The sequence below is a fragment of the Leclercia adecarboxylata genome, assembly GCF_006171285.1.
GTDB lineage: Bacteria > Pseudomonadota > Gammaproteobacteria > Enterobacterales > Enterobacteriaceae > Enterobacter > Enterobacter barmai.
Genome location: NZ_CP040888.1, coordinates 286,439 through 327,617 on the forward strand (window position 1 = coordinate 286,439; position 41,179 = coordinate 327,617).

Consider the following 41,179-nt stretch of genomic DNA (forward strand, 5'->3'; position numbering starts at 1 on the left):
CGCTGGCCAGCATCTTATCCGGATCGCTTGCAACTATACGCGGCCCCCACGCCCAACGGCGTCAAGGTCTCGATGATGCTGGAGGAGACTGGCCTGCCGTATGAGCCCCACTTCGTCGACATCTCGAACAACGAGTCGAAGGATCCAGCGTTCGTGTCGTTGAATCCCAACGGCCGCATACCCGCGATCATCGATCCGGCTGGCCCTGACGGCCAGCCCATTGGCATATGGGAAACCGGTGCGATCCTCATCTATCTGGCCGACAAGACGGGGCAGCTCATCTCAACAACACCCGCCCAGCGGTACGAGACTCTGGCCTGGGTGTTCTTTCAGGTGTCGGGCGTTGGGCCGACCTTCGGACAGCTAGGCTTTTTCCTGCGATTTGCCGGCAAGGACTATGAGGACAAGCGACCTCGGCAGCGCTTTGTTGATGAATCCAGGCGTCTTCTCGGGGTCCTGGATCACCGGCTGGAGGGCCGCGAATGGATTGTCGATGATTACTCGATCGCGGACATTGCGACGTTTGGCTGGGTGAATGCGCTGGTCGAATTCTACGCAGCGGGCGACATCCTCGGCCTAAGCAGCTATTCGAACGTGCAGGCATGGCTCGAACGCGGGCTGGCGCGACCGGCTGTACAGCGTGGCCTGCGAATTCCTGCGAGGCCTGCATGACCATTATCGCCGCATATTATTACAACGAAGGTAAGCGAGTCCGTGAAATCAGGCTCGATGAGCACGTCGAACTAAACGAGAATCGCTCGGGCTTCTGCTGGATCGCGCTTAGCGAGCCCACCGCAGACGAACTCAGCGCGATCCAGACGACGTATAACCTCCATCCTTTGGCGATCGACAACGCCATGCACCCGCTGTGCCCGCCCAAGCTCGAGGTCTACAACGATGAGTTGTACGTCGTCGCCCAGACCGCCGAGCTGGTCGGCGACCGGATCAGCTACGGCAAGATGGCGATCTTCACCGGTCACAATCACCTTATCACCGTGCGGCACGGCAATGCCGGAGCGCTGGGCAAACTTCGGGAGCAACTCGAGGCATCGCCGACGCAGTTCGGCAAGGGTGTCGACTATGTGCTGCACGCGATCTTGCACCGAGTGGTCGACCAGTATCTGCCCATCTTCGAAATGATCGAGGACGACGTCCTGGCGATGGAGCGACGGTCGCTGCACGATTTCCTCGGGCCAGAAGAGGTGGCGCGAATCTTCGAACTAAGGTCCGAACTCACGCGGTTCCAGCGCACGCTCGGGGCTATGGCCGAGCTGGTGCGAAAGCTCGTTCGCGGCCACTTTCCCTGCATCAGCGCCGAAATGACACCATATTTCCACGACGTCGCGGACCATGTCCACCGCGTGCAGTCCATGGTCGACGGCCTCCTGCTTATCCTGTCCACGGTCTTCGAGGCCAGCAGCCTTCTGGAAGCGCAAAGGATCGGTGTGGTCACTCGCCAGCTCGCGGCCTGGGCGGCGATCTTGGCGGTCCCGACGGCGATCGCCGGAATATATGGCATGAACTTCAAGCACATGCCGGAACTGGACACGCCATATGGCTACTTCGTCGTGCTCGGAGTGATAGCGGTGTTCTGCCTTCTCCTATTCATGCGCTTCAAGAAGGCCAAGTGGCTATGAGTAACGCACTTCGCGAGCTTCTCCGTCCGCCGAGTCACAGCGCGCTTTGTGCGCGAGCGTGTCCAATCCAGTTCAAGATGAAGGTGCTTCCATGACCTCCCAGGTGACCGACGTTCTAGAAGCAGTCCAGTCATTCATCGCCAAAGGCTATGACCGCGAATACCGCGTCAAGGACGGCAATCTCGTCGATCTCGAACTAGGGTCAACCCTCGATGCATGCAGCATTCGCGTCGATGCGGCGTTGCGCCTCGAGAGCGGGGACGACGGCGAAGATGCCTCCAACATCTACGCGATCACCGATCCGGCGACAGAGCATAAAGGCCTGTTGATCGACGCCTTCGACGTGTTCCACGAAATCTGCCCCCGCGACTTGTCCGAGCGCCTTGTGGCGCATCGGGAAACAGCACCGGCAGGTGACCAGGACGCGCCGAGCAAGCACGGACTACGGAAAGTCTACAAGAGCGAGTTTCACAGCGATCCCGAGCGTTACGTTCTGCGCGAGGGCTTTCCAGACTTCCCGCCATGCCCTTTCGGCCAATCCTTCAGCATCCTCGGCTTCGATACCGCCGAGCAGGAATATGTCTGGCTCGTCACGAGCATCATTCGAGATCCTCGGCTGATCAGGGTTCCATACCAGGGCGAAGACGTCATCAGCGACGAATAGCGGTGTCGCTTAGCCGGAAAGGCTGGCCTTCCTGGCCCACACATCTGCAGGCTGAACTTTAAGAACATCGAAAATTAGGAGGTGATTATGGACTGGAACAAGGACCACATACGAGAAACTATGCTCTTGCTGGAGACAGCAGCGTTGCACAGCGCTCGCGAAAACTACCTGGACTATGTCTCTACCGCTCGGCTCGATCGGAGCGAACCGATCGAAAACGACGAACTAGCTCAGGCCGAGGTCGCGAGCGACTTCGCTGAAGCGCTCGATGACACGCTCCATGACTACGCCAATAAACTCGAAAAGCTCAGGACGATCGATTTCGGCCCCAAGTTGGCCGTCAACGAAGGCGCTGTCGTCAAGCTGTCCGGCCGCCACTTTGTGATCGCGGTGTCAACGAGCAAGTTTACCTGTCAGGGGCGTGAGCTCATGGGCATTTCCACGATGGCGCCGATCTTCGAAGCGATCGAGGGTGCCCGAGCCGGGGAGACCGTGCAGTTCAACGGCCGGGACCTCACCGTAGAAGACGTGGAATAAAGCCCTCCACCGCAGCCGGCGCGCTAGTGCCGAACGCCCTGCATCTCTTTCTGCATGCATACGGTCACTTGCAGCCGCGTTGACCTGGCTCATCAAAGGCAAACTCATGACAACACCTTCATTCTTCATCACCCCCGGATACGGGACGCGCCTGCATGACGCGCTTCATTATTCTCAGGCAATGCGCATTGGTGACCGCGTGGAGATCTCCGGACAGGGCGGATGGAACGACGATCTCGTCATTCCGGAGTCGATTGAGGAAGAGATCGAGCAGGCGTTCAAGAACGTGGAACGGACGCTCGCGACCGCCGGAGCACGCTGGCCGCATGTGGTCCACGTCAATTCCTATCACGTCGGTGGATTCCCTCCCGTGATCAACGAAACAATGGCCAAGCTGTATCGCCACTACATGCCCGACCGCGCTCCAATCTGGACGCAGTTGGGAATCGAAGCGCTGGGGCTTCCAACCATGCGTATCGAAATTCGCGTAACAGCTATCATCGCCTGACCCCGCGGTTCGTGCAGGCGCCGTGCCGCGCTAATCCCGCACGCCCTGCGCCCGCTTCTCCATGCATATCATCGTATCGAGAGATCCGGTTATCATCGGCGTGCTCGGAGAACGGGGGGCCGCCTTGGCCTGGTTGGTGCGCCTCGGCTGCCTGCGGGCGATGGCCAGCACTGCCAGGAGCGTGAGCAACGCCGCCGCATAAAGGAACAGGCCGCCAGGGCCGACGATATTCATTGCAGCTGCTCCTATTAGGGGGCCAGCGGCTGTCCCGATCCCGTTGAGCAACAGAAGCCCGCGCGCGGTGCCGAGTAGCCGACCGGCCGGAAGATCGTCGTTTGCGACGGCGAGACACAACGAATAAATCGGGATGCCAAAGCCGCCGAACAGCGCACCTGCCGCAAGGAGCAGCGGCAGAGGCGCTTCCACCGCCAACGCTACGCCGATGGCAGACGCTGCGGACGCCAGCGCCGCACCGGCGATGACAAGATTCCGGGGCACTCGATCCGAAAGCCAACCGAGTGGCCAATGGAAGGCGAGCGTTCCACCAAGAACCGCAGCCATGAAGGCGGAGATACCGCCCACATCGAGGCCGATGCTCTGGGCGAAGTTCGCGCCCATGCCCCAGAAACCACCGATAGCCAGGCCGGCCAGGAAAGCGCCAGCCGCAGCGAGAGGTGATACGAGGACGAGGTCCCTGAACGCGACCCATTCCTGTTCCACCTGGGCCGGCGGATGACTGGGCAGCAAGGTGATCGGAACCACCGCCGCTGATATCAGCAGCGACACGATGAGGAACAATGTCACGTCGGCGGGCGGTGCGATGTTGAGTAACGCCTGCCCGATTGCCCATGAGCCCATAGAGACAACTCCGAATATCGACAGGAGCTGCCCGCGTGTGGATGGCAATGCGTGGGCGTTGAGCCAACTCTCCGTTGCGAGGATCATGCCCGCGTAGGCGAAGCCGGTAATCAGGCGAAGCGGCATCCAGGCGATCGGCTCCACGAACGCCACATGGAGAAGGGCGGTCATCGAGGCAATGGCCGCGAAGCCGGCGAAGGTTCTGACATGTCCCACGGAGACGATGATCGGTGGCAACACGAGCGCGCCGATCGTGAAACCCGCGAAATAGAAGGACATCATCGCGCTGATCGCGCCGGTCGAGAACCCCTTATGGCCGGCTCTCACGATCAGGAGCGTGCTCAGCAGGCCATTGCCCAGCAGCAGAGCGGCGACGCTCAGCAGCAGCGCCGCCACCGGCGCGAGAACGAGGCCGCGCTTGCCCGCCGACCTCATGGTATCCATCGCCGGGCTCGTTCTCGGGCCTGACTTGAGGGTTGATACTCTGCCGCACTGATGAACTGGTCGAATGCTTCGCACCAGATGACGACCGTGTTGTAGTCACGGACATCGATGCCGGCAGGCACCTCGACGATGAAGCCGTTGAACGTCTTCACATCGCCCACGCGGACTGATCTGTCCTTGATTAGGAGAAAGGCCTCCTTCGTGTCGACGAAACGTGGTGCGAGGTAGAGCTTGTAGTCGGGACCAGGGGCGAGGCGCCCGATATGGGCGATACGGTCGCGCGAGACCCGGATCTCGCCTTCCCCCCAGTGAAGCAGGTCGCTGCCTTTGAGATCGCGGGCCAGACGCCCTGCGTAGAGCGTCTCGGCTGAGATGGTCCGCAAGGCCGCCGCGTCCGGGGCCTGGGGGGCGGTCAGGATCGGCAGCGTGTAGACACCGCCCGCGAAGCCCATGGCGAGCATCGCGAGATGGGTGGCAATCAGGATGACCCAGCGCCGCATCGGTTACACCAGCTCCAGTCCCTTCACGAGCTGATCGGCGTCGAGATGGAAGTCCGAGAATACGATGCGGCCGCCAGCGTCCATCACGGAGAACCAGGGCGTTCCCCGCGTGCGGTAGTCCTCCATGAAGGTGGGAAGCGTCGCGCCGGCAGGTGGCTCGTCCTGACCGAACGCGACAGGAAGCGCATACTTGAGCTGGTTCACGCGCAGCTTCTCGAAGGTGTTCTCATCCGCTCCTTCGAAGACGGTCTGGATCACCGCGAAGCCCACGCCCTTGGCGCTCAATGCACCATGCAACCTTTGTAGCGTCGGAAATCCATGCAAATGGCAGCCACGGCACCAGTGCTGGAAGGCGAAGAGGACTTTCGGGCCGGTGCCGAGATCCGACAGCTTGAGCGGCGCGATGCTTTCTCCATCCGCGCCAATCCATCTCTGCACCCGCAGCTCGGGGGCTTGTCGTTCGTCGACGCTCATCTGATCCTCCAATTCCGATGCAGAAGTCCGATGAGTGGTCGCGTGTGGCGATGGCACGCGAACCTCACCGCCTTGATCCCCTACAGGTTGTAGGATGCGAGTTCGCCGACCGATACCTCGTGGCCAGCCCCGCCGTTCTTCCGTCGGTGTGTCACCGCCGCCCCTCAATGACAAAGGCGCGATAGCGGGAACCGGCAAAACGGTGCGCAGCGATGGTTTGGTAGGCGGGGCTATGATACCAATCACGGGCGGCCTGCATCGTCGGGAACCGCAAAATTACGGCCCCTTCGACGGGCGGCCCCTCCAAATGCTCCATCGCGCCATAAGCGGCGAGAAAGGTTACGTCGTGGCCATCGAACGATGGGCCGACGCCTGCAGAATAGGTTGCGAGTTCTTCCGGATCGGTGGTTTCTTCGCGGGTGAAGACGACGAACGCTTCCATCTTAAAGTCTTTCATAAGGTCGCATCTGCAGGCCACCGCCGCTGGCGATGGCCTTAAAGTCGTCAGGCTGGCAGCTCGAACCCGATTTTCGTGAGTGCCTCGACGCACGCATCCTGATCCTGCTGATAGTTGCCTCCGGAGATGCCGATCCCGCCGATCAACTTCCCGTCTTCCAGGATCGGATAGCCTCCGCCGACAGCGACCATCCGGGGGCGATAGGCCAGCGGCGCCACTTTTGGATCGTTCGAAACATAGTCGTTCCAGACATGGGTGGGGTACCCAAACGAGGCGGAACTCCAAGCCTTGTCGATGGCAACATCGACGGTGAGAAACGGCGCGTCATCAGTGCGCTCGAACGCGCGCAGGTTACCGGTGGCGTCGACGACGGCGACCGCAGCCGGGATGCCGATTGTACGTGCCGCGGCGATCGCCGCGTCGATGAGGGCGACGGCGGTTTCGCGGTTGATCGAGGCGGTGGCAATGGATTTCGTCATGAAATTTCCTTCGCCGTGGCGTAATCCGTCCGGCGTTCTTGAGGTTAGAAAAGACGTTCGGCGGTGGCAGTCATCAGAAGCCTTCGAGGACAATCTTGCCTCTTGCCGCGCCACTTTCGATCAGTGCGTGCACCGTCTTCAGATTGGCGGCATTAATTGGCGACAATTTTTCGGTTAGCGTCGTGCGAATTTTGCCGTCGTCCACCAGCACCGCCAGCGAATTGAGGATCTTGCCCTGCTCATCCATGTCGGGCGTGCCGTAGAGCGACCGTGTGAACATCAGCTCGTGGTGGATCGACACTGCCTTGCGCTTGAACAGCATGACGTCGAGCGCCTTGGGATCGTCGATGAATCCGAACCGTCCTTGCGGGGCGATCAGTTCGGCGATGTCGGATGCATGCTGCTCGGTATGCGTGGTCGAGAACACGAAAGCGGGAGCGCCGATGTTGAGCTCGGCAATCTGTGGCGCGAGCGGCCGAGAGTGGTCGATGACATGATGAGCCCCAAGCCCTTTAACCCACTCCTGGGTTTCCGGCCGAGAGGCGGTGGAGATGACGATGAGATCCGTGCGCTGTCGAGCGATCTGGATGGCGATCGACCCGACCCCACCCGCACCACCGATGATGAGGATCGCCGCCGCCCCGGGAACGGGCTTCGTCACGTCCAGGCGATCGAACATGGCTTCCCAGGCCGTCAACGTCGTGAGTGGCAGCGCCGCCGCTTCCGCCCAGTCGAGCGACGCGGGTTTACGACCGACGATCCGGGCGTCGACGAGATGGAACTCCGCATTGGTGCCAGGCCTTATGAGCGATCCGGCATAATAGACCTCGTCGCCTACCGCGAACTGCGTCACGTCGGGGCCGACCTCTTGCACGATCCCGGCCGCATCCCATCCCAGCACTTTCCAATCGCCATCAGCGGGCGGCGTGCTGCTGCGGATTTTGTAGTCGACCGGGTTGACCGAGACAGCCTTCACCTCAACCAGGATATCGCCTCCTTCAGCGACAGGCCGAGGCAGATCAATGTCGACCAGAGAGGCGTCCTCGGCGATGGGTCCCGGAACCTTGTAACCAACGGCTTTCATCGGTGTCTCCAGCTTGCTGTATCCTGAAGTCTTATCGATCAGATCGAAATTTCTTCCGAAATATACTCAGGATTTAAAGATTTCGCGTGTCAGACTATGAAGGTATGCGCGCAACATATCCAATAGCGGTACGACATAGTTTCCATACCTCGGAGCCGGATTCAGAAGTTTATCGAAAATAGCGGTTTATTGCTGTTCGGCGGGTGAGCATCCGGATGGAGGCGATAAGCGCCCAAGCGGTTGAGGAGTCGACCTCTCAGCGGTCGCGTTGGCAGGGGCGATCTCGCCCGCCGGTCTCACACCAACGTTGGCAAGCGACGGCGTCCGCTCGAAATCCGCTGACGGGGATACGCCTGCAATGCCGATTCGAAGCTATCGAAACTATAGCTACAGGGTATTGGGAAATCATACTGGACTGACGCTATAGTCTTCACGCATAACCACGACTCAAAATGGTCCAACACTTTTCTCTACGCTAATAGGGGAGCCCGCAGAATTCGGAAAAAATCGTACGCTAAGGTTTTCCGGGCATCCGTAAGGGCCGAAACTTCCCGTCTTCCAGTCTGCGGCTCTGCCGCCAGACGTAATCGCCGGTTCATGTACAGGACCTTAAGCGGCGAGTCCATTTAAAACGCCTTCCAAGGTCCTGTTCTGTATCGACTTTCTCTGCTTGGTTCGGCAGGCGTTCTTGGCCAAATAATCGGCAGCCCATTCCAATCTTTCCCTTATTTCTGTCAGCGCCCTATGGGCCACTGCTTCCAATAGCGGTAGCCACCACGTCGCACTGTTCTTCGACGCTTTCAGCATCGATAGCGCCCCACTCATCACACTCTGCGCGACCCGTCTCTTCATCACCAGCGACAGCAGGCTCGTCCACACCAACCCCTCGGCAATCGCTTTCTCGCCCGTCACAAACCCCTTGAGCCGGTTGTGCGATTTCCACTCTTTAAATAACAACTCCACCTGCCAACGGCAGCGATACAGGCTCATCACCTGCTCTGCTGACCATGCTGCTCGCGGTAGGTTCGTCATCCACAGACAGAACCGCTTTTCCTCAGCAAACCAGCGCCGGATCAACCGGTACTCGACCTGGCCGGACTTCACCACCATATCCAGTACCTCGGCCCGACAGCGTCGCCGTCCGGCCTCTCTCAGAGATAGTCCCGCCAGCTTGGGTACTTCCCGTCCATCACCGCGCCAGGCTTGGATTATCTTGGGGTTCAGGCTTTTCGTGCCGCGCACCAGATAAAATCCGCCAGCGTCGTTCACCTGCTCAAACCAAGCCCTGTCAATGTAACCTGCGTCAGCCAGCAGCAGGCAGTTGGTCAGCGTGTGGGCTTCAGGCAGAAATTGCCGTTCCCCTGCGGTATCGGCAGACACACTCATGCACAACGGGCTCTGCTCCGACAGTGACATGGTCATATGGCACTCGATAGCTGCCGGACTGATGGTCTTGAACCGGCCGGGAAAATCAGCAGCAAGGCGCCGATGCACCGCAAAGGAGGTGCCATCGTGCAGTAACACCTGCTTGAACGCGCCGAGGGAGGCTGCTTTGAGTTGATGGTCGATACGCAAGGCGATGGCCCGCTCGACCAGGGCTTTCATAAACAGGGCAAAGCTCTCTTTGCGCAGCTGATTGTGAAACGGTTTGTAAGAAACCTGATGGGTGTTTACCAGTTGCAAGGCATTGAAATGGCGGTGTAAACCGGCAATGTCATTGACCTGGTCGCCTCCCATGGCCCGCAGCAGTGCAGGTACGAGCATGGCTGGGGTAATGGCACGCTGACGCAGACAAAACTTGCAGAGCCGAGCAATGCGCTCGAGTGCGGCGGGAGCCAAGAGTTGCTCCAGATAGTAATTAGCGTTGATAATAGTCATAGGCTTCGCGCGTGTTGATTTTGTTTGGCGATAAAATCAGATCACAAACGAAGCCTTTTTTATATCTATTTCAATTGGTTGCCGCTAAAGATCCTGTACATGAGTGAGGGTTATGGTGGCTATATGCTGGATATTGCTATTCAGATGACAGCCATATGGGGAAGATTACAGGCGCCTGAAATAACAGCAGAGTATGGAGTGACTACCACGGCTGGAGGTTGGCACGGGCTGATCCCCTCTCCCTTTGGGAGAGGGTTAGGGTGAGGGGAGCTGGCTGACCGGGTGTAGCAACCAGGCGGCATTACACCGCTGAATCTTCAGTTATTGAAATTCCACGCGATCGGCAGTTCGACGTCGAAGATAAGTGCATCCCCGTCGAGGCGAAAGGCCAGGCTGGTCTGGTGCTGGTCGTATTCGTTGATAATCAGGCAGCTCTCGGCGAAGTTGGACTCGTAGTTGATATGGGCCACTCCTTCACGGCCGTCAGCGAGTTCGATGCTGAGCACCCGCAGCGGGTTCTCCTGACTGAGGTTGACCCGGGTGTCCCCCACGTCCACCAGCCGTTCCAGCAGAGGGAAGAAATCTTGTCTGTGGGTCGTTATGGCCTGGGTGATGGCCTGCTCCAGCTCAGCCTGGGTGGCGAAGGGGCCGCCGAGTGGGTAGCGGGTCTGGATCCTTTCCTGAGTCATTGCGTTTCCTCCTGAACTGAGATGTGGCAACAGTTTGGCCGCTGCAGTGACCTGTCATGTACAGGATCTTTAGCTACAACCAATTGAAATAGATAGAAAAAAGGCTTCGTTTGTGATCTGATTTAATCGCAAAAAAAAACCGACACGCCCGAAGCCATGACTATTATAAATGCAACCCAGTACCTCAAGCAACTTCTTAGCTCTTCTGAACTCAACCGGATCGGTAAATTTACCGGTTTTTGTCAGCGACTCCGGGATATCCAGCCTGCGAGACTACTCCCGGCTCTGCTCTCAGGGCTTGGTTGCGACAAGGTGGATGGTATTGCTGGTTTGCATCGCCATTTCAATGCGTTGCAGCTCCATGATACTGACCAAATAGCGTATAAACCCTTTCACAACCAGTTACGCAAGCAGGGTTTTCCCTTGTTCATGCGCGCACTGGTTGAACGAGCCATCGCCTTACGCCTCAAGGAGTGTCTACCGGACGCCCACGGACTGGCAGGCTTTGAGCAGGTACTGCTGCAGGACGGGTCGTCATTCGCGTTACATCCGCAATTGGCAGAACATTTCCCGGGCCGATTCAATAAGCACAGCCCCGCTGCGGTAGAGTGTCATATGACCATGTCCTTGCTGGACCAGTCGCCGATATCGATGAGTATCACGGCGGATACCGAATCGGAGCGCAAGCATCTTCCGGCCGAAAATTCGTTAAATAACAAACTGTTATTGGCGGATGCCGGTTACATCAGCCGCGAGTACTTTGCTGATGTGACCAAAGCCAAAGGAAGCTATCTGGTCAGAGGGAGTCAAAATCTCAATCCCAAAGTACAGGCAGCTTACCGACAGGACGGCAGGGAAATGCCCAAGTTACTCGGAAAAAAGCTCAAGGATATCGATCGGAGAAGCTGCAGAGCCGAGGTTCTGGATCTGGATGTGAGTTCGGGAAAGTATAAATATCGACTCATAAGACGTTGGTTTGCAGAGGAAAAACGGTTCTGTATATGGATGACCAATCTTCCGCGTGAGCGATGGCCAGCCGAGAAGGTGATGGCATTGTATCGTTGCCGTTGGCAGATCGAACTGTTGTTCAAAGAGCTGAAATCACATAACCGGTTGAAGGCGTTCGCGACACGACAAAAAGCGATAGCGGAAGGCTTGATCTGGGCTAGTTTGCTGGCCTTGCTGGTCAAACGTCGGCTGGCGCTGACGCTGATTGGCAGCGCGGAGTTATCGATGCTGAAGATTGCCAAAAACAGCGCGCTTTGGTTAATGCGGGGTTCGAGGTCCAATGATGTAAAAAACCACGCTAAGAGGTTAATTCATTGTTTGTATTCAAATTTAATGGTCTTAACTCGCCCTTCAGAATATCTTCCGGTAACGAAAACGTATAATGTCCCAGCATATTTATATGGCCATGTATCAGCGGCGATAATCTTGCCAGATGCTCCTCTTCAGGTGTTTCCCCCGATTTGCGAAGATGTGACAACGCCTCCTGCATGTAAAGTGTATTCCACAGCACAACCGCATTGGTCACCAGACCCAGAGCACCGAGTTGATCTTCCTGCCCTTCACGGTAGCGTTTTCTAATCTCACCACGTTGTCCGTAGCAAATGGCTCGAGCCACTGCATGGCGTCCTTCTCCCCGGTTGAGCTGAGTGAGGATCCGACGCCGGTAATCCTCATCATCGATATAGTTGAGAAGATACAACGTCTTGTTGACCCGGCCCACTTCCATAATCGCCTGAGCCAGACCAGATGGTCGGCTACTTCTCAACAGTGAACGAATAAGCTCTGATGCATGGATGGTCCCAAGCTTCAGTGAGCCCGCCATTCGCATCATTTCATCCCATTGGGATTCTATTTTTGACAGTTCAACACATCCCCGGGCCAGCTCATTCAGGGCACCATAATGTGCCGTTTTATCTGCCCGCCAGAATATCGCCCCGCCTGCATCGGCCAGACGAGGGGAAAACTGGTAGCCCAGTAACCAGAACAGGCCAAAAATGATATCGCTGGATCCTGCCGTGTCCGTCATAATTTCTACCGGATTCAGCCCGGTCTGCTGCTCCAGAAGCCCTTCCAGTACAAAGATGGAATCACGAAGCGTCCCGGGAACTACAATGCCATGGAAACCGGAGTATTGATCGGAGACGAAGTTGTACCAGGTGATACCGCGTCCTGAACCAAAGTATTTACGATTTGGTCCGGAATTAACCGTTTTAACCGGTGTGACAAAACGCATACCATCTGCGGAGGCAACCTCACCACCTCCCCAGTACCCCGCGAGCGGCAGCGTGGACTGAAAATCAACCAGCCGTGCATTAGCGGTGACCAGCGTTTCTGCCCTGAGATAATTTTGTTTAACCCAGCTCAGACGATGGCGAGTAAGCGCGGGAATATTATGCTTTATCAGGGGTTCATGCCCTATATTGCATGCTTCTGCCAGCAGTGTTGCGCACAGACTGACCTGGAGATCCTGCGCCCGAGCACCTGATTCACTGACGTGGCTGAATTCGCGGGTAAAACCGGTTCGGGCATCTATTTCAAGCAACAGCTCCGTCAGATCAACCGGAGGGATCAATTCTCTTACCCGACGATTCAATTGTATCAGTGCCGGTGGCTCATCCAGTTTATCCAGACTGCTAATCGTCAGTGAGGGATGCTTACCTTCATTGCTTATGCTGACCGCTGCGTTGCAGGCAAAACGTGAAGCCACTGATTTCCATGTGTCATCAAGCCGCGTAGCCAGTTGTTCTGCTGCTTTAGTTCCGTCTGATGGATGACCCAGCGCCCGACATACCGGGATGCGTTGTGCCTGCCATTCAGCTCCCTGAAGCAATTTTTGACGCGGGTCCCCCCACCGATCACTGTTCTCCAGCCAGAGATCACGACGGCGCAAAGAATCTTGAAGGCGCTCGAGAAGACACAGCGAGTAACCCGCTCGTAGAATCCTACCATCTCTGTCGTAGACCAGACGTTTCCATGGGCCGGAAATGATTTGCTCTGGTGCATCGTCGAGAATTCGCTTTTTTGAGCCACTCAGTTCGGCCAGATAATGGATTGCTGACAACGTGAGCTCCCCGGCCGGGGCGGCCTGAAAGTGTAAGTCACGCAACATCGCGGACAGGAAACGCTTCACCCGTCCATATTGTTCCACCATTTCATCCTGAAACTGAGTATCTTGCGGGCGCGCCAGCTCATTTACCTTGCCGACGGATTCAGCCAGTTTGTCCTTTGGTATGCGGCGAAAAATAGCCTGCCGCAGAACTGCTTCATCGGTGTTCTCATCAAGTAATAACGTGCATGCCCGTGCCAGTAATAGCGCGGCACGATCAAGATCTTTCAGGGTCCTGGGTAATGACTCCAACTTACTGATAGTGTTTTATGTTCAGATAATGCCCGATGACCTTGTCATGCAGCTCCACCGATTTTGAGAACGACAGTGACTTCCGTCCAAGCCTTGCCAGATGTTGTCTCAGATTCAGGTTATGTCGCTCAATGCGCTGAGTGTAACGCTTGCTGATAACGTGCAGCTTTCCCTTCAGGCGGGGTTCATACAGCGGCCAGCCATCCGTCATCCATACCACGACCTCAAAGGCCGACAGCAGGCCCAGAAGACGCTCCAGCGTGGCCAACGTGCGTTCACCGAATACGTGCGCCACAACCGTCCTCCGTATCCTGTCATACGCGTAAAACAACCAGCGCTGGCGTGATTTAGCGCCGACGTAACCCCACTGTTTGTCCATTTCCGCGCAAACAATGACGTCACTGCCCGGTTGTATGCGTGAGTTTACCGACTGCGGCCTGAGTTTTTTAAGTGTCGTAAAATCGTGTTGAGGCCAACGCCCATAATGCGTGCACTGGCGCGACATCCGACGCCATTCATGGCCATATCAATGATTTTCTGATGCGTACCGGGTTGAGAAGCGGTGTAAGTGAACTGTAGCTGCCATGTTTTACGGCAGTGAGAGCAGAGATAGCGCTGATGTCCGGCAGTACTTTTACCGTTACGCACCACGCCTTCAGTAGCTGAACAGGAGGGACAGCTGATAGAAACAGAAGCCACTGGAGCACCTCAAAAACACCATCATACACTAAATCAGTAAGTTGGCACCATTACCCGTGAAGCTGATTCAACTCGTGCCTCAGTTGCTCCTTCGTATATTCCTTTTCGATTTGCTGATGGAGGATGCCATTAGCGTCAATCTGAGCTTTTAACACCAGAAAGAGAAGCACTGAACCCAGAATTTGTACAAATGGGCTTGAAATACCTCCAAGAACATCTCCTATTTCGCCATAACCTTTCAAATATTGCAGCGGAAGAAGAGGTGCAAACAAAGGGATAAGCAGGCAAGCCGCACCACCAATGACTATGACCCAGAAAGCTATTTTGGTAACAGGAGAGTTATAGATATTCATTTTTACACCTTTTCAGAATTTTCTTTTCTGTACGCGCTAGGAGTTTTGCCAATTTTTTTCTTAAACAACTTTTGAAAGTGTTCATGTGCCGGATACCCAATGGCTTCACTCACTTCGGGAACAGACTTACCGGATTCTTTAAGCAGCTGCTTTGCTTTTTCAAGCCGACAATAGGTTAAATAATCAAGAGGTGTCATGCCTGACAGCTCCTTAAATTTGACGCTGTAGTTCGTACGCGACATCCCCGCAATCCCGGCGAGATCGTCAAGACCCCATTTTTTATCGAGACTATGATGAATAGCTTCCAAGGTTTTGCTGAGTTGCGGATTTTCGATCAGTTTGAAGAATCCAGCATTTTTATTGGATTTGTACATGTGGATTCTTAACGCTTGCACGAAGATAATTTCGGTCAGCTTTCTGACTAACGTGTTGCTTCCAGGAAGCCCTGATTTTGCTTCCTGCTCTATAATACTTAAAAGCATGGCAAGCCAAGGCGAGTGGGAGTTATCAGCACTCTTGATATGCACGACATTTGGCAGCGAATTTAAGAATGGATGATCGGGTCCGCCATTAAAACAAAAATGTCCGCAAACGACGTTGGCTTTGAGCTTGCTCTGATCACCGTATTCCAAAACTTGAGCTTCGGTGAGGTTGGCTTTAGCTCTAAATTCGACCGCAGGCTCGGCCTTGATTTTTGGTGCACTGGCCATGGTGTGCTCCATCCCTTTGAAAAAGATCAAAATATCGCCCTGCTCCGCCAATGCTTTAAGTTTAAGTTTTGGCACCTCATACCAAAACTCGCCATGAGTCACGATGTGAAATCTCGCTAGATTCTCTTCCTGCGGGAGGCTGATGCCCCAGTCTCCCGCAAATGAGGTTCTATACCAGTAGCTGCTAGTAAGCTCTACCTTATCTAAAATTTCACTGAGAACATCCATATGTAGCTCCTACGTAAACTGTCCAATAGGTCATGTTATACGAACTATTGAACATATTATATCTATTTTACATGCTGTAAAGTCAGTCTAATCAGTAAGTGGATGAAAACTAAGGAGGCTTTATGAAACTAGATTATGTGATCGTTGCCGGAGGGTGTTTTTGGGGTCTCGAAGACCTCCTTAGGAGTCTGGACGGTGTGACGTCAACGAAGGTGGGCTACTCTGGCGGAGATTTTGATGATCCTACCTACGCCGATATTATAACAGGGAAAACGGGGCACGCCGAAGCGGTTCGCGTGGAATACGACCAAGACGAAATATCTCTCGAAGAGATTCTACATTACTTTTTCAAAATCCATGATCCGACTACGAAGAATCGCCAAGGAAATGATGTTGGCACTTCGTATCGCTCGGCAGCGTTCTATCGTGACGATGCACAGAAAGCGATTATCGAAAACGTGATTGATGAGGTCAATGAGATCGGTCGCTTCGAGAATGAAGTGGTCACGACCGTCACCCTGGAAAAAGAATTCTACGACGCTGAGGCATATCACCAAAACTATTTGCAGAGGAATCCCAGCGGATACTCTTGCCATTTTGAAAGAGACTAAATCATGAACCAAATGAACGAGGAAAAAATGAAAGCACTTAAGAATGTTGTTATTTATACGAAAGACCATTGTCCATTTTGCGCACGCGTGAAGAATTACCTAACTGCTGAAAAGGTCGATTTCAAACAAATTCGCGTAGACGACGATCCGAAGACTTACCTGGAGTTGAAGGAAAGAACAAATCTCCAAACTGTACCGCAAGTTTTTGTGGATGGAGAATTCATTGGTAGTGCTACAGACTTCTTCTCGTGGATTGATAGCTAAAGAGTGAACCCTAAAATAAAGGAGCAAATATATGTTCAATTGGAAAAGCATTTACAACTACCTGGATAACGGCACTCCCGCGCCTCCCAAAAAAGTAGAAAAGAGCGAGGAAGAGTGGAAAGAAATTCTGACGCCAGCGCAATTTCGGGTCATGCGGATGAAAGGCACCGAACGCGCGCACACCGGAGAACTCTGTTCATTTTATGAAGCTGGAAGGTACGCCTGTGTGGGCTGCGACACCGAACTCTTTGACTCGAACCTAAAGTTCGATTCGGGAACGGGATGGCCGAGTTTTTCTGAGCCAGTCGCAGACAACGTAATTCAATATGAACTGGATACGACCTTCGGGCGCAGAATCGAAGTGCTATGCAATGTGTGCGAAGCCCATCTGGGGCACGCTTTTCCAGACGGTCCTGAGCCATCAGGGGTCCGATTCTGTATTAACTCGGAGTCATTGAAGTTTGTAGAATAATTTTTAAATCGAGGGGGTTTATGAAAGTGAACCTTTTGAAAAAAGGAGCCGTTCGTGTTGATTAAGCTGTTCGGTCATAAAGACTGCCATAAAACCAAGATTTACCATTCGTACTTGCAAGAAAAAGGGAGCCAGTTTGTTTTTTTGGATGTTCATGAAGACGACGCGGCTGCTGATGAACTGTGCTCCCTCTATTCGAACGGAAAGCTGAATTTCCCGACAATAGTGGTTGGGACAAAGAAGCTGAGAAACCCCAAGTTCAAGGACCTTGACAGGTGGTTGGAAGCTTCAATGAAATAATGAGTTTTTTAGAATTATTAATAACTTAATAAGCAGTAAGATCAATGATTACAGCAATTTTCCGCAGTTGTGTTACCAAGAAACATGCTGCGGAGTTTTAGCAAAGATACTTCATCAAGCTGGTGTTGGAAAACGTGGTCTTATCGTCGTTTGCACGGCGTGAGGAATGGGAGTGGCTTCAATTTTTGAAAGTTAGGTGAAAAATATGTCGGATCTAAAAATGAATAAAGAAGACGGTGTTGAAAGCTATGAATTTGCAACCCCTGAAGCAATCGAAGAAGCATTGAAAATCGGGAAGCTTAGTCAAACGGTTTTCGGCATGGGTTGCTTTTGGGGACCGGATTCTAATTTTGGAGGGACGCAGGGAGTAGTGCAAACACGTGTTGGCTACGCTGGAGCATCAACTCTGGATCCGAGTTACCGCAACATCAACGGACACGCCGAAGTCGTCAGAGTGATCTACGATAAAGACCAAATCAGCTACAGGGAACTTCTTGGAAGTTTTGAATCATGGTCTGTTCATGGTAGAAAGCAGGGCCAGTATCGCCAGATACTTTTTGTTTTTGATCTGGAGCAAAAACAAGTAGCTGAAGAACTGATTCAAGCGATTGGAAAGGAGAAATCTCCCGAGGTGATTGAGGCCGGAGAACAAAATGGTTATTTTTGGCCCGCCGAAGATTACCATCAAAAGCATCGTCTTCGCAGAAACAAACAGCTTGTAAGTCTTGCAGAAGTAGATTTCGGTCCTCGCTGGGATGAACATCTGTATTTTACTAAATTAAATAGTACCGATAGAAAAGGCTTCAGTCTCTCAAGCTGGCTAAAAAAGTTGTCTCCGGAAATGCAGAAAGCTTACCGAATCGGTTAATCTGAAATTGCAGCTGGCTAAAGAACTCTATTTTCTATATGTAAAGAATGTGACGATCTCCTTCACATGGAGTCCAAGAGAGCATAAAAAATCTGTGTAAGTCGCATTACCCATGTATTTGAAAGGAATAAATAATGCCAATATCAGACCAGCTTATCGACCGAAGCAAGACCTCAGTTTTTATGAGGTCTTGAGATCAGCGCAGCATGAACAGATCTCTTACAGTGTGGCGAACACACTGGTTTGATTGCGGCCTTGGGTTTTAGCTTTGTATAACATCTGATCGGCGACTTCGAGCAACTGCTTTTTGTCGTCAAATAAATCAGCGCTGGCCAAACCTATGCTGACCGTTAATTGTCGTAATAACCACTCATGGTTAGCCACTACCAGCCTTAACTTTTCCAGTGTTTTATTTGCGGACGCTGTGTCTGTGCCTGGCAGGATCAGCACAAACTCTTCACCACCATAACGGGCGAAAAAGTCATAGTTCCTGCTATGGCGCTGAAACAGAGCCGCGACTTGACTCAGTGCCTCATCTCCTGCGGCATGACCATAGCTGTCGTTAAAACTCTTAAAGTGATCAATATCAATCAATGCCAGTACAAAAGATTGTCCTGTTCTTTGCCAGCGAGCAAATTCAGCTTCAAACTTGAGGTCAAAAGCTCTTCTGTTGTTCACCCCTGTCAGCGCATCCGTCATGCTGGTATTATGTAATTGTTCGCCGACTTTTTTCAGCTCCAGTATGGCGATCACTTGTCTGGACAGAGCCTGCAAAGAGCTTATCTGCCGCTGGTTCAGCTGCTTAGGAACATGATCATAGACACAAATAGTACCAATCACTGCACCTTCGGGATCAATCAGCGGCGAGCCAGCATAAAATCGGTAGCCAGGTCCTGAAATCACCATAGCATTGGTACTGAATCTGTGATCTAAAGTAGCGTCAGGGACCACCATTACCGCATCAGGTGTTTCCATTGCATACACGCAAAAGGACTCTTTAATTAATACAGAGGTACGCGAAATACCAACTTTTGCAATTAGATTCAGCTTTGTGTCATCGGTTCGCGTCACCATAGCCACTGGTGCATCACAGATATAACACGCCAGTTCAGTGATATCCCGCAGGTTCTGATCTGCTTCAGCAGGTGCTTTTAGTGTGGTTTCTGCACTAGCTGTTTGAGCTAAACTAAAGGTCATGTACTTCTCCGTTTTTCTACTGCATTTTTCAAAGATCCTGCATAGAAAAATGAATTAAATCGTTGATTTAACTCTAAATAGCTGTTCCGAATAGTAGATCACCGGAGGAAGGGAACTCAGTCCAGTTTGTGCGATCTGATTAGTCGCTAAACAAAACAAGCCACACCCAAAGGACTGAGTTGATGCCTATCCTACCACCTCTGCCACGACCACAACGGCGCCGCATTCACAAAATCATCCATGCCACCCGTGATAAAGGACATGCTCGTCGCTTGATGGCCATCTTGCTGTTACATGAAGGACGCACGATCACCGATGTTCATCACCTTACCGGCGCTGCGCGCTCGACCATCGGTCGTTGGCTTCGGTGGTATCGAGATGAAGGCATAGATGCGCTAGAAGCCTTACCGGCTGGCCGTGCCCCAGTCTTACCTATCGCCAAGATTGTCACCTTACTGGTGCTGCTCATGCAGTTTTCTCCGCAAGATTTTGGTTATCAGCGCAGCCGTTGGTGTACTGAACTATTGGCTATAAAAATCAATCGGTTAACAGGGCTCAATGTGGCAGCCTCCACGCTCCGCCGATGGTTACCTCGTATGGGCATTGTCTGGCGCAGGCCCGTGCCGACCTTGCGGATAAAAGACCCAGCCTATCAGGAAAAAATGGCGAATATCGACGCCGCGCTGGCCCGCTGTGATGCCGATAATCCGGTGTTTTATGAGGATGAAGTCGATATAGACCTCAATCCCAAATTAGGAGCCGACTGGATGTTCAGAGCGCAGCAAAAGCGGGTTGTCACACCGGGGCAGAATGCCAAGCATTATCTGGCAGGCGTTCTCCACGCAGGCAACGGAAGGGTACTTTACGTCAGCGGGATCAAGAAAAACTCATCGCTGTTTATTGCCATGCTGGAAAAGCTGCGCCACCACTACCGACGAGCCAAAACCATCACGTTGATCCTCGATAACTACATCATTCACAAAAGCAAACAGACCGAGCGATGGTTGAAGAAGAATCCCAAGTTCTGCCTGGTGTTCCAGCCAGTTTACAGCCCTTGGGTTAATCACATAGAACGGCTATGGCACAAGTTACATGAAACCATCACGCGCAATCATCAATGCAGAGGGATGGCAAACCTGCTGGCCCGAGTGAAACACTTCATGGATACCGTGTCTCCTTTCCCGGGGAATGGCTATGGCACAGCGAAGGTGTAGCACTATTGGGATCAGTTATTTAGCTGACTGTCAATAAAGCAATCTGCAACCATGTCTTTTAACCCTTCCATCAATTTTGTTTTTTTGTGCATGACGGACGTTAAGCGTTCAATGTGCCTCATTGATTTCCCTGGACGGCACAGAGAGAATTTATCAGCAATATCCTTGAGTCCTGACTGTCGAGCTTTAATCGGGGATAGGTGCGACAAGTTGTGCTGGATAATTGCGCAGTAATCCTTGATGGTTTTGATCTGCCGGGACACTTCTGTTATCTGAGCGATGTCTTCCGAGAGCCAGCAATCAATATTTTCCGCATTATTCAGCTTCATTTTGCTCTGTTCTGTAAATAAAGTGGAATCGGCGTCCCCTTTGACAAACCTGTAATGCAACGTGTTGTTATGTCTGTAAAGCACGACACAGGAGATCTGATCTTGTCGTTGATATTCAAAAATGACAAAACTACGTGCTTTAGAAAGATAGAAATCCAGAAAGGTTTTAGGCTTTTCTCTGACCATATACTGAGGGTCAATCCCATAAAAAACAGGAACCAGAACAAGAGATGAGGTTTTTCCTGCTCCGTTTGTCCCTGAGATGTTGCTATGACCCGTCAAGGATATTTCCGTCAATGAAGGAAACGCGCTCTGGTTGGTGATGATCCGCAGTAGTGCACTTTTCATAAAAATCGCCTGCAAAATATACATTAAATCAATATATATCAGATCAGTGCATATTGGTAGTGTCAAGGTTAAATAATAGGCAATTTTGTACTAGGTAGCGTTTTAATTTGATTATGGACTTTATGCTATACCGATAAATACACAGGAAATTTTTTTCACAAAAGTGTATGAATGTTGATAGAAGCAACAAGCTACCATCGAAGGGCGTTTCCAAAGATATTGGTATAACAGAGCATCGAACAGACTCAGTTGGAAAGGATCTCGCGTAGAAGCTCTATCATCTTCACGGATAACTCGCGTTTCCAACGATAAATTAGTTTGGGATTATGTAGGGTAACGTTGTTGTATCGTTATGTGATTTTACTCACTTAGCGCGGTGTACAGAACTACTGGATCAGATCAGTTTCAACTGACGTTCTGCCGTTGCACATTTTGCCCTGATGAGTTCGTTCATTGTTGTAAGACAGCCACTCATCCTGATCATTTTGCCGCGTCTCCAGCGTTTGATTAACTTGTTGCGAAAAGCCACCTGATAAAACTCGTTCAGGATCGCCTTATCAAACTGCTCGCAGATCCCATTCGTTTGCGGTGACATCGTTTTAGTTTTCGTGTGATCGATGCCACTACTAGAGTTGGTAATCATGACGCTCGAACTTGCAGAGTAGCACAGCCTATATCGATGTTAACTCTACACCTGACTCTGTCAATTTATGCGTATCAACATAGTGGCTGAAACGTGCTAATAAGAAGGTGAGTTTTGGATGAATGTACCTTTGACAAAATGGTCTGTTGGGTGCTGTATAAAAGTAGTCGATAAGCTCAGTTTTATTCGCTTTAAAATCCTTAAAAAAATAAACCTGAGTAATGACTGGCTGCTCAAAATCAGCTCTACAGGCATCTAATATGTTTACAGCCTGGTTATACTGAACCTCATCATAAGCGTATATCGCTGAACGATATTTACCACGCATTGAGTGGTTTGATGTGCTCGCGTGAGTATGTAAATGGGTTTCGATCAAGGTTGATAAAGAAATAACAGTCGGATCAAAAACCACTTCAATGGCTTCGCTGAACTGAGCGTTGTCACCAATTGAGGCGATCCAACCTTGATTGACAGTAGCAATGCCAATAAGTGATGAAAATACGCCTTCGGTGCACCAGTGACAACCACCGCCTAAGCCGATTGTATTAAGGGTGGTTGTCGTATGCAAATTGCAAGTCTGTGTGGGCTGCTGCAAACTCATTGAGATGAGGGCAACTTCCAGTCTGGTCTGGGGAAGTGGCAGGTATAGCCATTTGGTCGGAGTTCCAAATAGTCCTGATGCATAGCCTCCGCTTCCCAAAAATCACTTGCAGGTTCGACTTCAGTCACTACTTTTCCAGGCCATAATCCCGAAGCATCCACGTCAGCAATGGTTTTTACTGCCTCAGCATGCTGTGCCTCAGAGGTATAATAAATGGCTGAGCGATAAGATGTGCCCTTGTCATTACCTTGTCTATTTACTGTACTAGGGTCATGAATCTGAAAGAAAAACTCTAAAATTTGTCGATAGCTGGTGATTTCATTATCGAACATTATTTCAATGCCTTCAGCATGGTTACCATGATTGCGGTAGGTAGCATTAGCCACTTCACCACCGGTATAACCTACTCGGGTTGAAGTGATACCGGGACGTTTGCGGATAAGATCCTGCATGCCCCAAAAGCAGCCACCGGCTAATACTGCGCGTTCAATTGCCATAATTAAATGTCCTCTACTTGGTCTAAATACTCTGCGTAACCTTTACTTGCCATTTCTTCCCTAGGAATAAAACGTAATGACGCTGAGTTAATACAATAACGTAGGCCACCCTGGTCTTTGGGACCGTCTGAAAATACATGGCCTAAGTGACTGTCGCCATGAGTTGAGCGCACTTCTGTGCGGGTCATGCCGTGCGACCTATCAGTGATTTCAATTACGTTGACAGAGTCTATCGCTTTGGTAAAGCTCGGCCAACCACACCCTGATTCATACTTGGCAGAAGACGCAAATAAAGGCTCACCTGACACGATATCCACGTAAATGCCGGGCTTGGTGTTCTTTAGCAATTCACCAGTCCCTGGACGCTCTGTACCATTTTCTTGCGTCACCCGATACTGCTCCTTAGTCAGAGCAGAAATCGCATTCATAGATTTTTGATAGGTATTCATAAATGTCCTCTTATAGAGTAGAGCCATGTGCCTTTCAGATTATAAGAGACCTTCTGTTTACAGAATTTATTTCACTTAGGCCGTTAACCCGAAAAAATGATCTGATCCAGTAGTTCTGTACACCGCGCTAAGTGAGTAAAATCACATAACGAGGTGCCTATGACAGCTAAAAAGAACTGCAAGACCTATACCGCAGAATTTAAGGCCCTCTAACTTATAGTTGTTTCGGATGCGGCTTATTTGTTTTTGTGCTCCAGTGCTGTAAGTGATGTGCCTACGATAAATATAGACACGACAAACAAGCCTAAATCTTTTAGCAAAAACTGGCCAGGAACCACAGAGATCGCAGGAAACCCAAGAGATGCCTCAAAAACACCGGGTGTAGTCAGCATGAACGACAATGTCGTAAAAAAGAGTCCGGTTGAAAGTACACCGCCCAAGATTGCGAGCTTAGGGGAGAAAACTCGTGCAGCGATTAACAGGCCAACTGAAATTTCAAGCACACCCAGAAAATTTGAGAATCCTTGAATGCTGAGGAAACTATACATCCATGAAAGCAGAGGGCTATTACTAACAAAACCATGTATACCGTTTGCTTCGTAGCTAGTGAATTTCATACCACCAAACCACAAATATATTATCGTCATGGCAACGTAGATGCCACCTATACCAAACTTAGTGACTTTTGCACCGAGATTATTACTAAGGATATTGGTAGTCTGGACACCATTTTCAATTTCGGGAATAGTCATCTTATATCTCCAATTATTTTTAGCCATGTGGACTCACTCTATGTAGCCCACTAAAATGATATGACTCTTGAGAAAAACTATATGTTTACTCGAGTCGAACCTAACTTAGGTAATTGCTGTAGTTGAGCACCAATGGATTAGACATCAATGCCTAGTGGTTGAACGGCCGGGAAGTCGACCTCGGTCTGTGTCACTTCGTTAACGTAGTTAGTGAAAGTGTTCAGGGCAACAGCCAACAGAATATCCACTACATGTGCATCACTGTAGCCAGCGTTCAGCACCGCTTGGACCTGGTCATTGCTGACTTGCCCGCGCTGGCGGACTACGGCGGCAGCAAAACGCACGGCTGCGTCGGCCTTAGGGTCATTTGATGCACCGCTGCGGTTGGCAGTGAGTTCAGCATCATCAAGCTTGGCCACCTTACGGCCTAGGAAGGAATGGCCAGCAAGGCAATAATCGCAGCCGTTGATCTCAGCGACGGCTAGGGCAATACGCTCAAGAGTCGCTGTACCCAAGCCGCCCTGTGCTGATGCTGCGCTCAATTGCAGGTAGCCAGTCAGCGCAGCAGGGCTGTTGGCAACGACGCGGAACATGTTAGGAACGCGGCCCAGTTGTTTTTCCACAGCCTTGAGTGAGGTATGGGTAGCAGTAGGCGCGGCGTCGATTGTGGTAGGGGTGTTCAAACGTGACATAAATTTCTCCTAGTGATTTGAAAGACAGCACGCTGTATTGGCGTGGAATAAATTGTATTTAAGAAGGTTCTGCTTGATAATCCGTTGCTATCAGACAGCTCATCTTCACGTCTTGCGCAGTCGCCATTTCAGTGCCACTACACACCTTCGTTGACGTCACGCCGTCCTGATTTCTAAGGAGGTCTTCGAGACTCCAAAAACACCCTCCGGCAACGATCACATTATTTATTTTTCATAAAGCCTCCTTGGTTTTTATCTATTTACTAATGGAACTGAATTTACAGCATGTAAAATAGATATAACATGCTCAATAGTTCGTATAATGTGACTTATTAGACAGTTTACGTAGGGGCTATGTCAGGGTGAGAGCGTGAACATTTTGTTAAATTTCACCCAGTTTTTTGAGACCCGCATTGAGTACCGTTTCCAGATATTCACTGCTCATTCCTGCGATTTTTTGCTTCCGTCTTACGCTCGCCTTGCGTGAAGTCTCGGCCCTGAGCATGTTCAGCCCCATGTGCCGGATGCACGCCAAAATCTCTGCGGCATCACCGCGATAAATCGGGCAATCATCCTCGCCCATCGTGACGTCCAGCACCCAGTGCAGGCTATTTTCGATGGCCCAGTGCCCACGCACCGCTCGCGCAAACTCATCCTGCACCAACGCTTTGGAACTGATGAAATAACGCTGCTCTATGGTAATTTTTTGCATATTTTCAACGCGATAGGAGATGGCCACGCCAATGCTGTGCAACTGTTTCCAATGAGGAAACTGGGCGGCCAACTCGCCCGCCGCCATGACATGGTACTCACGACCATCGATGCGGCCATGAGCCTTCTCAAGCGTCATCGTCTCTGCGCATAACGGGGTGGCCGCCAGCGGGGCGAGGGCCTGTCGAACCGCCTCGAACAACTTGGGTTGGTTGCCTTTGACGGCCAATAAGTAATCGCCACCTTGCTGAAGGATGGTCTCGGCGATCTCGGTCTGGCACCCCATCGCATCGATGGATACCAGGCAGCCTTTGATGTCGAGCAGCGCCAGCAACTCGGGAATAGCGGTAATTTCATTGGACTTGGCGTCGGTTTTTATCTGTCCGAGCACCAGCTTATTGGCGGCGGCATAGGCACTGACCATGTGAATGGTCGACGTTCGATCCTCACGGTCATAGGAACTGCGCAGGGTTTTGCCATCGATAGCGACCAGGGCGCCATCGGTGTGCTGGTTAATGGCTTGAGTCCACCGCACAAAGGCGGCCTGAAACGGCTCTGGTTTGATGCCGGAGATGATCCTGGCAATGGTGTCATGGACAGGAATGCCGTTTTTAAACAGTCCCTTGGATTGAAACCAGGGAAGATGAACCTCGCCGAAATCCTCAATATCTTCCCAGCCCTCAGCCCCGCCGATCACGGCACAGACGGTGAGAAACAGGACATCGTAGAAGGGATAATAAATCTTGGCATGCTGGCGAGGGTCGTGAATATTGTCGAAGAACTGAGCGAAAACGGCATCAATAGACATGAGAGCACTCCTGAAAAGGAGCATGAGATCACAGCCGGATCACCAGGTCAAATTTCAGGGTGAGGATGTGAGCAAATTGTTAACTATGGAAATCATGGAAATTATCATTTTTTGGATTTCATGCGCATTTTTTGAGCTGAAATGACGTGCAGTGACGATTAAAAAGTGTGAAGGCGATCCTGACTATAAAGTTAACTGCATATCACAGGCCTATAAGTATTTGTTTTGTAGGCAAAAAACTATTTTTAATTTTTAACAAAATGTTCACGATCTCGCCCTGGATCTATGCTAAATAACTGATCCCAATAGTGCTACACCTTCGCTGTGCCATAGCCATTCCCCGGGAAAGGAGACACGGTATCCATGAAGTGTTTCACTCGGGCCAGCAGGTTTGCCATCCCTCTGCATTGATGATTGCGCGTGATGGTTTCATGTAACTTGTGCCATAGCCGTTCTATGTGATTAACCCAAGGGCTGTAAACTGGCTGGAACACCAGGCAGAACTTGGGATTCTTCTTCAACCATCGCTCGGTCTGTTTGCTTTTGTGAATGATGTAGTTATCGAGGATCAACGTGATGGTTTTGGCTCGTCGGTAGTGGTGGCGCAGCTTTTCCAGCATGGCAATAAACAGCGATGAGTTTTTCTTGATCCCGCTGACGTAAAGCACCCTTCCGTTGCCTGCGTGGAGAACGCCTGCCAGATAATGCTTGGCATTCTGCCCCGGTGTGACAACCCGCTTTTGCTGCGCTCTGAACATCCAGTCGGCTCCTAATTTGGGATTGAGGTCTATATCGACTTCATCCTCATAAAACACCGGATTATCGGCATCACAGCGGGCCAGCGCGGCGTCGATATTCGCCATTTTTTCCTGATAGGCTGGGTCTTTTATCCGCAAGGTCGGCACGGGCCTGCGCCAGACAATGCCCATACGAGGTAACCATCGGCGGAGCGTGGAGGCTGCCACATTGAGCCCTGTTAACCGATTGATTTTTATTGCCAATAGTTCAGTACACCAACGGCTGCGCTGATAACCAAAATCTTGCGGAGAAAACTGCATGAGCAGCACCAGTAAGGTGACAATCTTGGCGATAGGTAAGACTGGGGCACGGCCAGCCGGTAAGGCTTCTAGCGCATCTATGCCTTCATCTCGATACCACCGAAGCCAACAACCGATGGTCGAGCGCGCAGCGCCGGTAAGGTGATGAACATCGGTGATCGTGCGTCCTTCATGTAACAGCAAGATGGCCATCAAGCGACGAGCATGTCCTTTATCACGGGTGGCATGGATGATTTTGTGAATGCGGCGCCGTTGTGGTCGTGGCAGAGGTGGTAGGATAGGCATCAACTCAGTCCTTTGGGTGTGGCTTGTTTTGTTTAGCGACTAATCAGATCGCACAAACTGGACTGAGTTCCCTTCCTCCGGTGATCTACTATTCGGAACAGCTATTTAGTCAAAGAGCTGTCACGAGAACACCGTTAGCTTAGCGTACGATTTTTTCCGAATTCTGCGGTTCCCCCTGGCAGAAGCTGGTGATGACCGACACCGGCATCGACCGGCGCTACTACGAACTGTGCGCGCTGTCGGAGCTGAAGAACGCGCTGCGCTCCGGCGACATCTGGGTGCAAGGCTCGCGCCAGTTCAAGGACTTCGAGGACTACCTGGTGCCGCCCGCGAAATTCGCCAGCCTCAAGCAGGCCAGCGAATTGCCGCTGGCCGTGGCCACCGATTGCGACCAGTACCTGCATGACCGGCTGACGCTGCTGGAAACGCAGCTCGCCACCGTCAACCGCATGGCGCTGGCCAACGAGCTGCCGGACGCCATCATCACGGAGTCGGGCCTGAAGATCACGCCGCTCGATGCGGCGGTGCCCGATACCGCACAGGCCCTGATCGACCAGACGGCGATGATCCTACCGCACGTCAAGATCACCGAATTGCTGCTGGAGGTAGACGAATGGACGGGCTTCACCCGGCACTTCGCCCACCTGAAGTCAGGCGACCTGGCCAAGGACAAAAACCTGTTGCTGACCACGATCCTCGCCGACGCGATCAACCTGGGCCTGACCAAGATGGCGGAATCGTGCCCCGGCACGACCTACGCCAAGCTGGCCTGGCTGCAAGCCTGGCACATCCGCGACGAAACCTACGGGGCGGCACTGGCCGAGCTGGTCAACGCGCAGTTCCGACATCCCTTCGCCGAGCATTGGGGCGACGGCACCACGTCATCGTCGGACGGCCAGAACTTCCGCACCGGCAGCAAGGCCGAGAGCACCGGCCACATCAATCCGAAATACGGCAGCAGCCCAGGGCGGACGTTCTACACCCATATCTCCGACCAGTACGCGCCGTTCCACACCAAGGTCGTGAACGTCGGCGTGCGCGACTCGACCTACGTGCTCGACGGCCTGCTGTATCACGAATCCGACCTGCGGATCGAGGAGCACTACACCGACACGGCAGGGTTCACGGACCACGTCTTCGCGTTGATGCACCTGCTGGGCTTCCGCTTCGCCCCGCGCATTCGTGACCTGGGCGACACCAAGCTCTACATCCCGAAGGGCGATGCCACCTACGAGGCGTTGAAACCGATGATCGGCGGCACGCTCAACATCAAGCACGTCCGCGCCCATTGGGATGAAATCCTGCGGATGGCCACCTCGATCAAGCAGGGCACGGCGACGGCCTCGCTGATGCTCAGGAAGCTTGGCAGCTACCCGCGCCAGAACGGCCTGGCCGTCGCCCTGCGTGAGCTGGGACGCATCGAGCGCACACTGTTCATCCTGGACTGGCTGCAAAGCGTCGAGCTGCGCCGCCGCGTGCATGCCGGGCTGAACAAAGGCGAGGCGCGCAACGCGCTGGCCCGCGCCGTGTTCTTCAACCGCCTGGGGGAAATCCGCGACCGCAGCTTCGAGCAGCAGCGCTACCGGGCCAGCGGCCTCAACCTGGTGACGGCGGCCATCGTGCTATGGAACACGGTCTATCTGGAGCGGGCCGCGAACGCCTTGCGTGGCCACGGTCAAGCCGTCGATGACGGCCTGTTGCAGTACCTGTCGCCGCTCGGCTGGGAGCACATCAACCTGACCGGCGATTACCTCTGGCGCAGCAGCGCCAAGATCGGCGCGGGCAAGTTCAGGCCGCTACGGCCGCTGCAACCGGCTTAGCGTGCTTTATTTAATGAGATGGTCACTCCCTCCTTCCCGGTACTATGCTGAGGACAGGCTTTCATTCGGAGAACTATCATGGAAAACATTGCGCTCATTGGTATCGATCTGGGTAAAAACTCTTTCCATATTCATTGCCAGGATCGTCGCGGGAAGGCTGTTTACCGTAAAAAATTTACCCGGCCAAAGTTGATCGAATTTTTGGCGACATGCCCCGCTACAACCATCGCAATGGAAGCCTGTGGCGGTTCTCACTTTATGGCACGCAAGTTGGAAGAGTTGGGGCATTCCCCAAAGCTGATATCACCACAATTTGTCCGCCCGTTCGTTAAAAGCAATAAAAACGACTTTGTCGACGCCGAAGCTATTTGTGAAGCTGCATCGCGTCCGTCTATGCGTTTTGTGCAGCCCAGAACGGAATCTCAGCAGGCAATGCGGGCTCTGCATCGTGTCCGTGAATCCCTGGTTCAGGATAAGGTAAAAACAACCAATCAAATGCATGCTTTTCTGCTGGAATTTGGCATTAGCGTTCCCCGAGGAGCTGCCGTTATTAGCCGACTGAGTACCATTCTTGAGGATAATAGTTTGCCTCTTTACCTCAGCCAGTTATTGCTGAAATTACAACAGCATTATCACTATCTTGTTGAGCAGATTAAAGATTTGGAATCCCAGTTGAAACGAAAGTTGGACGAAGATGAGGTTGGACAGCGCTTGCTGAGCATTCCCTGCGTCGGAACACTGACAGCGAGTACTATTTCAACTGAGATTGGCGACGGGAAGCAGTACGCCAGCAGCCGTGACTTTGCGGCGGCAACAGGGCTTGTACCTCGGCAGTACAGCACGGGAGGTAGGACGACATTGCTGGGAATTAGTAAGCGAGGTAATAAAAAGATCCGAACTTTGTTGGTTCAATGTGCCAGGGTATTCATACAAAAACTGGAACACCAGTCTGGCAAATTGGCCGATTGGGTCAGGGATTTACTGTGCCGGAAAAGCAACTTTGTCGTCACTTGTGCTCTGGCAAACAAGCTGGCCAGAATAGCCTGGGCCCTAACGGCACGACAGCAAACTTATGTAGCATAACGGCAGAAATACACCGGTTTAAAGAATTACTGATCTGGTTTTGCGAATACTGATATTGATGATACTAACGGCCCACCGGCCTGTTGAGGAACCTGTAAAACGGAAAGGCTCATTGAAGCCGTATATTTTCTGGAGGTTCATCAGGCGCGGAACTCATCAAGGCGCGGGAATAAAATCCCATTCAGACGCCGGATAGATTCAAGCAAGCCAACTTGTCGTCAAAATCGGTGTTGCAAAAACGGGAGTGACCATAGATTCCGTTTTCTGAGACGACCCCTGATCGGGCTGAATGAGCAGGAATTTCCTGGCGGCAAACCCGATGATGTTTACAGCGTTCGCACATCGATGAACACCCCTCCGGCCGAAGAGGAAATCGAGGAGGAACGTCGGCTGTTTTATGTCGGTATCACTCGCACAAAACAGCAGCTAAATCTGGTGGTCCCTCTTGATGAAGGGCTTGCGCGGTGGCTCAAAAACCGCTGGGATAGCACCCCGAAGAAGTCACCGATAGCTACTCGCTTCGTCTATGAGGCTGGCTGGACTGCTTGTGCGGTTACCAGTGATGCGATCTATAACAGCACGGTAGAGAAACAGAAGGCTGACTTCAGCAAGTTTCACCAATGGTATCTAAGAGATCTTCAGCGGCTAAAAGTCTAGGGCTACCGATACTTTTCGATTTCAGACAGGTGCTCGTTATCCAGATCAATTGTGGCTTTTCTTTCAGAAGCGAGCTTCTTCGCTCGCTTTGCATACTGAAGCCCCTTGGCTGGCTGCTCTCCGCGTAGGATCTGTTCAGCCTGCTTGCTCGTGCTGTGCCCCAGAAAGCGTTCGTACTGCTCGTCAGATACCTCAGTGCCGATCAGTCGTTCGATCCAGCCGCTTTTCGGCGGGTAACTTACGCCCAGCGCAAGCAACTGCCTTTTCTGTACCCACTATTTCCGGCGCGGCCGGCTTCAATCAAGGCTTTGGTTAGAACTACAGCCATTTGGGGACTCTCATACACAAACCTGAACCATGCGGGTCTGATTGGCGGTCAAGATAGCAGCGCATCGAAATCAACACTGAACTCTGCTTCTAAGAACTCAATCGTGGCTGGTTGGCTATCGAGCGATGCTTCCCGTGTAGACTCCAGTGCGCACTCCAATCGACGCAGCAGAGTAAACGGCAAAATGATCTTGCCGAAGTCGGTATGCTTGAAATCCCCCCCCACAGGTCTTCCGCGTTCTTCCAAATGAAATCAGCTTGCGAAGCAGCCGAACCTACGAACTCTGCCATCTTGGCCTCCAACCAACTTTTGCACGAAACGGCACATCTTCCAAAAGAGGGTTGTCAACCAAGTTTTGCACAAAACGGACTTTGATCCATTTCTAACTAAAATCTACAATCCAACCTCAGATTGCAAATAGCCTATGTTTATTACAGATGGTATGGTTCGTGTTTTTGTTTATTCGATGGCAACTGTACTCTTTCTGCCGCTTGGCTTGTTGAAAAGCACGTGGTGGTTTTCACCATTGTTTGCGATAGCTGCTATTGATTACTTAATGTTTCTGCGTCGACAAGGCTAGTTGCTGAACCTCATACCTCAGAGCAATCTGTATGTTTTTTACACCACTGGTTAAAAGGTCAGGCTACGTTCCTGACGTTTTTTAAAAAACAGTTTTATGTTTGATGCGTTACTGGTCTGTCTGGTAACCCAGTGGTACATTACCATTATTAAGGCTGGCTGGCGGTGGTGCATCATGCTTAAACGACCCTCTCTGAGCGTACTTTCCGACAGTCCTGTGCACCGCACCACTTACCCGGCAGGCCTATGTCTTGGTTATTCTTCGTTGTACCTTTTTCTTCAGCTTTATCCCTGACATGTCTGTCTGAACAGTTCTAAGCAAACCGGAATGTTGTCATGGCCAAAGTACAAGGGCTCTTTGTTGGATACCGAAAATTCGCTGTTGATCGCGACTGGCTTCGTCAGCAGGAAGAACAACGTTATCGGGATCGCCAGCGACAATTTGATGAATGGTCCAGGAAATGGGTCACTGTAACCAGGCTCAAAGAGACTCGTTTATGGACTGACGGAGCCATCAGGCGATGGTTGGGTGAACCTCAGCAGCAGGGTAAATATAAAGTTTTCCCCGTTGAAGCGGTTTTGGCTGCTGAGAAGTTGAATGAGTTTCGGCTCTGGCTTAAACCCCGACTGGAAAAGAAACGTGCCCAGCACCACCACTTTTTAATTCCATTTCTGTAAAGTAGAAACAACGGCAGTTCCGGCCGCATTCAAGGCTTCGGCATCTGGTCAGAAATAAAGCGCCATTTTTCAGTATAAGGGAGGTTAGATAGTGGAAGGTATTGAGACACTGAGTTTGCAGCTTGATGAGAATGAAACTATGGCCCTTGCTCAATTAGTTAAACGTCTGAGCTGGAGCGATCTTCGTGGCTGTGCTGTGAGTGACGAAGAAGCCTGGGTAATGAAAAGCGCAATTGAAAAATTACAACAGGCGTTAAGGGAAGAAGGTTATGCGCCTCGATGAGGCTGGCTTCGTTCTTTATTCCGATAACAAATTTGCTTAAGGACTAACTATGAGCCAGCACTGGTATGAGGTGAAAAGCAATCAGGGAATTGTTCAGGTGATTGTTGGGAGAAGATATTAATGTAATGCGTTTCTGCATTACATCAAGCAGATTAGCTTTTTCTGGTCAAAATAGACGATGTGATTTTTCTTTAGCCGAAGTCCATCCGCTCCCCACGCAACCGGTAAAGGTTCGCAGGTTTAATAAAGATAGGTTTCGTATCTCCCTAAGGGTGGGATAGGTAAACTCATAATGGCATCTGTGTTTACTATGTAAGTATTCGGGTAAAATTCATCTAATACAGTAAAGTTTAGTTTCTTACAAAAGCTTAATAAATATGGGTTTTTCACGTCTTCTATTACAACATCGCACCAGGGATTCGATTCACAGCAAAGCTTCAGAAAAGACTTAAACCATCCCTTGTTTTGTATTTCTTCCGGAAGCCGTACCACATGTATGGTCAGACAATCTCCATGATAACGATTAGTACTTTGTCTAAGCCCTACAACAATCCCCTTTTCTTGAATCTGTACACCTGCCTGATGCTCTTTCATGTCGGGCGTATAGTGCCTTGCTCTGTTTAACCAGGCCACCAGCTGCTGAGCCGTACTTGGTGATTCTTCAGCTATCCATTTCAGGTACTTGATGCGGTCCATATGCGCCTCCCTGTACGATTTCCAATGAACAAAGGCTCTACAGTATTAAGCTGCTGTAGAGCTCATTCAACCAAGCTCAAACTGTGCGTATTAAAGGATGCCTAACCTTTTTGTTTCATCGATCCACGGTCTGAATTCTTCCAGTAGATTATCATATAACTTTTCATCGCTAATCGAACCGAAATCATCCATGGCAAAGAAGTGGGTGTTATCAACCCGGCGGTCAGTAAAGTCATCCAGATTTTTGAGGATACCGTAGCTTGAACCACCCAGGCCGACAAACTTCCAGAAGATGGGGTAGTTGGCAGAACGCCGGATTGCATCTTTAATCGCCCGGGTCTTGCTGATCCCGCCATCGGTAATAAATACAACATACACCGGGATTTTCGAGTCCTTAAAGTAGTCGACTATTTCTTCCATCACAGGAGGCTCGTTGTTTGTCCCTCCGAGGCCCGGCAGGTTCTCCCAGGCTGAACGCTTTCCAGCCCCGCGAATGGACTGAATATATGTGTCCAGGTTGTCCAGTGTGACGTTTGGATACTTCTTATGCTTCTCTCCAAATCCCCAGACATCCATTTCACCGTCGTCGTCGAACTGGGCGGCAAGAACGGCGATGCGGTCCAACACAGACTGAACGTTACCCTTACTGAACTGGCCACTCATTGAGCCGGATGCGTCAAGTACAAATGCAACCGCTGCCTCAAGGGTGTCCAGTTTATTTTTAGTAAGACTGACCGAGGCTTTTTTAGCGAGGCTTACAAGGCGCGGAGATCTGGTTTCCAGTTTCTTTTCCAGACTGATACGAGCAGGCTTTGCTGGCTGCGGAGCTGGCTGTGCGACATCAACGCCATAGCTAATGGCCAGAGGCTCAAGACCACCGTTGAAACCCTGCCCGAGCGCACGAAGCTTCCAGGCGCCATTGTGCCGATATACTTCACCCAGGATAATTGCTTTCTCACTGCGGCCCTGAGTCTCAGCCTGGAACTCAGCGATTCCTTGAGCCTGCATGCTCAACGAACTGAGCCCACTGATGGTATCTTCACCATCAATGACAACTGTGATTGCAATTTTACTGATGTTCGCAGGAACACGATCCAGTGCTATCTCAATGCTGGACTGCTGAGAACCGGTAACGAGCTTTACTGCCCCTTCAGGAGAAGACAGATTATTGTAAAAGATAAAGTCAGAATCGCCGCTGACCTTTCCCTGAGCATTAAGCAGGAACAGGCAGGTATCGGGTTCGCCTTTAAAGCCGGATTTGGTAGGGTACTGAAGATTCAGCCTGATCGCAGATTGCTGAAGTGGTATGTTTTGTCCGGATTGTAGATTCACATTAACTCTCCTGATTTTTGATTATTTTAAAGCGCAGCGTTTATATAGGTTCCCCTGGCTTAGTTCAGGACGCTGGATTTCTGGTGAGGCGTATATATGGTGTGACACCATATTTCATCACGTTGAAGTTTCTATACCTGTTGAATTGGAATTTCCATTGGTCGGGTATTTTATCTTCCAGAACCCGTGCCTTCATAAGTCGCAAACGTAACATATATCAGAGGGGCATGCTGTTGATATAAGGCACGGAATACAGGCTTTAACCAGCAACCAGAGAAAAATCCGTTTCCTGCCTTTAAAAGGCTCACGTCAGAATTAACATCTCTCTGCTTTCTGAGATTCCCGAACCCTTTCTGCCCCCCCCCTCCTGATAGCGGATCGCAACCAAAAAAAACCCCGGCATTGCCGGGGTATGATTCAGCGTTATTTTAGATGTTAACGCCGTGCTGGGAGGCAAGAGCCGCCAGGCCACCGGCAAAGCCCTGACCGACAGCTTTAAACTTCCACTCAGCGCCATGACGATACAGTTCACCGAAGACCATAGCGGTTTCGGTTGAGGCATCTTCAGACAGATCGAAACGGGCAATTTCCGTGCCGTTGTCGTTGTTGTAAACGCGCATGAAGCTGTTGCTCACCATGCCGAAGTTTTGTTTACGCGCTTCTGCATCATAGATGGTAACGGCAAACACCAGTTTTTTGATATCTGCTGAGACTTTGGTCAGATCGATTTTGACCTGCTCATCGTCGCCGTCGCCTTCACCGGTACGGTTGTCGCCCTGGTGCTCTACCGCGCCATCAGGGCTGGTTTTGTTATTGAAGAAAATGAAATGCGCATCTGACAACACTTTACCGTCTTCGCCTACTGCGAACACGGAAGCGTCCAGGTCAAAACCCTGACCATCGGTTACACGGGCATCCCAGCCTAGGCCAACCATAGCAACATTCATGGTTGGTGCTTCTTTGGTCAGAGATACATTGCCGCCTTTTACGAGAGAAACTGCCATTTTTAGCTCCTGCAAACAGTTGAATGAGGGCTGCATTAACAGCCCCGGGTAGAAAAGTTACTTTTTGATCAGGACGCGTTAATGCCGTACTGAGCACATACAGATGCCAGACCACCAGCATAACCCTGACCTACTGCGCGGAATTTCCACTCACCATTGTGGCGATACAGCTCGCCGAACAGCATGGCAGTCTCAGTGGACGCATCTTCGGTCAGATCGTAGCGAGCAACTTCAGTCTGGTTATCGTCATTAACCAGACGAATAAACGCACCGGATACCTGACCAAAGCTCTGGCGACGAGCCTGAGCATCGTGGATGGTCACAACGAAGATGATCTTGTCAACTTCAGACGGGACGGCGTCCAGTTTAATTTTCAGCGATTCATCATCACCATCGCCCTCACCGGTGCGGTTATCGCCGGTGTGCGTTACGGAACCGTCGGATGACGTCAGGTTGTTATAGAAGATGAAATCTGAATCGCCGCGCACTTTGCCGTTTGAGGCCAGCAGGAATGCTGAAGCATCCAGGTCAAAGTCCTGACCGTCTGTTGAACGCGCATCCCAGCCAAGGCCCACCAGGACGTTTTTCATTGACGGAGCTGCTTTACTTAGGGAGACGTTCCCGCCTTTGGAAAGAGAAACACTCATAAAATAACCTCTTCGATTAGTAATTGTTCAGGTTAACACTTAAGGGGATTAACTCCCCTTTTCCTCAGATTCAGGTTTGCCCGGGAACATGACGCTTGCGAGAATGCCCAGCGCCAGTACACCCAGTACAACATACAGGCTGGTTGTTGCCGCGATGCTGTAACCATGATGCCAGATGTGATCGGTCGCATTCAGGCCGAGTTTTGCCGCGATGAAGAACAGCAGCACGATAACGGCCTTCTCCAGATGAACCAGGTACTGTTTCAGTGCCTCAAGGACAAAGTACAGAGTACGCAGGCCCAGGATAGCAAACATCATGGCACTATAGACGATAAGCGGTTCACGACTGACGGCAATGATTGCCGGTACCGAGTCAAACGCGAACATTACGTCCGAGAGTTCAACCACAGCCACACACAGGAACAGCGGGGTCGCATACAGCGCCGCTTTTTTACCACGGCCAATGGTGACATCGCTGTTTTCTGGTTTCGCCAGTTCAGCATCCACTTCCTTCTGGTTAAGCAGGAAGGCATGCCCTCTGAGCTTCGGCCAGATAGGGAAGAAGCGTTTAACCATGCGGTAAGCCAGATGCTGGGAGTAATCCTCAATTTCATCATCGTCATCACCGCTTTTAAGCATCATGACCGCTGTCCAGGCAACGATAATAGCGAAGACAACTTCAACATACGGCCCCAGACTCAGCAGGCTCGTACCGATGGCGACAAAGATGCCCCTGAAGACAATGGCACCAATGATCCCCCAGTAGAGAACACGGTGGCGATAACGATCCGGAACGGCGAACCAGGAGAAGATGGCCATCATGACGAACAGGTTATCGACCGACAGCACTTTCTCCAGCGCATAACCCGTGACAAACAGACTGGCAACCTCAGCACCGTGGTGGATATAGAGGAAACCGGCAAATGCCATCGCAACCACAACCCAGAATACGGACCAGAGCGCCGCACTCTTCAGCGAAATAGGCTTGTCATCACGGTGCATAAACAGGTCAATAAAGATGGCACCGACTGAAAGCGCAATAAAAACAATGACCGTTTCAGTCGGGAAGCCGATGTGTGTGGAAACCATATTTTACCCTTAGGGATGTGGATCAGAGGCCAAATTCAGCCGGGTCGAAGCCCAACGCGATAGCGATCTCGCGGGAGGCCAGTTTCTCGTCCTGATCGAAGTTACCGTCACTTTTCGCAACGGCAATACCAACACGTAAGGCCAGCTGAGCGGCCTCAGGCTGATCTTTCAGCGCCAGGATGTATTTCATGGTTTCGCCCTTGCCGATTTCAACATCGAAATCGAAGCTTGAAACCAGTTTATTGAAGAACTCAATCACCTCATTGGTATCGAAGACCTTCAGCTCTTCTGAAGAGCGCAGAAAGCCCATCATTTTCTGCTTTTCTTCCGAACTTACGCCGTCACTCGATACGGCAATACGGGCACATACAGCAACGGTGCCCTGCATGAATTTTTTGTTTTTGAAACGGCCAACCTGGCGGGTCAGTTCGTCACGGCCTGAGTTAATGGCACCTTTAACTTTGTCGAAAAAGCTCATACCTGTTTCCTTTGTTGCTGTGTTATTTAGAACCGGCGCTCCAGCGAAATCCCCAGCCAAATGCCCGGTCCATTTCGTCCTGGCCTTTGAAGTACTGGTTAATTCGCTCGACTTTAATTGCGCCGTTTTCGTTTACGAGTCTGGCAATGGCGCACAATGTGCGACGGTTTTCACCTTCGGTCAGGCGGGTCTCAATGGGCGGTTGATCCGGCACATGAATGGTGACCACACCATCAGTCTTGTCCCAGCTGGGAACACCTTCATAAATAAAGGCGTAAATCAGCACTTCGCGGATATGCTTCCATTCACGTCCATTGATATGCAGCCACTCGCCGTCTGATACATCACCCGTCCGGTCATCGCCCTTGAGCTGAACATACGGTTCATCGCGATAATCACCGAATGCATTACCGAGCGCCTGAATGACCGATTTATACCCGTCCTGAAGCTCAACAAAGGCCCCCAGATCCAGGTCGATTCCTTTGGAGCCGAACATGCCTGCAAAGCCTGATTTGCCGCTGCCCCGGTGCCAGTTCAGGTTGATCCGGATTTCACCGAAGTTATCCCGTTTGGTCAGGCTGATTGCAGGCTTCTCTTTTGTCAGCGATACCTTGCTCAGGCTGATTTTTGTCTCAACTGGCGGAGGGGTTACAACCGGAGGAGTCGGGGCTGCGGGAGCCGGTTCGTCGGCAATATTTACGCCGAAATGCTCTGCCAGCGGTTTAAGTCCACCGTTGAACCCCTGCGCAACGAAGCGGAATTTCCAGTCATTATTACGACGGTAAAATTCACCCAGAATTAAGGCTGCTTCCTGACGGCCGCTCAGTTCGACACTGCCGCTAACCAGGCCGGTAGCCCCTTGCTCCACGTCGATGGAAAGATTACGAAGACCGGACACCGTCTGCCCACCGTCACAGGTCACGGTGAACGCAATTTTCTGGACATCAGGTTTCAGCCGGTTGAGCGCGACAGTAAAGGTTGAGTACTGGCCTTCACTGACCAGGCTGACGGTACCATCATCGTTACGTGGCTGACCATAAAACACCATGTCCGCATCACCCTGCACCTTCCCGTCGGCATACAGGCGAAACGCCGAAGCATCCACCTGGCCGCCCGAGGTGATCCGGACCCGCAACTCCTGGGCTGGAACGGGGGCATTGCCCCCCGGCGTCAGGTTCATTAGCGAATAACCGCTGAAACGATATCGGAGTGCATATCGTCAATTGTGCGGCCGCGACAGGCATGGCCAAGGGCGGTAAAGTCCCAGTTGCCGTTATTACGGCGCAGCGAAGAAATAACGATCCCGGTATGTGAGCCCTGCTCAGTCAGCTTGTAGCGAGCCAGCTCTTTGCCGGTTTGATCGACAACGCGGCAGAACGCGTTTTCGACGTCATTGAACGACTGACCACGGAAGCTGTTTACCGTAAACGCCAGGTATTCAACGTTTGCAGGCAGTCGGGAGAGGTTGACATTAATCACCTCATCGTCACCGTCACCTTCACCGGTCAGGTTATCGCCACTGTGCACAACAGCGCCGCAGGTGGATTCCAGTTTGCGGAACCAGATGGTGTCAATTGTTTTACCGGTGCTGTCCATTAATACGCAGCCAGCATCGAGATCGATTGAGTCGTTGCCTCCAAACAATCCTCCAAGAAGACCTTTTTTCTTAACCGGATCCCAACCGAGACCGAAATGAAGCTGGCTTAATGCAGATGATTCTTTGCTGAGTGATACCGTCTGGTTCTTAACTAATGAAACCATGTTTTATTCCTTAAAATGGTAATGACCGAGACAATCAAAGGTATATTTAGTAACTGACGAAGAAAATCATATCATGATGAAGTTCTCTGACAAGGGAAATTTTGGTAGTTTTCTGTAAAAACACAAAAAGAAATCCTTTTCAGGGTGTTAATTTTCTAAGTTTAATTTAAATATCAATGTGTTATCAGGAATCCAAAAAACCTGACGCACTCCATAACCACAGGAGTTATAAATCATATTATGATTGACATGTAGCTTAGACACTCATAGACTCACTTCTCAATCATAAATTTGCATGGCGTTCCGGATAATTAAAAAAAATGAACAAGAAAATTTGGTTTATGGAAGGTTTATCCTCCCAGCGAGATATTATTCAGGGGGTAAAATCATTTGCAAAAAAAAATAATTTTGCCATTACCGTTTTTGCCTCCCACCGTAACGAAAGAAATGAAATCCTTTCCGTTGCCGACTATTCTTTGACTGAACCTGAAGATCCTCAAAAACGTCTTCAGTTTATCCAGGAAACCATTCAGTCCTACGGCATCCACCATATTCATACTGGCCGTAACAGCCAGTGGTTTGAAGAACACCGTTCAGCCATTGAATCGACCGGTGCCACCCTTACTACCGGTGCAACGGGCGTCGACTGGTTAACTCTGGCTGACGAAAAAGTTACTTTTGCTCAGTTTATGGAGCAAAAGGGTCTCCCGGTCGTACCATCCTGGCGGGTGAATACGCTGGCAGAATTAAAAACACACCTCGCGGCCCCGCCGTTCACTGACAGCCCGGTATGCGTGAAGCCGGTGACGGGTATCTATGGCATGGGATTCTGGCGCTTTGATGACAGTGCTTCGCCTATGGCCGTCTTTAATCATCCCGAACATCGTCTGGTCAGTCCGCAACAGTATATTGCAGCAGCATCAGCTGCTGAGTCGTTTAAACCCCTTGTTTTGATGCCGTACCTGCCAGGCCCGGAATTTTCCGTCGATATCCTCGCGGATAAGGGCGAAATACTCGCAGCCGTGGGACGCCGTAAGGAAGGGGTTATCCAGTATCTGGTAAACGAAGGAAGCGCCGGG

Annotated in this window: 46 protein-coding genes and 6 pseudogenes (1 of these 52 only partly in view); 18 read left to right on the forward strand and 34 right to left on the reverse strand. The window is 51.4% G+C overall.

Translation table 11 applies throughout. The features are described 5' to 3' along the window. The 5 genes from FHN83_RS01510 to FHN83_RS01530 form a co-directional block, all read left to right on the forward strand. Positions 1-672 carry the 3' portion of a glutathione S-transferase N-terminal domain-containing protein gene (locus FHN83_RS01510; RefSeq protein WP_004099038.1) on the forward strand. It extends 33 nt beyond the left edge of the window, so the window shows 672 of its 705 coding nt (coding positions 34-705); its start codon lies off the left edge, out of view; its stop codon occupies positions 670-672. Beyond that, entirely contained in the window at positions 669-1,637 is a 969-nt protein-coding gene (locus FHN83_RS01515) for a magnesium and cobalt transport protein CorA (protein ID WP_011191347.1), read from the forward strand. The genes FHN83_RS01510 and FHN83_RS01515 overlap by 4 nt, the downstream gene beginning before the upstream one ends. Positions 1,638-1,728: 91 nt before the next feature. Beyond that, positions 1,729-2,301: a hypothetical protein gene (locus FHN83_RS01520; RefSeq protein ID WP_004099040.1), complete on the forward strand. Its 573-nt coding sequence runs from the start codon at positions 1,729-1,731 to the stop codon at positions 2,299-2,301. A gap of 87 nt (positions 2,302-2,388) precedes the next feature. Continuing rightward, positions 2,389-2,838 carry a hypothetical protein gene (locus FHN83_RS01525; protein ID WP_004099042.1) on the forward strand — a complete coding sequence of 150 codons (450 nt, stop codon included), beginning with the start codon at positions 2,389-2,391 and terminating at the stop codon, positions 2,836-2,838. A gap of 106 nt (positions 2,839-2,944) precedes the next feature. Further along, positions 2,945-3,346: a RidA family protein gene (locus FHN83_RS01530; protein ID WP_004099044.1), complete on the forward strand. Its 402-nt coding sequence runs from the start codon at positions 2,945-2,947 to the stop codon at positions 3,344-3,346. 30 nt (positions 3,347-3,376) lie between these two features. On the opposite strand, the gene FHN83_RS01535 is transcribed toward FHN83_RS01530, so the two are convergent. The 9 genes and pseudogenes from FHN83_RS01535 to FHN83_RS01570 form a co-directional block, all read right to left on the reverse strand. Continuing rightward, positions 3,377-4,648, reverse strand: a complete 1,272-nt coding sequence (locus tag FHN83_RS01535) for an MFS transporter (RefSeq protein ID WP_094935733.1) — start codon at positions 4,646-4,648, stop codon at positions 3,377-3,379. Next, positions 4,636-5,148 (reverse strand): DM13 domain-containing protein, encoded by a 513-nt coding sequence (locus tag FHN83_RS01540; RefSeq protein ID WP_004357637.1) that lies wholly within the window; start codon positions 5,146-5,148, stop codon positions 4,636-4,638. The genes FHN83_RS01535 and FHN83_RS01540 overlap by 13 nt, the downstream gene beginning before the upstream one ends. A 3-nt stretch (positions 5,149-5,151) precedes the next feature. Then, positions 5,152-5,622 carry a TlpA family protein disulfide reductase gene (locus FHN83_RS01545; RefSeq protein WP_011191345.1) on the reverse strand — a complete coding sequence of 157 codons (471 nt, stop codon included), beginning with the start codon at positions 5,620-5,622 and terminating at the stop codon, positions 5,152-5,154. 151 nt (positions 5,623-5,773) lie between these two features. Then, positions 5,774-6,064 (reverse strand): DUF1330 domain-containing protein, encoded by a 291-nt coding sequence (locus FHN83_RS01550; RefSeq protein WP_011191344.1) that lies wholly within the window; start codon positions 6,062-6,064, stop codon positions 5,774-5,776. A 62-nt stretch (positions 6,065-6,126) separates the two neighbouring features. Beyond that, complete coding sequence (locus FHN83_RS01555) at positions 6,127-6,558, reverse strand: GlcG/HbpS family heme-binding protein (RefSeq protein ID WP_004357630.1); 432 nt, start codon at positions 6,556-6,558, stop codon at positions 6,127-6,129. 73 nt (positions 6,559-6,631) lie between these two features. Then, the gene (locus FHN83_RS01560) at positions 6,632-7,642 is read right to left on the reverse strand and encodes a zinc-binding alcohol dehydrogenase family protein (protein ID WP_011191343.1); all 1,011 of its coding nucleotides are present in this window, start codon (positions 7,640-7,642) and stop codon (positions 6,632-6,634) included. Between the two features lie 514 nt (positions 7,643-8,156). Beyond that, positions 8,157-8,237, reverse strand: a pseudogene (locus tag FHN83_RS28910) (hypothetical protein); the annotation flags it as partial. A gap of 14 nt (positions 8,238-8,251) precedes the next feature. Next, complete coding sequence (locus FHN83_RS01565; protein ID WP_011191342.1) at positions 8,252-9,520, reverse strand: IS4-like element ISApu1 family transposase; 1,269 nt, start codon at positions 9,518-9,520, stop codon at positions 8,252-8,254. 317 nt (positions 9,521-9,837) lie between these two features. Continuing rightward, positions 9,838-10,209 carry a hypothetical protein gene (locus FHN83_RS01570; RefSeq protein WP_004099020.1) on the reverse strand — a complete coding sequence of 124 codons (372 nt, stop codon included), beginning with the start codon at positions 10,207-10,209 and terminating at the stop codon, positions 9,838-9,840. A 156-nt stretch (positions 10,210-10,365) separates the two neighbouring features. Here FHN83_RS01570 and FHN83_RS01575 point away from each other — a divergent pair. Beyond that, a pseudogene (locus FHN83_RS01575) lies at positions 10,366-11,475 on the forward strand (IS4-like element ISApu2 family transposase); the annotation flags it as partial. Between the two features lie 40 nt (positions 11,476-11,515). Here the strand turns inward: FHN83_RS01575 and FHN83_RS01580 are convergent. From FHN83_RS01580 to FHN83_RS01595, 4 genes and pseudogenes are all read right to left on the reverse strand, one after another. After that, a pseudogene (locus tag FHN83_RS01580) lies at positions 11,516-13,561 on the reverse strand (Tn3 family transposase); the annotation flags it as partial. A 16-nt stretch (positions 13,562-13,577) separates the two neighbouring features. Then, a protein-coding gene (locus FHN83_RS01585; RefSeq protein WP_255296378.1) for an IS1 family transposase occupies positions 13,578-14,275 on the reverse strand; the annotation gives its coding sequence in 2 pieces (ribosomal slippage) (positions 13,578-14,026 and positions 14,026-14,275; 699 coding nt in all). Positions 14,276-14,325: 50 nt separating this feature from the next. Beyond that, on the reverse strand, positions 14,326-14,628 hold the full coding sequence (locus FHN83_RS01590) for a hypothetical protein (protein WP_223878984.1): 303 nt from the start codon (positions 14,626-14,628) through the stop codon (positions 14,326-14,328). 2 nt (positions 14,629-14,630) lie between these two features. Next, positions 14,631-15,566: an AraC family transcriptional regulator gene (locus FHN83_RS01595; protein WP_002123001.1), complete on the reverse strand. Its 936-nt coding sequence runs from the start codon at positions 15,564-15,566 to the stop codon at positions 14,631-14,633. 122 nt (positions 15,567-15,688) lie between these two features. On the opposite strand from FHN83_RS01595, the gene msrA (FHN83_RS01600) reads away from it, so the two are divergent. The 5 genes from msrA (FHN83_RS01600) (at position 15,689) to FHN83_RS01620 (ending at position 18,081) form a co-directional block, all read left to right on the forward strand. Beyond that, positions 15,689-16,177: a peptide-methionine (S)-S-oxide reductase MsrA gene (gene msrA / locus FHN83_RS01600; RefSeq protein WP_069785042.1), complete on the forward strand. Its 489-nt coding sequence runs from the start codon at positions 15,689-15,691 to the stop codon at positions 16,175-16,177. 3 nt (positions 16,178-16,180) lie between these two features. After that, complete coding sequence (locus FHN83_RS01605; protein ID WP_005403706.1) at positions 16,181-16,441, forward strand: glutaredoxin; 261 nt, start codon at positions 16,181-16,183, stop codon at positions 16,439-16,441. Positions 16,442-16,472: 31 nt separating this feature from the next. Beyond that, positions 16,473-16,913: a peptide-methionine (R)-S-oxide reductase MsrB gene (msrB, locus tag FHN83_RS01610; protein WP_005403705.1), complete on the forward strand. Its 441-nt coding sequence runs from the start codon at positions 16,473-16,475 to the stop codon at positions 16,911-16,913. A gap of 54 nt (positions 16,914-16,967) precedes the next feature. Further along, complete coding sequence (locus FHN83_RS01615) at positions 16,968-17,213, forward strand: glutaredoxin family protein (RefSeq protein ID WP_011711656.1); 246 nt, start codon at positions 16,968-16,970, stop codon at positions 17,211-17,213. 220 nt (positions 17,214-17,433) lie between these two features. Beyond that, complete coding sequence (locus tag FHN83_RS01620) at positions 17,434-18,081, forward strand: peptide-methionine (S)-S-oxide reductase MsrA (protein WP_223846397.1); 648 nt, start codon at positions 17,434-17,436, stop codon at positions 18,079-18,081. 219 nt (positions 18,082-18,300) lie between these two features. On the opposite strand, the gene FHN83_RS01625 is transcribed toward FHN83_RS01620, so the two are convergent. Then, on the reverse strand, positions 18,301-19,278 hold the full coding sequence (locus FHN83_RS01625) for a sensor domain-containing diguanylate cyclase (RefSeq protein WP_002119794.1): 978 nt from the start codon (positions 19,276-19,278) through the stop codon (positions 18,301-18,303). A gap of 182 nt (positions 19,279-19,460) precedes the next feature. On the opposite strand from FHN83_RS01625, the gene FHN83_RS01630 reads away from it, so the two are divergent. Further along, positions 19,461-20,492 carry an IS630-like element ISAhy2 family transposase gene (locus tag FHN83_RS01630; protein ID WP_001809438.1) on the forward strand — a complete coding sequence of 344 codons (1,032 nt, stop codon included), beginning with the start codon at positions 19,461-19,463 and terminating at the stop codon, positions 20,490-20,492. A gap of 11 nt (positions 20,493-20,503) precedes the next feature. On the opposite strand, the gene FHN83_RS01635 is transcribed toward FHN83_RS01630, so the two are convergent. The 10 genes and pseudogenes from FHN83_RS01635 to FHN83_RS01680 all read right to left on the reverse strand — a co-directional run bounded on the left by FHN83_RS01635 (position 20,504) and on the right by FHN83_RS01680 (position 27,665). Further along, the gene (locus FHN83_RS01635) at positions 20,504-21,169 is read right to left on the reverse strand and encodes an ATP-binding protein (protein ID WP_163138160.1); all 666 of its coding nucleotides are present in this window, start codon (positions 21,167-21,169) and stop codon (positions 20,504-20,506) included. A gap of 386 nt (positions 21,170-21,555) precedes the next feature. Continuing rightward, a pseudogene (locus tag FHN83_RS01640) lies at positions 21,556-21,825 on the reverse strand (IS481 family transposase); the annotation flags it as partial. Between the two features lie 15 nt (positions 21,826-21,840). Further along, positions 21,841-22,413, reverse strand: a complete 573-nt coding sequence (locus tag FHN83_RS01645) for a peptide-methionine (S)-S-oxide reductase (protein WP_094762227.1) — start codon at positions 22,411-22,413, stop codon at positions 21,841-21,843. After that, positions 22,410-22,910, reverse strand: coding sequence for a peptide-methionine (S)-S-oxide reductase MsrA (msrA, locus tag FHN83_RS01650; protein ID WP_011711652.1), 501 nt, complete (start codon positions 22,908-22,910; stop codon positions 22,410-22,412). The genes FHN83_RS01645 and msrA (FHN83_RS01650) overlap by 4 nt, the downstream gene beginning before the upstream one ends. Positions 22,911-22,912: 2 nt before the next feature. Next, complete coding sequence (gene msrB / locus FHN83_RS01655; protein WP_011711653.1) at positions 22,913-23,359, reverse strand: peptide-methionine (R)-S-oxide reductase MsrB; 447 nt, start codon at positions 23,357-23,359, stop codon at positions 22,913-22,915. A 236-nt stretch (positions 23,360-23,595) separates the two neighbouring features. Then, entirely contained in the window at positions 23,596-24,111 is a 516-nt protein-coding gene (locus FHN83_RS01660; RefSeq protein ID WP_011711654.1) for a YkgB family protein, read from the reverse strand. A 137-nt stretch (positions 24,112-24,248) separates the two neighbouring features. After that, positions 24,249-24,803, reverse strand: coding sequence for a carboxymuconolactone decarboxylase family protein (locus tag FHN83_RS01665; RefSeq protein WP_011711655.1), 555 nt, complete (start codon positions 24,801-24,803; stop codon positions 24,249-24,251). 58 nt (positions 24,804-24,861) lie between these two features. Beyond that, positions 24,862-25,023: a peptide-methionine (S)-S-oxide reductase gene (locus FHN83_RS28465; protein ID WP_223290059.1), complete on the reverse strand. Its 162-nt coding sequence runs from the start codon at positions 25,021-25,023 to the stop codon at positions 24,862-24,864. A gap of 162 nt (positions 25,024-25,185) precedes the next feature. Next, complete coding sequence (locus FHN83_RS01675; protein ID WP_021141311.1) at positions 25,186-26,322, reverse strand: ISAs1-like element ISAs12 family transposase; 1,137 nt, start codon at positions 26,320-26,322, stop codon at positions 25,186-25,188. 311 nt (positions 26,323-26,633) lie between these two features. Beyond that, on the reverse strand, positions 26,634-27,665 hold the full coding sequence (locus FHN83_RS01680) for an IS630-like element ISAhy2 family transposase (protein WP_094935932.1): 1,032 nt from the start codon (positions 27,663-27,665) through the stop codon (positions 26,634-26,636). 170 nt (positions 27,666-27,835) lie between these two features. Here FHN83_RS01680 and FHN83_RS01685 point away from each other — a divergent pair. The 3 genes and pseudogenes from FHN83_RS01685 to FHN83_RS01695 all read left to right on the forward strand — a co-directional run. Beyond that, positions 27,836-29,485 (forward strand): annotated as a pseudogene (locus FHN83_RS01685) (Tn3-like element ISPa38 family transposase); the annotation flags it as partial. A gap of 78 nt (positions 29,486-29,563) precedes the next feature. Continuing rightward, positions 29,564-30,568 carry an IS110-like element IS4321 family transposase gene (locus FHN83_RS01690; protein ID WP_000427623.1) on the forward strand — a complete coding sequence of 335 codons (1,005 nt, stop codon included), beginning with the start codon at positions 29,564-29,566 and terminating at the stop codon, positions 30,566-30,568. Between the two features lie 285 nt (positions 30,569-30,853). Then, positions 30,854-31,225, forward strand: a complete 372-nt coding sequence (locus FHN83_RS01695) for a 3'-5' exonuclease (protein WP_223259313.1) — start codon at positions 30,854-30,856, stop codon at positions 31,223-31,225. 2 nt (positions 31,226-31,227) lie between these two features. On the opposite strand, the gene FHN83_RS01700 is transcribed toward FHN83_RS01695, so the two are convergent. Then, on the reverse strand, positions 31,228-31,482 hold the full coding sequence (locus FHN83_RS01700; protein ID WP_000880375.1) for a hypothetical protein: 255 nt from the start codon (positions 31,480-31,482) through the stop codon (positions 31,228-31,230). Between the two features lie 140 nt (positions 31,483-31,622). Then, positions 31,623-31,843, reverse strand: a pseudogene (locus tag FHN83_RS01705) (type I restriction-modification system subunit M N-terminal domain-containing protein); the annotation flags it as partial. A gap of 625 nt (positions 31,844-32,468) precedes the next feature. Here FHN83_RS01705 and FHN83_RS01710 point away from each other — a divergent pair. Beyond that, a complete protein-coding gene (locus FHN83_RS01710) occupies positions 32,469-32,810 on the forward strand; it encodes a hypothetical protein (protein ID WP_001151572.1) in 342 nt (113 codons plus the stop codon). 91 nt (positions 32,811-32,901) lie between these two features. Beyond that, on the forward strand, positions 32,902-33,093 hold the full coding sequence (locus FHN83_RS01715) for a DUF7706 family protein (protein ID WP_000398479.1): 192 nt from the start codon (positions 32,902-32,904) through the stop codon (positions 33,091-33,093). Positions 33,094-33,333: 240 nt separating this feature from the next. On the opposite strand, the gene FHN83_RS01720 is transcribed toward FHN83_RS01715, so the two are convergent. The 8 genes from FHN83_RS01720 to FHN83_RS01760 all read right to left on the reverse strand — a co-directional run bounded on the left by FHN83_RS01720 (position 33,334) and on the right by FHN83_RS01760 (position 40,100). Then, positions 33,334-33,789 (reverse strand): hypothetical protein, encoded by a 456-nt coding sequence (locus FHN83_RS01720; protein WP_000374058.1) that lies wholly within the window; start codon positions 33,787-33,789, stop codon positions 33,334-33,336. A gap of 90 nt (positions 33,790-33,879) precedes the next feature. Beyond that, entirely contained in the window at positions 33,880-35,121 is a 1,242-nt protein-coding gene (locus FHN83_RS01725) for a vWA domain-containing protein (protein WP_001053340.1), read from the reverse strand. 428 nt (positions 35,122-35,549) lie between these two features. Further along, positions 35,550-36,125, reverse strand: coding sequence for a TerD family protein (locus FHN83_RS01735; protein WP_000301247.1), 576 nt, complete (start codon positions 36,123-36,125; stop codon positions 35,550-35,552). Between the two features lie 68 nt (positions 36,126-36,193). Then, positions 36,194-36,772, reverse strand: coding sequence for a tellurium resistance membrane protein TerD (terD, locus tag FHN83_RS01740; RefSeq protein WP_000116680.1), 579 nt, complete (start codon positions 36,770-36,772; stop codon positions 36,194-36,196). A gap of 48 nt (positions 36,773-36,820) precedes the next feature. Beyond that, positions 36,821-37,861, reverse strand: coding sequence for a tellurium resistance membrane protein TerC (gene terC, locus FHN83_RS01745; RefSeq protein ID WP_000255079.1), 1,041 nt, complete (start codon positions 37,859-37,861; stop codon positions 36,821-36,823). Positions 37,862-37,883: 22 nt separating this feature from the next. Then, positions 37,884-38,339, reverse strand: a complete 456-nt coding sequence (locus FHN83_RS01750; RefSeq protein ID WP_000007449.1) for a tellurite resistance TerB family protein — start codon at positions 38,337-38,339, stop codon at positions 37,884-37,886. Between the two features lie 22 nt (positions 38,340-38,361). Then, positions 38,362-39,519: a TerD family protein gene (locus FHN83_RS01755; protein WP_001054786.1), complete on the reverse strand. Its 1,158-nt coding sequence runs from the start codon at positions 39,517-39,519 to the stop codon at positions 38,362-38,364. Next, on the reverse strand, positions 39,519-40,100 hold the full coding sequence (locus FHN83_RS01760) for a tellurium resistance-associated protein TerZ (RefSeq protein WP_000254137.1): 582 nt from the start codon (positions 40,098-40,100) through the stop codon (positions 39,519-39,521). The genes FHN83_RS01755 and FHN83_RS01760 overlap by 1 nt, the downstream gene beginning before the upstream one ends. Before the next feature lie 320 nt (positions 40,101-40,420). On the opposite strand from FHN83_RS01760, the gene FHN83_RS01765 reads away from it, so the two are divergent. Further along, a partial coding sequence (locus FHN83_RS01765) for an ATP-grasp domain-containing protein (RefSeq protein ID WP_139563072.1) occupies positions 40,421-41,179 on the forward strand: 759 nt, incomplete at its 3' end.

Bases quoted from the DNA above. Each gene is read 5' to 3' on its own strand.
- FHN83_RS01605 (WP_005403706.1), top strand. From the start codon at position 16,181: ATGAACCAAATGAACGAGGAAAAAATGAAAGCACTTAAGAATGTTGTT.
- FHN83_RS01535 (WP_094935733.1), bottom strand. From the start codon at position 4,648: ATGGATACCATGAGGTCGGCGGGCAAGCGCGGCCTCGTTCTCGCGCCG.
- FHN83_RS01555 (WP_004357630.1), bottom strand. From the start codon at position 6,558: ATGACGAAATCCATTGCCACCGCCTCGATCAACCGCGAAACCGCCGTC.
- FHN83_RS01515 (WP_011191347.1), top strand. From the start codon at position 669: ATGACCATTATCGCCGCATATTATTACAACGAAGGTAAGCGAGTCCGT.
- FHN83_RS01710 (WP_001151572.1), top strand. From the start codon at position 32,469: ATGGCCAAAGTACAAGGGCTCTTTGTTGGATACCGAAAATTCGCTGTT.
- FHN83_RS01760 (WP_000254137.1), bottom strand. From the start codon at position 40,100: ATGGTTTCATTAGTTAAGAACCAGACGGTATCACTCAGCAAAGAATCA.
- FHN83_RS01570 (WP_004099020.1), bottom strand. From the start codon at position 10,209: ATGACTCAGGAAAGGATCCAGACCCGCTACCCACTCGGCGGCCCCTTC.
- msrB (WP_005403705.1), top strand. From the start codon at position 16,473: ATGTTCAATTGGAAAAGCATTTACAACTACCTGGATAACGGCACTCCC.
- FHN83_RS01525 (WP_004099042.1), top strand. From the start codon at position 2,389: ATGGACTGGAACAAGGACCACATACGAGAAACTATGCTCTTGCTGGAG.
- FHN83_RS01545 (WP_011191345.1), bottom strand. From the start codon at position 5,622: ATGAGCGTCGACGAACGACAAGCCCCCGAGCTGCGGGTGCAGAGATGG.
- FHN83_RS01645 (WP_094762227.1), bottom strand. From the start codon at position 22,413: ATGAGTTTGCAGCAGCCCACACAGACTTGCAATTTGCATACGACAACC.
- FHN83_RS01630 (WP_001809438.1), top strand. From the start codon at position 19,461: ATGCCTATCCTACCACCTCTGCCACGACCACAACGGCGCCGCATTCAC.
- FHN83_RS01590 (WP_223878984.1), bottom strand. From the start codon at position 14,628: ATGAATATCTATAACTCTCCTGTTACCAAAATAGCTTTCTGGGTCATA.
- FHN83_RS01665 (WP_011711655.1), bottom strand. From the start codon at position 24,803: ATGTCACGTTTGAACACCCCTACCACAATCGACGCCGCGCCTACTGCT.
- FHN83_RS01660 (WP_011711654.1), bottom strand. From the start codon at position 24,111: ATGACTATTCCCGAAATTGAAAATGGTGTCCAGACTACCAATATCCTT.
- FHN83_RS01635 (WP_163138160.1), bottom strand. From the start codon at position 21,169: ATGAAAAGTGCACTACTGCGGATCATCACCAACCAGAGCGCGTTTCCT.
- FHN83_RS01595 (WP_002123001.1), bottom strand. From the start codon at position 15,566: ATGGATGTTCTCAGTGAAATTTTAGATAAGGTAGAGCTTACTAGCAGC.
- FHN83_RS01530 (WP_004099044.1), top strand. From the start codon at position 2,945: ATGACAACACCTTCATTCTTCATCACCCCCGGATACGGGACGCGCCTG.
- FHN83_RS01675 (WP_021141311.1), bottom strand. From the start codon at position 26,322: ATGTCTATTGATGCCGTTTTCGCTCAGTTCTTCGACAATATTCACGAC.
- msrA (WP_069785042.1), top strand. From the start codon at position 15,689: ATGAAACTAGATTATGTGATCGTTGCCGGAGGGTGTTTTTGGGGTCTC.
- FHN83_RS01680 (WP_094935932.1), bottom strand. From the start codon at position 27,665: ATGCCTATCCTACCACCTCTGCCACGACCACAACGGCGCCGCATTCAC.
- terC (WP_000255079.1), bottom strand. From the start codon at position 37,861: ATGGTTTCCACACACATCGGCTTCCCGACTGAAACGGTCATTGTTTTT.
- FHN83_RS01625 (WP_002119794.1), bottom strand. From the start codon at position 19,278: ATGACCTTTAGTTTAGCTCAAACAGCTAGTGCAGAAACCACACTAAAA.
- FHN83_RS01565 (WP_011191342.1), bottom strand. From the start codon at position 9,520: ATGACTATTATCAACGCTAATTACTATCTGGAGCAACTCTTGGCTCCC.
- FHN83_RS01720 (WP_000374058.1), bottom strand. From the start codon at position 33,789: ATGGACCGCATCAAGTACCTGAAATGGATAGCTGAAGAATCACCAAGT.
- FHN83_RS01560 (WP_011191343.1), bottom strand. From the start codon at position 7,642: ATGAAAGCCGTTGGTTACAAGGTTCCGGGACCCATCGCCGAGGACGCC.
- FHN83_RS01735 (WP_000301247.1), bottom strand. From the start codon at position 36,125: ATGGCAGTTTCTCTCGTAAAAGGCGGCAATGTATCTCTGACCAAAGAA.
- FHN83_RS01755 (WP_001054786.1), bottom strand. From the start codon at position 39,519: ATGAACCTGACGCCGGGGGGCAATGCCCCCGTTCCAGCCCAGGAGTTG.
- FHN83_RS01520 (WP_004099040.1), top strand. From the start codon at position 1,729: ATGACCTCCCAGGTGACCGACGTTCTAGAAGCAGTCCAGTCATTCATC.
- FHN83_RS01550 (WP_011191344.1), bottom strand. From the start codon at position 6,064: ATGGAAGCGTTCGTCGTCTTCACCCGCGAAGAAACCACCGATCCGGAA.
- FHN83_RS01620 (WP_223846397.1), top strand. From the start codon at position 17,434: ATGAATAAAGAAGACGGTGTTGAAAGCTATGAATTTGCAACCCCTGAA.
- terD (WP_000116680.1), bottom strand. From the start codon at position 36,772: ATGAGTGTTTCTCTTTCCAAAGGCGGGAACGTCTCCCTAAGTAAAGCA.
- FHN83_RS01750 (WP_000007449.1), bottom strand. From the start codon at position 38,339: ATGAGCTTTTTCGACAAAGTTAAAGGTGCCATTAACTCAGGCCGTGAC.
- msrA (WP_011711652.1), bottom strand. From the start codon at position 22,910: ATGGCAATTGAACGCGCAGTATTAGCCGGTGGCTGCTTTTGGGGCATG.
- FHN83_RS01690 (WP_000427623.1), top strand. From the start codon at position 29,564: ATGGAAAACATTGCGCTCATTGGTATCGATCTGGGTAAAAACTCTTTC.
- FHN83_RS01540 (WP_004357637.1), bottom strand. From the start codon at position 5,148: ATGCGGCGCTGGGTCATCCTGATTGCCACCCATCTCGCGATGCTCGCC.
- msrB (WP_011711653.1), bottom strand. From the start codon at position 23,359: ATGAATACCTATCAAAAATCTATGAATGCGATTTCTGCTCTGACTAAG.